At 71.3% G+C, this 56,466-nt stretch carries 53 protein-coding genes and 1 riboswitch (2 of these 54 cut by a window edge); of the genes, 37 read left to right on the top strand and 16 right to left on the bottom strand.

The window, feature by feature from the left end:
• From J2W20_RS05090 to J2W20_RS05125, 8 genes are all read left to right on the top strand, one after another.
• A protein-coding gene (locus J2W20_RS05090; RefSeq protein ID WP_307005163.1) for a molybdopterin oxidoreductase family protein crosses the window boundary here: on the top strand, positions 1–2,351 show its 3' portion. 109 nt of this gene lie to the left of the window's left edge; only the last 2,351 of its 2,460 coding nucleotides appear in the window; the start codon falls outside the window, past its left edge; it ends in the stop codon at positions 2,349–2,351.
• Positions 2,348–2,830 (top strand): hypothetical protein, encoded by a 483-nt coding sequence (locus tag J2W20_RS05095; RefSeq protein ID WP_307005166.1) that lies wholly within the window; start codon positions 2,348–2,350, stop codon positions 2,828–2,830. Before J2W20_RS05090 ends, J2W20_RS05095 begins: the two co-directional genes overlap by 4 nt.
• A gap of 80 nt (positions 2,831–2,910) precedes the next feature.
• Complete coding sequence (locus J2W20_RS05100; protein WP_307005168.1) at positions 2,911–3,219, top strand: hypothetical protein; 309 nt, start codon at positions 2,911–2,913, stop codon at positions 3,217–3,219.
• 73 nt (positions 3,220–3,292) lie between these two features.
• Positions 3,293–4,504, top strand: a complete 1,212-nt coding sequence (locus J2W20_RS05105; RefSeq protein WP_307005170.1) for a cobalamin-independent methionine synthase II family protein — start codon at positions 3,293–3,295, stop codon at positions 4,502–4,504.
• A 3-nt stretch (positions 4,505–4,507) separates the two neighbouring features.
• Positions 4,508–5,524 (top strand): acyl-CoA thioesterase, encoded by a 1,017-nt coding sequence (locus tag J2W20_RS05110; RefSeq protein WP_307005171.1) that lies wholly within the window; start codon positions 4,508–4,510, stop codon positions 5,522–5,524.
• 98 nt (positions 5,525–5,622) lie between these two features.
• Positions 5,623–6,780, top strand: coding sequence for an LGFP repeat-containing protein (locus J2W20_RS05115; RefSeq protein ID WP_307005172.1), 1,158 nt, complete (start codon positions 5,623–5,625; stop codon positions 6,778–6,780).
• A gap of 51 nt (positions 6,781–6,831) precedes the next feature.
• The gene (locus J2W20_RS05120; protein WP_307005173.1) at positions 6,832–7,212 is read left to right on the top strand and encodes an ArsR/SmtB family transcription factor; all 381 of its coding nucleotides are present in this window, start codon (positions 6,832–6,834) and stop codon (positions 7,210–7,212) included.
• Positions 7,209–7,730, top strand: a complete 522-nt coding sequence (locus J2W20_RS05125) for an SRPBCC family protein (RefSeq protein ID WP_307005174.1) — start codon at positions 7,209–7,211, stop codon at positions 7,728–7,730. The genes J2W20_RS05120 and J2W20_RS05125 overlap by 4 nt, the downstream gene beginning before the upstream one ends.
• A gap of 75 nt (positions 7,731–7,805) precedes the next feature.
• Here J2W20_RS05125 and J2W20_RS05130 read toward each other — a convergent pair whose 3' ends face one another.
• Positions 7,806–9,068 carry an NAD(P)/FAD-dependent oxidoreductase gene (locus tag J2W20_RS05130; RefSeq protein WP_307005176.1) on the bottom strand — a complete coding sequence of 421 codons (1,263 nt, stop codon included), beginning with the start codon at positions 9,066–9,068 and terminating at the stop codon, positions 7,806–7,808.
• A gap of 194 nt (positions 9,069–9,262) precedes the next feature.
• On the opposite strand from J2W20_RS05130, the gene J2W20_RS05135 reads away from it, so the two are divergent.
• From J2W20_RS05135 to J2W20_RS05190, 12 genes are all read left to right on the top strand, one after another.
• Positions 9,263–10,867, top strand: a complete 1,605-nt coding sequence (locus J2W20_RS05135) for a PucR family transcriptional regulator (protein ID WP_307005177.1) — start codon at positions 9,263–9,265, stop codon at positions 10,865–10,867.
• A complete protein-coding gene (locus J2W20_RS05140) occupies positions 10,864–11,823 on the top strand; it encodes a glutaminase (protein ID WP_307005179.1) in 960 nt (319 codons plus the stop codon). Before J2W20_RS05135 ends, J2W20_RS05140 begins: the two co-directional genes overlap by 4 nt.
• A 112-nt stretch (positions 11,824–11,935) precedes the next feature.
• Positions 11,936–12,045, top strand: a riboswitch (SAM riboswitch).
• Between the two features lie 9 nt (positions 12,046–12,054).
• Entirely contained in the window at positions 12,055–12,375 is a 321-nt protein-coding gene (locus tag J2W20_RS05145) for a DUF1737 domain-containing protein (RefSeq protein WP_307005181.1), read from the top strand.
• On the top strand, positions 12,372–12,785 hold the full coding sequence (locus J2W20_RS05150; RefSeq protein WP_307005182.1) for a rhodanese-like domain-containing protein: 414 nt from the start codon (positions 12,372–12,374) through the stop codon (positions 12,783–12,785). The genes J2W20_RS05145 and J2W20_RS05150 overlap by 4 nt, the downstream gene beginning before the upstream one ends.
• Positions 12,786–12,793: 8 nt before the next feature.
• Positions 12,794–14,002, top strand: a complete 1,209-nt coding sequence (locus J2W20_RS05155) for an O-succinylhomoserine sulfhydrylase (RefSeq protein WP_307005184.1) — start codon at positions 12,794–12,796, stop codon at positions 14,000–14,002.
• Positions 14,003–14,007: 5 nt separating this feature from the next.
• Positions 14,008–14,454, top strand: a complete 447-nt coding sequence (locus J2W20_RS05160) for a hypothetical protein (protein ID WP_307005186.1) — start codon at positions 14,008–14,010, stop codon at positions 14,452–14,454.
• A 41-nt stretch (positions 14,455–14,495) separates the two neighbouring features.
• Positions 14,496–14,951, top strand: a complete 456-nt coding sequence (gene arfB, locus J2W20_RS05165) for an alternative ribosome rescue aminoacyl-tRNA hydrolase ArfB (RefSeq protein ID WP_307005187.1) — start codon at positions 14,496–14,498, stop codon at positions 14,949–14,951.
• Positions 14,952–15,031: 80 nt separating this feature from the next.
• The gene (locus J2W20_RS05170) at positions 15,032–16,354 is read left to right on the top strand and encodes an MFS transporter (protein ID WP_307005188.1); all 1,323 of its coding nucleotides are present in this window, start codon (positions 15,032–15,034) and stop codon (positions 16,352–16,354) included.
• 185 nt (positions 16,355–16,539) lie between these two features.
• Positions 16,540–18,270 carry a dihydroxyacetone kinase family protein gene (locus tag J2W20_RS05175; protein ID WP_307005189.1) on the top strand — a complete coding sequence of 577 codons (1,731 nt, stop codon included), beginning with the start codon at positions 16,540–16,542 and terminating at the stop codon, positions 18,268–18,270.
• A 55-nt stretch (positions 18,271–18,325) separates the two neighbouring features.
• A complete protein-coding gene (locus J2W20_RS05180) occupies positions 18,326–18,784 on the top strand; it encodes a ribose-5-phosphate isomerase (RefSeq protein ID WP_307005191.1) in 459 nt (152 codons plus the stop codon).
• A 2-nt stretch (positions 18,785–18,786) separates the two neighbouring features.
• Positions 18,787–19,605: a triose-phosphate isomerase family protein gene (locus J2W20_RS05185; RefSeq protein ID WP_307005193.1), complete on the top strand. Its 819-nt coding sequence runs from the start codon at positions 18,787–18,789 to the stop codon at positions 19,603–19,605.
• Entirely contained in the window at positions 19,598–20,320 is a 723-nt protein-coding gene (locus J2W20_RS05190) for a GntR family transcriptional regulator (protein WP_307005194.1), read from the top strand. Before J2W20_RS05185 ends, J2W20_RS05190 begins: the two co-directional genes overlap by 8 nt.
• Positions 20,321–20,465: 145 nt before the next feature.
• On the opposite strand, the gene J2W20_RS05195 is transcribed toward J2W20_RS05190, so the two are convergent.
• The 5 genes from J2W20_RS05195 to J2W20_RS05215 form a co-directional block, all read right to left on the bottom strand.
• Positions 20,466–21,842 (bottom strand): MFS transporter, encoded by a 1,377-nt coding sequence (locus tag J2W20_RS05195; protein WP_307005196.1) that lies wholly within the window; start codon positions 21,840–21,842, stop codon positions 20,466–20,468.
• 182 nt (positions 21,843–22,024) lie between these two features.
• Complete coding sequence (locus J2W20_RS05200) at positions 22,025–22,792, bottom strand: SDR family NAD(P)-dependent oxidoreductase (RefSeq protein ID WP_307005197.1); 768 nt, start codon at positions 22,790–22,792, stop codon at positions 22,025–22,027.
• Between the two features lie 16 nt (positions 22,793–22,808).
• Positions 22,809–23,786: a 3-hydroxyacyl-CoA dehydrogenase family protein gene (locus tag J2W20_RS05205; protein ID WP_307005199.1), complete on the bottom strand. Its 978-nt coding sequence runs from the start codon at positions 23,784–23,786 to the stop codon at positions 22,809–22,811.
• 8 nt (positions 23,787–23,794) lie between these two features.
• Positions 23,795–24,784 (bottom strand): sugar phosphate isomerase/epimerase family protein, encoded by a 990-nt coding sequence (locus tag J2W20_RS05210; protein WP_307005201.1) that lies wholly within the window; start codon positions 24,782–24,784, stop codon positions 23,795–23,797.
• Positions 24,785–24,979: 195 nt separating this feature from the next.
• The gene (locus J2W20_RS05215; RefSeq protein ID WP_307005203.1) at positions 24,980–26,080 is read right to left on the bottom strand and encodes a glutamate--cysteine ligase; all 1,101 of its coding nucleotides are present in this window, start codon (positions 26,078–26,080) and stop codon (positions 24,980–24,982) included.
• Positions 26,081–26,171: 91 nt separating this feature from the next.
• Between J2W20_RS05215 and J2W20_RS05220 the strand changes: the two genes are divergently transcribed.
• Entirely contained in the window at positions 26,172–26,825 is a 654-nt protein-coding gene (locus tag J2W20_RS05220) for a trimeric intracellular cation channel family protein (protein WP_307005205.1), read from the top strand.
• 110 nt (positions 26,826–26,935) lie between these two features.
• Positions 26,936–27,934 (top strand): aldo/keto reductase, encoded by a 999-nt coding sequence (locus tag J2W20_RS05225; RefSeq protein WP_307005207.1) that lies wholly within the window; start codon positions 26,936–26,938, stop codon positions 27,932–27,934.
• A gap of 62 nt (positions 27,935–27,996) precedes the next feature.
• Here the strand turns inward: J2W20_RS05225 and J2W20_RS05230 are convergent, their stop codons facing one another.
• From J2W20_RS05230 to J2W20_RS05240, 3 genes are all read right to left on the bottom strand, one after another.
• Positions 27,997–29,100, bottom strand: a complete 1,104-nt coding sequence (locus J2W20_RS05230) for an ABC transporter substrate-binding protein (RefSeq protein WP_307005209.1) — start codon at positions 29,098–29,100, stop codon at positions 27,997–27,999.
• Between the two features lie 67 nt (positions 29,101–29,167).
• Positions 29,168–30,052, bottom strand: coding sequence for an ABC transporter permease (locus J2W20_RS05235; protein ID WP_307005211.1), 885 nt, complete (start codon positions 30,050–30,052; stop codon positions 29,168–29,170).
• The gene (locus J2W20_RS05240; protein ID WP_307005213.1) at positions 30,049–30,897 is read right to left on the bottom strand and encodes an ABC transporter ATP-binding protein; all 849 of its coding nucleotides are present in this window, start codon (positions 30,895–30,897) and stop codon (positions 30,049–30,051) included. Before J2W20_RS05240 ends, J2W20_RS05235 begins: the two co-directional genes overlap by 4 nt.
• A gap of 218 nt (positions 30,898–31,115) precedes the next feature.
• Between J2W20_RS05240 and J2W20_RS05245 the strand changes: the two genes are divergently transcribed.
• Together J2W20_RS05245 and J2W20_RS05250 are read left to right on the top strand one after the other, a co-directional pair.
• Positions 31,116–32,729 (top strand): ATP-binding protein, encoded by a 1,614-nt coding sequence (locus J2W20_RS05245; protein ID WP_307005215.1) that lies wholly within the window; start codon positions 31,116–31,118, stop codon positions 32,727–32,729.
• A complete protein-coding gene (locus J2W20_RS05250) occupies positions 32,726–33,421 on the top strand; it encodes a response regulator transcription factor (protein ID WP_307005216.1) in 696 nt (231 codons plus the stop codon). Before J2W20_RS05245 ends, J2W20_RS05250 begins: the two co-directional genes overlap by 4 nt.
• A gap of 6 nt (positions 33,422–33,427) precedes the next feature.
• Here J2W20_RS05250 and J2W20_RS05255 read toward each other — a convergent pair whose 3' ends face one another.
• Positions 33,428–34,672, bottom strand: coding sequence for an MFS transporter (locus J2W20_RS05255; protein ID WP_307005218.1), 1,245 nt, complete (start codon positions 34,670–34,672; stop codon positions 33,428–33,430).
• A gap of 81 nt (positions 34,673–34,753) precedes the next feature.
• On the opposite strand from J2W20_RS05255, the gene J2W20_RS05260 reads away from it, so the two are divergent.
• The 5 genes from J2W20_RS05260 (at position 34,754) to J2W20_RS05280 (ending at position 42,224) form a co-directional block, all read left to right on the top strand.
• A complete protein-coding gene (locus J2W20_RS05260; protein WP_307005220.1) occupies positions 34,754–35,527 on the top strand; it encodes an SDR family oxidoreductase in 774 nt (257 codons plus the stop codon).
• Positions 35,528–35,609: 82 nt separating this feature from the next.
• Positions 35,610–36,104: a PaaI family thioesterase gene (locus tag J2W20_RS05265; RefSeq protein ID WP_307005222.1), complete on the top strand. Its 495-nt coding sequence runs from the start codon at positions 35,610–35,612 to the stop codon at positions 36,102–36,104.
• A 69-nt stretch (positions 36,105–36,173) separates the two neighbouring features.
• Complete coding sequence (locus J2W20_RS05270) at positions 36,174–39,362, top strand: beta-phosphoglucomutase family hydrolase (protein ID WP_307005224.1); 3,189 nt, start codon at positions 36,174–36,176, stop codon at positions 39,360–39,362.
• Between the two features lie 9 nt (positions 39,363–39,371).
• Entirely contained in the window at positions 39,372–40,148 is a 777-nt protein-coding gene (locus J2W20_RS05275; RefSeq protein WP_307005226.1) for an IclR family transcriptional regulator, read from the top strand.
• A 153-nt stretch (positions 40,149–40,301) separates the two neighbouring features.
• Positions 40,302–42,224, top strand: coding sequence for an FAD-binding monooxygenase (locus tag J2W20_RS05280; RefSeq protein ID WP_307005228.1), 1,923 nt, complete (start codon positions 40,302–40,304; stop codon positions 42,222–42,224).
• Positions 42,225–42,265: 41 nt separating this feature from the next.
• Here the strand turns inward: J2W20_RS05280 and J2W20_RS05285 are convergent, their stop codons facing one another.
• Together J2W20_RS05285 and J2W20_RS05290 are read right to left on the bottom strand one after the other, a co-directional pair.
• Positions 42,266–43,162, bottom strand: a complete 897-nt coding sequence (locus J2W20_RS05285; protein WP_307005230.1) for a phosphotransferase — start codon at positions 43,160–43,162, stop codon at positions 42,266–42,268.
• The gene (locus J2W20_RS05290) at positions 43,092–43,388 is read right to left on the bottom strand and encodes a hypothetical protein (RefSeq protein ID WP_307005231.1); all 297 of its coding nucleotides are present in this window, start codon (positions 43,386–43,388) and stop codon (positions 43,092–43,094) included. Before J2W20_RS05290 ends, J2W20_RS05285 begins: the two co-directional genes overlap by 71 nt.
• 530 nt (positions 43,389–43,918) lie before the next feature.
• Here J2W20_RS05290 and J2W20_RS05295 point away from each other — a divergent pair.
• A complete protein-coding gene (locus tag J2W20_RS05295; protein WP_307005233.1) occupies positions 43,919–45,274 on the top strand; it encodes an MFS transporter in 1,356 nt (451 codons plus the stop codon).
• A gap of 62 nt (positions 45,275–45,336) precedes the next feature.
• Here J2W20_RS05295 and J2W20_RS05300 read toward each other — a convergent pair whose 3' ends face one another.
• Complete coding sequence (locus J2W20_RS05300) at positions 45,337–46,227, bottom strand: hypothetical protein (RefSeq protein ID WP_307005234.1); 891 nt, start codon at positions 46,225–46,227, stop codon at positions 45,337–45,339.
• Positions 46,228–46,548: 321 nt separating this feature from the next.
• Between J2W20_RS05300 and J2W20_RS05305 the strand changes: the two genes are divergently transcribed.
• From J2W20_RS05305 to J2W20_RS05315, 3 genes are all read left to right on the top strand, one after another.
• Positions 46,549–47,700, top strand: coding sequence for a globin domain-containing protein (locus J2W20_RS05305; protein ID WP_307005235.1), 1,152 nt, complete (start codon positions 46,549–46,551; stop codon positions 47,698–47,700).
• A complete protein-coding gene (locus J2W20_RS05310) occupies positions 47,697–48,233 on the top strand; it encodes a DivIVA domain-containing protein (protein ID WP_307005237.1) in 537 nt (178 codons plus the stop codon). The genes J2W20_RS05305 and J2W20_RS05310 overlap by 4 nt, the downstream gene beginning before the upstream one ends.
• A gap of 82 nt (positions 48,234–48,315) precedes the next feature.
• On the top strand, positions 48,316–49,518 hold the full coding sequence (locus J2W20_RS05315; RefSeq protein WP_307005239.1) for a globin domain-containing protein: 1,203 nt from the start codon (positions 48,316–48,318) through the stop codon (positions 49,516–49,518).
• 265 nt (positions 49,519–49,783) lie between these two features.
• Here J2W20_RS05315 and J2W20_RS05320 read toward each other — a convergent pair whose 3' ends face one another.
• Positions 49,784–52,942 (bottom strand): DUF3427 domain-containing protein, encoded by a 3,159-nt coding sequence (locus J2W20_RS05320; RefSeq protein WP_307005241.1) that lies wholly within the window; start codon positions 52,940–52,942, stop codon positions 49,784–49,786.
• Between the two features lie 62 nt (positions 52,943–53,004).
• Positions 53,005–53,205: a hypothetical protein gene (locus J2W20_RS05325; RefSeq protein ID WP_307005243.1), complete on the bottom strand. Its 201-nt coding sequence runs from the start codon at positions 53,203–53,205 to the stop codon at positions 53,005–53,007.
• Positions 53,206–53,337: 132 nt separating this feature from the next.
• Between J2W20_RS05325 and J2W20_RS05330 the strand changes: the two genes are divergently transcribed.
• Positions 53,338–54,183, top strand: coding sequence for an SDR family oxidoreductase (locus tag J2W20_RS05330; protein WP_307005245.1), 846 nt, complete (start codon positions 53,338–53,340; stop codon positions 54,181–54,183).
• 21 nt (positions 54,184–54,204) lie between these two features.
• Here the strand turns inward: J2W20_RS05330 and J2W20_RS05335 are convergent, their stop codons facing one another.
• Positions 54,205–54,819: a TetR/AcrR family transcriptional regulator gene (locus tag J2W20_RS05335; protein ID WP_307005247.1), complete on the bottom strand. Its 615-nt coding sequence runs from the start codon at positions 54,817–54,819 to the stop codon at positions 54,205–54,207.
• 107 nt (positions 54,820–54,926) lie between these two features.
• Here J2W20_RS05335 and J2W20_RS05340 point away from each other — a divergent pair, with 107 nt between their 5' ends.
• The 3 genes from J2W20_RS05340 to J2W20_RS05350 form a co-directional block, all read left to right on the top strand.
• Entirely contained in the window at positions 54,927–55,670 is a 744-nt protein-coding gene (locus J2W20_RS05340; RefSeq protein WP_307005249.1) for a DUF981 family protein, read from the top strand.
• A gap of 169 nt (positions 55,671–55,839) precedes the next feature.
• The gene (locus J2W20_RS05345; protein WP_307005251.1) at positions 55,840–56,142 is read left to right on the top strand and encodes a hypothetical protein; all 303 of its coding nucleotides are present in this window, start codon (positions 55,840–55,842) and stop codon (positions 56,140–56,142) included.
• A 41-nt stretch (positions 56,143–56,183) separates the two neighbouring features.
• Positions 56,184–56,466, top strand: the 5' portion of a protein-coding gene (locus tag J2W20_RS05350) for a hypothetical protein (RefSeq protein WP_307005253.1). Its footprint extends 20 nt past the window's final position; the window shows 283 of its 303 coding nt (coding positions 1–283); its start codon is at positions 56,184–56,186; its stop codon lies beyond the right edge, outside the window.

Genomic DNA, 56,466 nt, shown 5'->3' on the forward strand with positions numbered 1-56,466 from the left:
CCGGTGAGGTGGACCGCTGGGTCCAGGCCGCTTCCCTCCTGCACTCCAACGGCGACGCGATGGACATCGCGGTCAAGGACGAGCGCATCGTCGGGGTGCGCGGCCGGGCGTCCGACCGGGTGAACCACGGCCGGCTCGGGGTGAAGGACCTGTACGGCTGGCAGGCCAATTCCTCGCCCGACCGGCTGACCCGACCGCTCGTGCGCGAGGGCGGCCGTCTGGTCGAGACCGACTGGGACACGGCGATGGGCCGGATCGTGGGGCGCACACAGGAGCTCCTCGCGGAGCAGGGGCCGAGCGCCGTCGGCTTCTACACGACGGGGCAGCTCTTCGCGGAGGAGTACTACACGCTCGGCGTGCTCGCCCACGGCGGCATCGGGACGAACCACGTGGACGGCAACACCCGCCTGTGCACCGCCACCGCGGCCGCCGCCCTCAAGGAGTCCTTCGCGAGCGACGGCCAGCCCGGCTCGTACACGGATGTGGACCACGCGGACGTCATCGCGCTCTACGGGCACAACGTGGCAGAAACGCAGAGCGTGCTGTGGATGCGGATGCTGGACCGCCTCGCGGGACCGAATCCGCCCAAGGTCATCTGCGTGGACCCGCGCCCCACCGAGGTGGCGCGCCACGCGACGGTGCACCTCGCGCCGCTGCCCGGCACCAATGTGGCCCTCATGAACGGCCTCCTGCACGAGATCATCGCCAACGACTGGGTCGACCACGCCTACATCGACGCCCATGCGGTCGGCTTCGACGAACTCGTGAAGCAGGTCCAGGAGTACACCCCCGAGACCGTGGCCCACATCTGCGATGTGCCCGCCGAGCAGATCCGCGAGGCGGCGGCGATCCTGGGCCATGCTGAGCGGCTCCTCTCCACCGTCCTGCAGGGCTTCTACCAGTCGAACCAGGCCACCGCAGCGTCGGTCCAGGTGAACAACGTCAACATCATCCGCGGCATGCTCGGGCGCCCCGGCTGCGGCATCCTGCAGATGAACGGCCAGCCGACGGCCGAGAACACCCGCGAATGCGGGGGCGACGGCGATCTGCCCGCCTTCCGCAACTGGTCCAACGACGAGCACGTGAAGGACCTCGCAAGGGTCTGGAACGTGGACCCGATGGAGATCCCGCACTACTCCCCGCCTACCCACGTGATGCAGATGATGCGCTACGTCGAGGACGGCTCGATCAGGATGCTGTGGGTGAGCGGGACGAACCCGGCCGTCTCCCTCCCCGAGCTGTCCCGGGTGCGCTCGATCCTGGCGCAGGAGCGGCTGTTCCTCGTGGTGCAGGACATCTTCCTGTCCGAGACGGCCCAGCTCGCCGACGTCGTGCCGCCGGCCGCGACGTGGGGGGAGAAGACCGGGACGTTCACCAATGTGGACCGCACCGTGCACCTCTCCGAGAAGGCCGTGGAGCCGCCCGGCGAGGCGAGGGCCGATCTGGAGATCTTCATCGACTACGCGCACCGGCTCGGCCTGAAGGACCAGGACGGCGCGCCGCTCGTCACATGGCACGACGCCGAGTCCGCCTTCGAGGCGTGGAAGGAGTGCAGCAGGGGCCGTCCGTGCGACTACACGGGGATGACCTACGAGAAGCTGCGGGGCGGCTCGGGGATCCAGTGGCCGTGCACGGACGAGCAGCCCGAGGGGACGGAGCGCCTCTACGAGGACGGGAAGTTCTTCAGCGCCCCGGACTACTGCGAGAGCTACGGACGCGACCTCGTCACGGGCGCCCCCGTGGAGCCGACGGAGTACAAGGCCCTCAACCCCCTGGGCAAGGCCATCCTGAGGGCCGCCGAGTACGTCCCCCCGCACGAGATCCCCAGCGAGGACTACCCGCTCATCCTCATCACGGGCCGCACGCTCTACCACTTCCACACTCGGACCAAGACGGGCCGGGCGCCGGAGCTCCAGGCCGCCGCCCCGGACGTCTGGGTCGAGCTGTCCGAGGCGGACGCCTCCGCGTTCGGCATCGGCGAGGGCGACCTCGTCACGGTCAGCAGCCCGAGGGGCTCGGTCAGCGCCAAGGCCCGCATCACTGCCATCCGCCGCGGGGTGGTCTTCCTGCCGTTCCACTACGGCTACTGGGACACCGAGGGGGGCCACGCGCCGGACGGCGCAGGCCGCGCCGCCAACGAGCTGACGATCACCGACTGGGACGCCTGCTCCAAGCAGCCGATCTTCAAGACGGCCGCGGCACGCGTGGAGCGCGCCGCGGCCGGAGAAGGGCCGGCCCCCGCGCCGACCACGACCGCCTCGGCTCCCATCCGGCCCGCCGGCCCCCCGACGCGCGGGCCGAGCGACGTGGACGAAGAGCTGGCAGGGCAGGCACGGGAGGTGGCGCTGTGAAGATCGGACTGGCTCTGGAAGAGCTCCACCGCTCGGAGGCCGAGCTCGCCCGCGAGCTGCTCAGGGTCTCGGACCGGCACAAGGTGGACCACGAGGTCTTCCACCTGGGCCGCGACCTTGCCCGGTGGTCCCAGGAGCACGTGGCGCTGATCGCCGAGATCGGCCACGACTACGGCCAGGACCTCGACCCGGAGGCCGGCGGCCCGCTCGGACCGCTCGAGCGCGTGGTGGAGAAGGGCAGCGAGCTCACGGGACGGATCAGCGCGCCGGGCCTCCTCATGCTGCGGGACTTGCGCGAGGTGTACATCAAGGCCTCGGGGGTCTCGGTGGACTGGGAGCTCCTCGCCCAGGCGGCGCAGGGGATCAAGCACCGTGACCTGCTCGCCCTCGCCCAGCGCTGCCACCCGGAGACCCTCCGGCAGATGCGCTGGGCCAACGCCAAGCTCAAGGAGAGCGCCACCCAGATCCTGGTGAGCTGATGGGCCCCGCGAAGGAGGCAGAGGGCCCGCAGAGCGGAAAGCTCTGGCGCCCGGCGGCGTCGTATGACTACGGTTCCCGTATGGAACAGGACGATCGCGTGCCGCCGCCCCCGGGCCTTGCGGCATACGACCACGACGCGCCGCTCGACGACGGCTACAGCCAGGGCGAGAACTACGGCCACAACCAGGAGCCGCTCCAGCTTCATGACCCCCGCCGCTACGCGGACACCCCGCCCGGCGAGCCGCGCACCGAGCTCCCCGCCCCGCCCGAACCCGCGCGGCCGAAGCGCCGTCCCCACACCGCCGGTCTGGGCACCTCCGGGGCCGCGGGCATCCCCGACGCCGCCGGCGCCGTGCACACCGGATTCGGCGACACCGACCGCGACTGAGCGCGACCTACCGGCGAGTTCACACAGGCGCACACACTCGCGGACGGCCGCCCGCATCGGCCAGACTGGCCCCATGCACAACACCGACTTCATCCAGGTCTCGCACGCCGGATCGCTCCCCCGCACGCCCGAGCTGCTCGCGGCGAACGCGGCCCAGGCCGCGGACCCGGACGATTCGGCGGCGTTCGAGGACCTCCTCGCCGGCTCCGTCAAGGACATCGTCGCGAAGCAGCGCGAGGCCGGGGTCACCCTGCCGAACGACGGCGAGTACGGCCACACGATGTCCAACTCGGTGGACTACGGCGCGTGGTGGAACTACTCCTTCTCGCGCCTCGGCGGCCTCTCGCAGGGCGGCGTGGACCGCTGGCAGATGACCGAGGAGATCCGCTCCGAGCCGGGCCACATCCGCCTCACCACGATGCGGGACCGCCGCGACCGGGTCCGCTTCAACGAGGCCTACAACGATCCCAACTCGTTCATCCTCACCGGCCGCAAGCCCGTCGCCCAGCCCACCGTCACGGGCCCCATCACGTACATCGGGCAGGAGGCCGTGCAGCGCGACGTCGCCAACCTCAAGGCCGCCCTCGCCGCGAACGGCTACGAGACCGGGTTCCTCCCCGCCCTCTCCCCCGGCTCCGCGAGCCGCCTCCTGAACGAGTACTACCAGGACGAGGAGGAGCTGGTCTTCGCGTGCGCCGACGCCATGCGCGAGGAGTACAAGGCCATCATCGACGCCGGCCTCACGGTCCAGATCGACGATCCCTCCATCGCCGAGAACTGGGACATGATCAACCCCGAGCCGAGCCTGGCGGACTACCTGAAGTTCACCCAGGTCCGCGTCGAGGCCCTCAACCATGCCATCCGCGGCCTGCCGCAGGAGCAGATCCGCTTCCACCTGTGCTGGGGCTCCTGGCACGGCCCGCACACCACGGACATCCCGTTCAAGGACCTCGCCGAGACGATGCTCTCGATCAACGCCGGCTCCTATTCGTTCGAGGCGGCCAACGTCCGCCACGAGCACGAGTGGAAGGTCTGGCGGGACCTCGACCTGCCCGAGGAGAAGACGATCGCCCCGGGCGTGGTCTCGCACGCGACCAACGTGGTGGAGCACCCGGAGCTGGTCGCGGACCGCATCGAGAACTTCGCCTCGATCGTGGGCCGCGAGCGCGTCATCGCCTCGACCGACTGCGGCCTCGGCGGCCGCGTCCACCCGCAGATCGCCTGGGCCAAGCTCGAGTCGCTCTCGGAGGGCGCGCGGATCGCGAGCCAGCGGCTCTGGGGCTAGGGCATGGCGCACGACGCCGGCGGCCCGGCTCCCGCGGCAGGGGCGCCGGCCGCTGTGGCCCCGCAGCAGTCCCCTGAGGTCACGCTCCGCTTCCTCGCGGCGCCGACGGACAAGGGCCACTCCGGCTCGGTCGACGCCGGCACCGTCCTCGAGTGGGTCGACAAGGCCGCGTACGCCGCCGCCGTGGGCTGGGCGAAGACGTACTGCGTGACGGCCTACGTGGGCAACATCCACTTCGCCGACCCCGTCAACGTCGGGGACATGGTCGAGGTCACCGCCACGATCGTGTACACCGGACGCAGCTCGATGCACATCCGCACCGTGGTGTCCTCGGGCGATCCGAAGGGCGGCACGCCCACGATGCGCAGCGACTGCCTCGTGATCTTCGTGGCCGTCGGCGAGGACGGGCGCCCGGTCGAGGTCCCGGCCTGGATCCCCCGGACCGAGGCCGAGCGGGAGGCGGAGGCGCACGCGAAGGCCCGCGTGGCCGTGCGTGACGAGATCGTCGCGTCCATGAAGCGCCAGGAGTACACCGACGCCGGCACCGCCGAGCGCGTGGTCCTGCGGTTCCTCGCGGCCCCGACGGACGTGAACTGGGGCGGCAAGGTCCACGGCGGCACCGTCATGAAGTGGATCGACGAGGCCGCGTACGTGTGCGCGTCCCGGTACTGCGGGCGGGACGCCGTTGCGGTCTTCTCGGGCGGCGTTCGCTTCTACCGGCCCCTGCTCATCGGGGACGTCGTCGAGGTGGAGGCCAGGCTCGTGTACACCGGGACGAAGGGCATGCACATCGCGGTCCATGTCCGCTCGGGCTCGCCCCGCGGGCACGGGCTGCACCTGACCACCTACTGCCTCACGGTCATGGTGGCCCGGGACGAGACCGGGACCGCGGTGCCCGTGCCCCGCTGGGAGCCTGTCTCCGACGAGGACCGGCGCCTGTGGGAGCACGCCCGCGAGCTGCTCGAGATCCGCGGGAAGGCACCCGGGGGCCGGCTGCCGAACCACCTGCTCGGCGCCTGACCCCGCACACGGCTCCGCCGCGACTTCCGCGTAGCGGGGCCGCCGGATACGCTTCGCCTGTGCCACTTCGGGGGTGGCCATCTCGGGGAGGAACTGACGTGCGCGTCACCACGGTCCGGGGGCACCGCAGCGCCCTCAGAATCCTGTCTGCCTGCGCCCTGGGCGCCGTCCTGTGGGGCGGTGCGAGCGGCCCGGCGAGTGCGACTACCGCGCCCAGCCCGCCGCCGTCGGCCACCGGCATCGCGACCGCGTCCGCCACGGCCCCGCCCTCGGACACGGCGGGCGCTGCCGCGCCGCCCGTCACCGGGACCGCCTCGCCCACGGACACCGCGCCCGCGCCGGCCAGCAGCGCCGCCACCGCGTCGCCCTCGGACACGGCGGCCGCGCCGACCGCATCCGCGACGCCCACCGCGTCCGCCACGCCCCCGGCCACCGACTACGCGGTGCGCGGGGCGATCGGGGCCAAGTACGCCGCGGACGGCGGCGCCTCCGCGCTCGGGGCGCCCCTCGGCAACGAGGTGTGCACGGGCCCGCGGGGCGGCTGCTACCAGTGGTTCACCGAGGGACTCATCTGGTGGTCCTCCACCACGGGCGCGCACACGGTGCGCAACGACGGCTTCCGCTTCCGCTACGAGCTCGAGAACTGGGCGTGGGGGCCGCTGGGCTACCCGCTCTGGGACATCGAGTGCTCGGCCCCGGGCGGCGGCTGCTACCAGCGCTTCGAGGGCGGCATCCTGTGGAGGGACCCCAGCGGGAACCCGGCCACCTGGCCGCACGGCGGGATCGGCGCCCGGTACGCCGCGCTGAACTGGGCCTGGGGGCCGCTCGGCTATCCCGCCGGCGACGAGCAGTGCTACCCCGGCAGCACCACCTGCTGGGAGCCGTTCGGCGGCGGCAGCATCTGGTGGAGCCCCTCCACGGGCGCCCACATGGTCCGCGGCGCGATCGGCTCGGCGTGGATCGCCGACGGCTGGGCCCTCGGGCTGCCGCTGCAGGACGAGCAGTGCACGGGCCCCCGCGGCGGCTGCTACCAGTGGTTCCAGGGCGCCGTGTACTGGTGGTCCGCGGGGTCCGGGACGCACTACGTCAAGGGCGGCATCAAGGCCGCCTACGAGCGGCTCAACTGGGCGTGGGGCGGCCTCGGCTACCCGCTCACGAACGAGTACGCGGTCAGCACCGGCCAGCGGCAGGACTTCCAGGGCGGCAGCATCCTCTGGGACTGGCACAGCGGCGCCACGTCGGTGCTCTGGCACTGATTCCTACGTTGTCCTTCCCCTCCGGGGGAGTCTGAGCTAACCTACAACCAAATGGTTGTAGATCAGAGCCTCCGAGACCTGTCCGACGCGGAGATCGACCGGATCTTCGCAGCGCTGGCAGACGCGACCCGCAGGGACATCCTGCGGCAGTCGATGCTGCGCGACCAGTCCGTCTCGGAGCTCGCCCGGAACTACGCCATGAGCTTCGCGGCGGTCCAGAAGCACGTCGCGGTGCTCGAACGGGCACTGCTCGTCACGAAGGAACGGCGCGGCCGGGAGCAGATCGTGCACTCCAATCCCGCGGCGCTCCGCACGGCGGCCCGTCTCCTCGACGCCTACGAGGCGCTGTGGAGGGACCGTATCCACCGCATCGAGGCCATCCTCGGCGCGGAGACACCGCAGTCAGGCACCGACCAGGGGACCCAGCAATGACCTTCGTCAGCAGCACCAAGGACACCGAGAGCCTCACCCTCACGCTCGTCACCGAGTTCGCCGCCGAACCGGCCCGGGTATGGCAGGTGTGGGAGGACCCGCGCCAGCTCGAGCGGTGGTGGGGGCCGCCCACGTGGCCCGCCACCTTCGCCACGCACAGCCTCGTCCCCGGCAGCCGCTGCCACTACTACATGACCGGGCCGGACGGCACCAGGGCCCACGGCTGGTGGGAGATCACCTCCGTGGACGCCCCGCGCCGCCTGGAGATCGAGGACGGCTTCGCGAATGAGGACGGCTCCCCCCTGGACCCGGAGGACACCACTTCCTTCGTGGTCACGTTCGAGGACCTCGCGCCCGGCACGCGCATGACCACCGTGAGCAGGTTCCGCAGCCTCGAGCAGCTCGAACGGATGGCGGAGATGGGAATGGAGGAGGGCATGCGCCAGGCCTCCGGCCAGATCGACGCGCTGCTCGCCGAGGATGCCCGGGACAGCGCGGGCGAGCCGGCCGCCGGCTGACCCCCATCCGGCCACAGCACGGCGGCGCCGGGCCACCCGAGGTGGCCCGGCGCCGTCGTGCGCGTCCCGGCGCGGCTAGCTGTGCGCCCGGTCCGGCCGGCTCAGCACCACGAACGAGCGTCGGTGGCTGATGTAGTCGCTCGGCCACGTGGCCAGGGCGCGGATCTTCTGCATGCTCCCGGAGAGCAGCACCACGTGCACGCCGAGCCAGGCGAGGAAGGCGAGCGGGCCCGAGAGCAGCTTGCGGTTCGGGCCCGGCCCGACCTCCGCCACCGCCGATCCGCGCCCCACCATCGCCATGTAGCCCTTGTCGGAGTAGTGGAAGGGCTCGCGGGGCCGGCCGTCGATGTCGGCGAGGATGTTCTTCGCCGCCCACCCGCCGGCCTGCAGGGCGCAGGAGCCGAGCTGCGGGAGCTTGTTGCCCTTGTCGTCGGTCATGTTCGCCGCGTCGCCCAGGACGTAGACGCCGTCCATGCCGGGGGCGGTCAGGTCGGGGTTGACGTCGATCCGCCCGCCGCGGCCCTGCGGCAGGCCCGAGCCCGTGACCACGGGGCCGGCCTTGAGGCCGCCGGCCCACACCACGAGGGTGGCCGGGATCTCGCTGCCGTCCTTGAAGACCACCTTGTCCGGGGCGATCTCGCTCACCGGGACGCCGAGGTGGAGCTCGACGCCCATCCCCTCGAGCCTGCGGGCCGCGTACTGCTTCGACTTGTCCGAGAAGGCGTTGAGCACGTTCGGGATCATGTCCACGAGGTGAACCCGGCACCGGCTGGCAAGCCGCGGGGAGAAGTAGTCGCCGAGGACGTACTTGACCGTCTCGGCCATCGCCCCCGCCGTCTCCACCCCCGTGGGGCCGCCGCCGATCACCACGAAGTTCAGCTCCGCGCCGTCGTCCGCCCGGTCTGCCGCCTCGAGGGCATTCGAGAGCGCCCCGCCCAGGCTCACGGCGTCGTCCACCGAGTACAGCGGGTAGGTGCGTTCCTCCGCCCCGGGGGTGTTGAAGAAGTTCGCCTCCGCGCCGGAGGCGAGCACGAGGAAGCGCCCCTCGTGCACCTTGCCGTCCGAGGTGGTGACCCGCTTCGCGGCCGGGTCCACGGACGTGACCTCCTCGACCAGCACACGCACGTTGGGCTGGCTGCGGAAGATGTCGCGCAGGGAGCGCGCCACCTCCGAGACGCCGAGCTGCACGGTCGCGACCTGGTACAGGAGCGGCTGGAACTGGTGGTAGGGATTCTTGTCGATCAGGAGGACCCGCACGCCCTTGCGCCCGAGTGTCTGGGCAGCTGCCACGCCCGCGAACCCTCCGCCGACCACGATGACTTCGTAGTTCTCGTCCACACGCGCGACACTACCGAGTTGCCAGCGGGCTGTGAACCGCCCGCGCAGCCGGGCGCGGCGGAACGCCTTGTCGCCGAGCACAAGGCAGGCCGCCCGTTCCTGTGCGCGGACCCACACGCCGGCCCCCGCAGGCCGCCTAGCATGGTGCTGGTCATGGGCCCCTGCGGGGGCAGGAGCGCTTCAAGGAAGAGGCAGTGGGCCGAACGATCAATGACATCCTCGCGGAGCTTCCGGCGGGATGGGCACGACTCGGGCTCGACGCGGCAGGGGCAGACCCCGCCGTCGGACGGGTCCTCATGCTGGATGCCGAGGACACCGATGAGCAGCCCGAGGTGCGCGCGGCCTTGGTGTGCCTCGTCGGGGCACGTGGCCGCGCCGCCCTGCCGGCCGTGAGGCGCCTGGTCGGCGCGGGGCCCACGGCGCTCGCGGTCAAGGCCTCGGAGGAGCAGGCCCCGGAGCTCGAGGAGCTGTGCAGGGCCGGGGGCGTCGGCCTGCTGCTCATCGCCCCGGACGCGCCCTGGGACCAGATCCTCTCGGTCGCCAAGTCCCGCATCCACGACGCCGAGCCTCAGCCTGCGGCTATGGCTCTGCTCGAGGAGGACCTGTTCGCCCTCGCCCAGACCACCGCGAGGGTCACGTCGAGCCATGTGGTGATCGAGGACGCAGCGAACAGGGTCCTCGCGTACTCGACGCTCTCGAACAACATCGACGAGCTCCGCAAGGCCTCCATCCTGACCCGGCGCGGGCCCCGCGAGTACGAGCTCATGCTCAAGGACCTCGGCGCCTACCGCGAGATGCACCGCAGCCGCGGCGTCGTCCGTGTCCCGGCCAGCCCGGACCAGCAGCTGCGCGAGCGGGCCGCGATCGCCATCTTCGCCGGCGAGCGGATCATGGGCTACATCTGGCTCCAGGAGACCGGCTCGGGCTTCGGCGACGACGTGGTCTACGCGCTGACGGGCGCGGCCCGGCGCGCGGCGTCGGAACTGATCCGCTACCGGAACCAGCAGTCGGTCACCATGCACGAGGACAGGATCGGCCGCCTGCTGTCCGGCCCGGCGGAGGCGGCCGCGGCCGCCAGGACCCTCGGCGTGGCGGTCGACACGCCGTCGTGCCTGCTCCTGGTCGGCCTGTCCCGCCCCGACGCCCTCGCCGAGGACGCCGAACTCGTCCACGGGCAGCTCGCCGACCTCGTCGCGCTGCACGCCGCTGCGTTCAAGGCATCCTCGATCGTGGGGCAGCACGAGGGACACACGGCCGTGGTGGTGCCCAGCCTGGCCCCGCGCACGGCCACCGCCGCGCTGCGCTCGCTCGCGGGCCTGATCGTCGCGGACGCACGCCGCCATCTGGGGGCCGTGGCCTTCGTGGCCATCGGCCGGATCGTCCCCGGCGTGGCCGCGCTGCACGGCTCCCGGGCGGAGGCGGCGGCCGTTTTGGACTGCCTCGTGCGCGACGGCGCCCTGCAGGTCGCGTCGATCGAGGACGTCGAGACCGAGGTCCTCCTCCACGAGGCCATCGCCCGCTTCGCCTCCTCCGGATTCAGGCACCGCGCGCTCACGGACCTCCTGCTGACCGACGCGGAGCTCGCGGAGACGCTCGAGAGCTACTTCGGGGCCTCGATGGACGTCTCCGCCTGCGCCCAGGCCATGCAGGTCCACAGGAACACGGTCTACTACCGCGTCGGCAAGGCCGAGCGCCTCACCGGCCTGGACCTCGGCAACCCCGCCCACGCCACGATCGCCCAGCTCCACCTGGGCCTGTGGCACCGCGGGGAGCTCGACGGCGCCGGGAGCGGGCGATGAGCGGCGCTCCGGCCCTCCTCCAGGCCCGGCGCAGCGCCGGAGTCGAGCCCGACGCTCTCGGCAGCCTCCTCCGCGACCTCGTCCACGAGTTCCGTCCCGCCCGCGTACAGGGCTCCGTCCCCGGCCACATCCCGCATCTGGCCGCAGCCGACTTCAGGCACTTCGGCATCGCCGTGGCCATGGTCTCGGGAGAGGTCCGCACAGCCGGGGATGCCGGGGAGCCGTTCTTGATCCAGAGCATCTCGAAGGTGTTCTCGCTGGCCCTGGCCCTCGGGCACGAGGACGGCCCGGACTTGTGGTCCCGGGTCCTCCGCGAGCCCTCGGGCACCGCCTTCAACTCGCTCGTCCAGCTCGAGGCAGAGCGGGGCATCCCCCGCAATCCCTTCATCAATGCGGGCGCGCTCGTGGTCACCGACCACCTCCTCGACGCCTTCCCGGATGCCAGCGACCAGGTGCTCGGGCTGCTCTCCGGCCCCGCCGGAGGGGGTGCGGTGAATACGGAGGCCTTCGAGTCCGAGCTGGCCAGGAGCGAGCGGAACTTCGCCCTGGCCCACTTCCTCGCCGACCTCGGCAACCTCCGCAATCGCCCCAGCGAGGTGGTCCGCCACTACGTCCGCCAGTGCTCGATCGAGATGTCCTGCGCCGACGTGGCGCGCGCAGGCCTCTTCCTGGCCAACGACGGCGTCGGTCCCTCGGGGAGGGTCGTCTCCGCCTCGGCCGCCAAGCGGATCGGCGCCGTCATGCTCACGTGCGGGATGTACGACGCCGCCGGGGAGTTCGCCTACCGCGTCGGGCTGCCCAGCAAGAGCGGCGTGGGCGGCGGCATCCTCACCGTGGTGCCCGGCGTCTGCTCCATCTGCGTGTGGAGCCCGCGCCTCGACGCGCACGGCAACTCCCTCGCGGGCACCGCCGCCCTCGCGGAGCTCGCCGACCGCACCGGCTGGTCCATCTTCTGACCCTCCACGGGGGGCGCTCCGGACCGCGCGGGGCCGTCCGAATCGGCATATTGCCAATCGTTACCGCAGTCCCATGGTCGGCCACAGTGCCCCGTGCTACGTTCAATCGAAGAGTAATGAGCGCCAGTGCCAAGCCCTGACTTAGCTGGCCGGCAACCCTCCAGGCGGCGGGGTGCCTCAGGTGACTACTCGGCATTCGTTCTCGATACGCAAGCCCGAAGGAGCCCCGTCATGCCCGATACTGCGACCGAGCAGACCGCGGCGGCAGCCGCGACCACTCCGCTCAACGACCCGGCGGCCCCCGGCGGGCCCGCCGAGGAGAAGCTGGCCTACCGGCTCCTGACCGGCCCGGACACCCGCGAGTTCTGCGCCAAGATCTCCCAGGCGCTCGCCGACGGGTATGTGCTCCACGGCAGCCCGGCCGCGACCTTCAACGGCACGGACGTCATCGTGGCCCAGGCCGTGGTCCTGCCCCACACGGTGGCCCGCGCAGACGCCGCGGTGGCCTCCGCCGTCGACTCCCTCGAGTACGAGGGCGAGGGCCACGCGTGAGCTACGCCGGCGACCTCACCCCCGAGGAGGCCTGGGCCAAGCTCGCGAGCGGCGAGGCCGTGCTCGTCGACGTGCGCACCGAGGAGGAGTGGGCCCACGTGGGCATCCCCGACACCAAGGGCACCGAGAACGATCCGCTCTTCATCCCCTGGGTGTTCGAGGGCGGGATCCCCAACCCGGACTTCGTCATGGAGCTCGAACTCCAGGGCCCCGACGACAGGACCACCCCGCTGCTGTTCCTGTGCCGCTCGGGCCACCGCTCCGCGGCCGCGGCCGCCGTCGCCACCAACCTCGGGTTCACCGCCTACAGCGTCCTCGAGGGCTTCGAGGGCGTGCCCGGACCCGACGGCGAGCGGACCGTGAACGGCTGGAAGAACCGCGGGCTGCCGACCAACCTTGGACAGGACTGAAGACTTCCGTGAGCTTTGACATCAACGCCGCCGGCTGGAGCGAGGACACGCAGGCGGTACGGGGCGGACTCCTGCGCACCGAGTTCCAGGAGACCTCCGAGGCGCTCTTCCTCACCTCCGGGTTCGTCTACCCCTCCGCCGAGGCCGCCGAGCGGGCCTTCACCGGCGAGGAGGAGCGGTTCGTCTACTCGCGCTACGGCAACCCCTCGGTCGCGACCTTCCAGGAGCGGCTCCGGCTGCTCGAGGGCACCGAGGCGTGCTTCGCGACCGCGTCCGGGATGTCCGCCGTGTTCACCGCACTGGCGGCCCTGCTGGGAGCCGGGGACCGGGTCGTTGCGGCGCGCAGCCTGTTCGGCTCGTGCTTCGTGATCCTGAATGAGATCCTCCCCCGCTGGGGCGTCGAGACAGTGTTCGTGGACGGCCCCGACCTGGACCAGTGGCGCGAGGCGCTCTCCCGGCCCACGACGGCGGTGTTCTTCGAGTCCCCGTCCAACCCGATGCAGGAGCTCGTGGACATCCAGACGGTCGCGGACCTCGCGCACGCCGCGGGCGCCAAGGTCGTCGTCGACAACGTCTTCGCCACCCCCCTGCTCCAGCGCAGCCTGGACTTCGGCGCGGACGTGGTCGTGTACTCCGGCACCAAGCACATCGACGGCCAGGGCCGCGTGCTCGGCGGCGCCGTGCTGGGCACCAAGGAGTTCATCGACGGGCCGGTGAAGAACCTCATGCGGCACACCGGCCCGGCACTCTCCGCCTTCAACGCCTGGGTGCTCGCCAAGGGCCTCGAGACGATGGGCCTGCGGGTGCGGCACTCGTCCGCGAGCGCCCTCGCCATCGCCGAATGGCTCGAGGCACGTGAGGAGATCCGCTGGGTCAAGTACCCGCATCTGGCCTCGCATCCCCAGTACGCGCTGGCCAAGAAGCAGATGAGCGCGGGCGGGACCGTCATCACCTTCGAGCTCGACGCCCCCGAGGGCCGGGGCAAGGAGGCGGCGTTCCGGCTGCTCAACGGCCTGCAGGTCATCGACATCTCCAACAACCTCGGCGACTCCAAGTCGCTCATCACCCACCCGGCCACCACCACCCACCGCGCCATGGGCGCCGACGGCCGGGCGGCCATCGGGCTCGGCGACGGCGTGCTGCGGCTCTCGGTGGGGCTCGAGGACGTCGGCGACCTGATCGGGGACCTCGAGCGCGCGCTCACCCACGGCGGCTGAGCGGCATGCGGCACTTCGAGATCACCATCACCACGCGCCTCTCCCCCCGCGAGGCGTGGGCGCGGGTGCTCGACCTGCGGGGCCACGACCGGTTCATCCCGTTCACCCGCATCACGCAGGGCCTCGCCACCGCCAACGAGCTGCACCCGGGGCACCTGTTCACCGCGCGGACCGCGGTGGGCCCGGTGGGCTTCGACGACGTCATGACGGTCGAATCGATCACCCCGCCCACCGGCTCGGCGCCCGGCAAGGCCCGGATCGTCAAGGGCGGCCCCCTCGTGCTCGGAGCGGTCGACCTCACCATCTCCGCGCACGACGGCGGGTCGACCGTGCGCTGGTCGCAGGACGTGGGCGTGGCTCGCCTCGGGCGTGCAGGGAGCTGGGCGGCCGCCGCGGTCGCGCCGCTGCTCTACCGTCCCCTGCTCAAGCGCCTCCTGCGCCACGGCGGCTGAGCGGAGCCGGACCTCCTGCCGCCGTGCCGGAGAATGGGCCCATGGACGCTCGTGGCAGGGACCTCAGAGTGCCGCCGCAGCCCGGCGCGCGGCACGGGGTGGTCATCCCCGCCGCGGAACTCGTGGAGCGGTTCAGCCGCTCCAGCGGCCCTGGCGGGCAGGGCGTCAACACGACCGACAGCCGGGTGGAACTCCTCTTCGACCCCGGCGCGAGCGCGGCGTTCTCCGACGCCCAGCGCGAGCGCGTCATCGCGCGGCTGGAGGGCCGGCTCGCGGGGGGCCGGCTCAGCATCGTCGCCTCCGGCGAGCGCTCCCAGCTGCGCAACCGCGAGGCCGCCCGCGCCAGGCTGGTCGCGCTGCTCTCCGAGGCGCTCCTGCCGCCGGGGCCCGTCCGCCGGGCCACCCGGCCCACGAGAGGCTCGCAGATCCGCCGCCTGGAATCCAAGAAGCGCCGCGGTGAGACCAAGGCCGCCCGGCGCCGCCTCCCGCCGCCGTAGCGCCCGCACCCCTTGACAGTGATCCAGGCCACGCCTAGCGTGAAAAAGGGGGTATATCCTATAGGAAACAGGAGGCTATCGTGGCCGAAGCTGTCCACGGCGCCATCGGCAGAAAGCGCTGGACGCGCTTGATCCCCGTGGCGATCATCGTCTACATCATCTCGTTCATGGATCGGACCAACATCGGGTTCGCCCTGAACGGACTCCAGAAGGACCTCGGAATCGACGCCGCCCAACAGGGTCTCGCGGCGGGGATCTTCTTCATCGGCTACCTGACGCTCCAGATCCCGGGCGGCCATCTGGCCGAGCGCTGGAGCGCCAAGAAGTTCGTCGGCATCATGATCCTCGTCTGGGGGGTCCTGGCGGTCCTCGGCGGCTTCATCCAGAACTTCGGGGAGCTGCTGGTTGTCCGCTTCTTCCTCGGGGTCGCGGAGGCCGGCATCTGGCCAGCGATCCTGGTCCTCATCAGCCACTGGTTCCCCGCGGCCGAACGCGCCCGCGCCTACGCCTTCTGGATGATGAACATCGCGATCGCCTCGATCATCACCGCCCCCCTGTCCGGATGGATCCTCTCCTTCTCGGACTGGCGCTGGCTGTTCATCATCGAGGGCATCTTCCCGTTCGTGATCGCGGCGCCCATCTGGTGGCTGATGATCGCCGACCGCCCGCGCGACGCCAAGTGGTGCTCGCCCGAGGAACGCGCCTACATCGAAGAGGGCCTGGCGGCGGACGAGGCCGCCGCGCCGAAGCTCGAGCACGTGAGCATCAGGCACGTCTTCGCCAACAGCGCCGTCTGGCGCCTGACCATCGTCTACTTCCTGATCCAGATCGGCTTCTACGGCCTGAACATCTGGCTCCCGAAGGTCGTCAAGACGATCACCTCCGGTTCCTCGATCGAGGTCGGGTTCGTGACCGCCATCCCGTATGTGCTGGCCATGTTCGCGCTGTGGTACAACGCCAAGGCGGCGGACCGCTCCGGCCGCTACTCGACGCATGTGCTGCTGTCCATGGCGGTCGGCGCCGTGGCCCTGGTCATCTCCGTGGCCACCGGCAGTGCCATGCCGATCCTCGCGGTGACGTTCATCAGCATCGCGATGGCGGGGGCCCTGGCATACGATGGCCCGTTCTGGGCCTCGGCCTCGCGTGCCATGCCGGTGGTCGTGGCGGGCAGCGCCATGGGCCTGATCAACGCCGTGGGCAACCTGGGCGGGTTCGTGGGCCCCTACGTGGGCGGCTTCCTGCAGGACGTCACCCACGGGAGCTTCATGGCCACCTCGGTGTTCCTGGCCGCCTGCCTGCTCGCCGCGGGACTCGTGATGCTCACCCTGCGCAAGGGCGGCGACCGCCCGACGGCGGAGGCCACACCGCGCGCCGACGTCTCGCCAACCGAACGGCGGGGCTGAGCAGCCCCGGAGGACTGGAGGACACCCGCGCCCCCGCAGGGCCCGTCACCGACGGGAGCTGCGGGGGCGTCCGCGTGCGCAGCATGACCGCAGACTTGACGCGGGTCACGTGGTGTCAAATATCCTATAGGAAAGAGGTTCGGCACTCCTGCCGCCTCAGATGACTCAATGTCGAGGAGAAGCACATGACCCGGCTGTGGAATGATCCGGCCTCCTTCGCCGATGACATGGTGGACGGCTTCGTGCGCGCGAACACCCGCTGGGTGCGCCGGGTGACGGGCGGCGTCTCACGCTCCACCCGGTCGGCTGAGCCGGAGGTCGCGCTCGTGATCGGCGGCGGCTCCGGCCACTACCCGGCGTTCGGCGGCCTCGTGGGCCCTGGCCTCGCCCACGGCGCCGCGATGGGCAACCTCTTCGCGTCCCCGTCCGCGCACCAGGTCGAGGGCGTGATCCGGGCGAGCGAGCAGGGGCGCGGCGCGCTCCTGAGCTTCGGCAACTACGCCGGCGACGTGCTGCACTTCGGCGCCGCTCAGGAGGCCGTGCGGGCCGACGGCATCGACTGCCGCACCGTCACGGTCACCGATGACATCTTCAGCGCCCCGCCGGCCGAGGCCGAGCGCCGCCGCGGGATCGCCGGCGACCTCACCGTCTTCAAGGCCGCCGGGGCGGCGGCGGCGCAGGGCTACGGAATCGACGACGTCGAACGCGTGGCCATCACCGCGAACGCCCGCACGCGCTCCATGGGCGTGGCCTTCACCGGCTGCACCCTCCCGGGCGCCGAGGAGCCGCTGTTCACGGTGCCCGAGGGCAAGATGGCCGTGGGCCTGGGCATCCACGGCGAGCCCGGGATCGACATCACGGACATCCCGAGCGCCGACGGCCTCGCCGAGCTCTTCATCCGGCACCTCCTGGACCCCGCCGAGATCCCCGACGGCGCCGCCGTCCGCGGCGGCCGCGTGGTTCCCATCCTCAACGGCCTCGGCTCCGTGAAGAACGAGGAGCTGTACGTGGTGTACGCGCGCATCGCAGACCTCCTCGAGGAAGCCGGGCTGACGGTCGTGGACCCGCAGGTCGGCGAGTTCTGCACGAGCTTCGACATGGCCGGCGCCTCGCTCACCCTGTTCTGGGTCGACGACGAGCTCGAGCGGCTCTGGCTCGCCCCCGCGGACACCCCCGCGTTCCGCACCGGCTCGATGGACACCTCCGCGCTCGAGCCCGTCGCCGCGGCCGGCGAGGACGAGGCGGAGGCCGAGCTGCCGCCGTCGTCCGAGGAATCCCGCCGGGCCGCGCGGCTCATCAGCGAGGCTCTCGATGCCGTGCGGGAGCTGATCACGGAGCAGGCCGCGGAGCTTGGCCGCATCGACGCCATCGCAGGCGACGGCGACCACGGCATCGGCATGCAGCGTGGCACGGTCGCCGCCGCGGAGGCCGCCGCCGCCCTGGCCGAGCAGGGCGCGGGCGCCGAGAGCCTCCTGGCGCGCTGCGGCGACGCCTGGTCGGACCGCGCCGGCGGCACGTCCGGGGCGCTGTGGGGCCTGATCCTCAAGACCGTCGGCTCCCACCTCGGCGACACCGAACCGGCGACCGCGCCCGCCGTCGCCGCCGGGATCGCCGCGGCCCGGGACGCGGTCATGGAGTACGGGAAGGCGAAGGTGGGCGACAAGACGATGGTCGACGCGCTCGTGCCCTTCGCCGACACGCTCTCCGCGCGGGTGGAGGCCGGCGAGGGCCTCGCCGCGGCCTGGCAGCGCGCGGCCGCCGCAGCGGCCCAGGCCGCGGAGGCGACGGCGGACCTCATGCCCGGGATGGGCCGGGCCCGCTCGCACGGCGCCAAGTCGCTCGGCGCGCCGGACCCGGGGGCGGTCTCCCTGGCCCTCATCGCCGAACGCGTCCACACGGTCCTCGCGGCCCGCTGACCCGGCCGCAGACCCCCAACCACCACACACCCAGAACCACGACGAAGGAGCACGCATGCCCGCATGGCGCATCGTGGTCGGCTCGGATGACGCCGGCTTCGACTACAAGGAAGTCATCAAGAAGGACCTCGAGGACAACGGCCTCGTCGTCTCCGTGGCCGATGTGGGGGTGGACGCCGACGGGCACACCAACTACCCCACCATCGCCACGACCGCAGCCGAGATGGTGGCTAGGGGCGAGGCCGACCGCGCGATCCTCGTGTGCGGCACCGGCCTCGGCGTGGCGGTCGCCGCGAACAAGGTCAAGGGCATCCGGGCAGTGACGGCGCACGACAGCTTCTCGGTGGAGCGCAGCGTGCTGTCCAACAACGCCCAGGTGCTGTGCATGGGCCAGCGCGTGATCGGCATCGAGCAGGCGCGCAGGAACGTGCGCGAGTGGCTCACGTACGTCTTCGACGAAACGAGCGCCTCCAACGACAAGGTCCGCGAGATCTGCAGCTACGAAGGGCTGTGAGCGTGACGGCGTTTCCGCCCGTCCTCCTCGGCACGAGCACCAAGATGTACTTCACCCATGAGCGCACGCTCGCGTGGTGCCGCTCGGTCGCGGAGATCGCGCGCCGGCACCCGGCGACGGTGGGCGGTCGCGCGGGACTGTTCGTGGTCCCCGGCTACCTCTCGGTCGCGGGGGCCCTGTCGGCGCTCGGCGGCGCCGCGATGGTCGGCGCGCAGGACCTCGCGACCGAGGACTTCGGCCCGTACACGGGAGAGGTCAGCGGCGCCCAGCTCGCCGAGCTGGGCTGTTCCCTCGTGGAGGTCGGCCACGCCGAGCGGAGACGCCTGTTCGGCGAGGACGACGCCGTGGTCCGTGCCAAGACCGCCGCGGCGCTGCGCAACGGGCTCGTCCCGCTCGTGTGCGTGGGCGAGGCCCACCGCCTCGACCCGGAGGCGGCCGCCCAGGAATGCATCCGGCAGCTCGACGACGCCCTGGCCTCGGCCGGGGCGTCCGGCCTGTCCGGCCGGATCATTGCCGCCTACGAGCCGCAGTGGGCCATCGGCGCGCCCCAGCCGGCGGACCCGGAGTACATCAGGGCCGTGTGCGCTCCCCTGCGCGACCACGTCCGCGGGCTGCCCGCGCACGGGGGCTCGGCGGTCATCTACGGCGGCAGCGCCGGCCCCGGCCTCCTCACCCAGATCGCGGACTCGGCGGACGGGCTGTTCCTCGGCCGGTTCGCCCACGATCCCGCGGCGGTGGAGGCCATCCTCGACGAGGTGCTCGCCCTCCTCGGCACAGGTGTCACTGGTACTATCAGGGGCGCAGGAGGAGCCCATGACTGAGACCGTCTACCCCCTCGCCGGGGCCGCAGCCCTCGAGCGTCGGGGGCTGCGCGACCGCGTCTACGACCTCGTCCTGGACATGCTCATGACGGCGGACCTCGCCCCGGGCACCCGGCTCTCCATCGACGCGATCGCCCGGGACCTCAAGGTCTCCCCCACCCCCGTCCGGGAGGCGCTCGTGCAGCTCGAGCGCACCGGGCTCGTGACCCGGGAAGCGCTCAAGGGCTACCGTGTCGCCCCGCCGCTGGCCGAGGAGCACCTCGAGGCGCTCTTCGACGCCCGGCTGGTGCTCGAGGGCGGCGCGACGGAGCTCGCGGCCCGCCACGCGGAGGCGCTCGTGCCCCGCCTCGAGCAGGCGCTCGCCGAGCACATCGAGATCTCGCACCTCGTGGACCAGACAGTGGACGAGGGCGAGAAGCTTTCCGTGGGCCTCATCCGCGACTATTTCGCGGTCGACTGGAACTTCCACCACCTCATCTTCGAGGGCACGCAGAACCCGTTCCTGATCGACATGTCCGAGGCGATCTCGACCCGCGTCCACCGCATGCGCCAGACCGTCAAGTCCGGTGTGAGCGACGCGGACGAGGCCGTGATCGAGCACGGGGCCATCCTCGATGCCTTCCGCTCCGGGGAGCCGGGCGCCGCGACGCGCGCCATGCGGGACCACATCGAGCGCGTCCGCGAGCGGGCGCGGCGGGACGTCGCCTCCAGCTGACACCCCAGGACGCACGACGTCGGCCGGTCACCTCCGCGAGGTGACCGGCCGACGTCGTACTCCCGTGCGGGCTCCCAGCCCGGCGGCCGACGCCGGCGCCCCCGGTCCTCCGCAGAGGACCGGGGGCGCCGTGTGCCAGTAGGGATCAGTGGACCGGGGTGAACTCCTCGGCCTCGAGCAGCTCGTCCGACTTCGCGCCCTTGAAGAACTTGGTCGCGAAGACCATCGCCGCGGCGAGGAAGGCGAAGACGCCCAGGGACACCACGCCCCACTCGCCGCTCTTGGTGGGCATCGCGTCGTTGAACGCGGTCCGCATGAGCGGGGCCACGAAGCCGCCGAGGTTGCCCAGGGAGTTGATGAGGCCGATGCCGGCCGCGGCCGCGGCTCCCGTGAGGAAGGCGGTGGGGTAGGCCCAGGTGATCGGGCCGACCGTCAGGAAGCTGGCCACGGCGAGGGTGATGAACACGATGCCGAGCAGCGGCTGGCTGTTCGCTCCGGCCCAGGCGGACCCGAGGATGAACACGCCGGTGCCGATGTAGAGCAGGCTGCCCCAGTTGCGCCGGCGGGCCACGGTGTGGGCGGCCTTGCCGAGGAAGTAGCACGCGAACAGGCCCACGAGCCACGGGATGGCGGAGACGAGGCCCACCTCCCAGCCGACCTTCTTGCCGAGCAGGCCAGCGACCTCCTGCGGGAGGTAGAACGTGGTGCCGTAGACGGCGATCTGGAGGGCGAAGTAGATGACCGTGAAGTACCAGACTTTCCAGTTCGCCATGGCGCGCCAGATGCCGCTGGGGCCGTCCTCGGTGCGGGCACGGTCCTCGACCGCCATCGCGTTCGAGAGGGCAAGCTTCTCCTCGTCGGAGAGGAACGTGGCCTTCGCCGGGCTGTTCGTGAGGAGGAACAGGGCCGCGATGCCCGCGATGACGGCGAGCACGCCCTCGGCGAAGAACATGACCTGCCAGCCGCGGGCGAAGCCCAGGGAGTCGCCGAAGCTGATCAGCCCGCCGGAGAGCGGCGCCCCGATCATCTGGGAGAACGGCTGGGCGAGGTAGAAGATCGCGAACATCTGCACGCGGACCTTGTTCGGGAACCACTCGGACAGGAACATGATCACGCCGGGGAAGAGGCCCGCCTCGGTGACGCCCAGGAGGAAGCGCAGCACGTTGAACATGACGTCGTCGGTCGTGAAGGCGAACGCGGCCGCGACGATGCCCCAGGTGATGGAGATGCGGGCGAGCCAGAACCTGGCGCCGAAGCGCTTCAGGAGCAGGTTGCTGGGGACCTCGAAGAGGGCGTACCCGATGAAGAAGATGCCGGCACCGAGGGCGAACGCGGCGTCGCCGACGCCGCGGTCCGCCTTCAGCGCGGCCTGGGCGAAGCCCACGTTGGTCCGGTCGAGGAAGGCAACGAAATAGAGGATCACCAGCATCGGCATCAGGTGCCGTGCGGCCTTCGAGATGGCGGATTTCAGCGCAATGTCATGCGCCGAGGGCGCGGCCGTCCGCGGAGCGGGCAGGGTCACGTCAGCTCTCCTTTGAGATGAACCCGTGGGGTGTCGGTGATGGAACGGAAAAAGGGTGGTGCTCAGCGGCCCTGCAGGAGCGTGACGACGCCGACGGCGACGAACACGACCCCGATGGCCAGGAACGCGAGGCGGGACTTCGACCAGGGGCCGAGGAGGGATTTCACGAGGGGTGCTCCGTCTCAGTGCATGTAGAGGCCGCCGTCGACGTTCAGGGTCTGGCCCGTCACGAAGCCGGCATCCTCGCTGATGAGGTAGGCGATGGCCGCGGCGATGTCCCGCGGGGTGCCGATGCGCGGCAGCACGCCGTCGGCCGCCATCTTCTCCTTGCGCTCGTCCGTGAGCGTGCCGCCCATGATGTCCGTGTCGATCGGCCCGGGCGAGATCGCGTTGGCGGTGATGCCCTGCTGGCCGAGCTCGCGGGCGATGCTGCGGGTGAACCCGATGACGCCCGCCTTGGCCGCGGAGTACACGGTCTTGCTGTAGGTCCCGCCGCCGCGCTGGGCGGAGACCGAGGACAGGCTGACCACGCGGCCCACGCCGTGCTTGACCATGGACTCGACGGCGCGGCGGGTGGCGTAGTGGACGCCGTTCATGTTGATGCCCATGACGCGGTTCCACTCGTCCGCCGTGACCTCGAGGTACGGCACCGGCGAGGAGACGCCGGCGAGGTTCACGAGCGCCACGATCTGGGGCAGCTGCCCCTCGAGCTCGTCGAACGCGGCGCGGACCTGCGCCTCGACCGAGACGTCGGCGCCGGCGCCCGCGGCCTGGACGCCGTGCTCGAGCGCGATCTCCTCGGCCACGCGCTTGGCGGCCTCGGCCTCGACGTCGATGATGCCGATGTTCCAGCCGCGCTCGGCGAGGTAGTGGGCGGACGCGCGGCCGATGCCGCGCGGGGAGGCCGCGCCGGTCAGGATGACGGTGCGGGAAGCGGGGAAGTCAGTCATGCGGTTCTCCTGGTCCTCAGTGGGCAGCCGCGGCGGGCGCGGACTGGATGGGGGCGGGGCCGAGCTCGTCCATGAGCTTCTTGATGGCCACGTAGGCCTTGTTGCGGTAGGCGACCAGCTCCGGGGTGCGGTCCGCGGGGACGTCGAGGTAGCCGGCGCCGGACTTGGTGCCGAACTTGCCGGCGTCCACGAGCTCCTTGAGGGACTCCGGCGTGGCGAACCTCTCGGGCCAGCGGGTCTGCAGCGACGCGTAGCAGAAGGCGTACACGTCAAGGCCCGCCATGTCCGCGATCGCGAACGGCCCGAAGACGGGCAGGCGGAACCCGAACGTGGTGCGCACGATCGTGTCGATGTCCTCGGGGGTCGCGATGCCCTCCTCGACGATCTGCGTGGCCTCGTGGAACAGCGCGTACTGGAGCCGGTTGAGCACGAACCCGGTCGCGTCCTTCACCCGCGCCGTCTCCTTGCCGGTGGAGGCCACGAGCTCCTCCACGAGGGGGATGACGGCCTCGTCGGTCCCGGCGTGCGGGATGAGCTCGACTCCGGGGATGAACGGGGCGGGGTTGGAGAAGTGCACGCCGAGGAAGCGCTCGGGGTTCGTGACGGCCTCAGCGAGCGAGGCGATGAGGATTGTCGAGGTGTTGGAGCCGATGACGGCGTCCGGCCGGGCGGCCGCGCTGATGCGGCGGAGGGTCTCGTGCTTGATCTCGATCTTCTCGGGCACGGCCTCCTCGATGAAGTCGGCGTCGGCCACCGCCTCCTCGATGGACGGGGCTGGCGAGAGGTGCGCCTCGAGGCGCGCGACGGCGTCCTCCGGGAAGAGCCCGTCCGCCACGAACTGGGCTGCCTCGGCGAGGAGCCGCTCGTAGTTCTTGGTGGCGATCTCCTCGGAGATGTCGGCGATCTTCACGGTGGCGCCGGCGAGCGCGAGGACCTGGGCGATCCCGCCGCCCATGTAGCCGGAGCCGACGACGGCAACGGTGATGTCAGGCATGGTTCCTCCTAGCCCTTGGGGAGCAGAGTGCGGATGTACTTCTGGTTCGTGGCGCAGACGCCGAGGCTGTCGCCGCCGTACTGCTCGGTGAGGATGATCCCGTCGAAGCCGAGGGCGATGGCGTCGCGGAACACCTCGCGGTAGTTGATGAGGCCCGTCTCCATGGTCGAGGGGACCGAGGTGGCCCAGCTGCCGTCCGCGGCCTCGTCCCGCGTGTAGTTCTTCACGTGCCAGTAGTTGGCGTACGGGAGGGTCTTGTCGAAGAGGTAGCGCCAGTCCTCGACGGGCCGGTGGAGCCGGATGAGGTTGGCGACATCGGGGTTGAGGCCCACGTTGTCCAGGCCCACCTCCTCGATGAAGCGCACGGCGCTGTCCGCCGTGCCGATGTAGGTGTCCTCGTACATCTCGAGGGACATGCGCAGGCCGAGGTCCGCGGCGTGCTTGCCGAGCTCGCGGATGCGGCCGACGGCGGTGTCCCACACCTCGCTGTCGTCGGGGTCCTTGGGGCCCTCGGCGGTCCAGAACCACAGGGCCTTGCGCTGGGCCTCGCTGAAGGGCTGGTGGAGGCCGGTCGAGAAGACCTGCATGCCCCACTCGGCCGCCGCCTCGATGGTCCGGTGGGCGTAGGCGAGGTTGCGCTCCTCGTGGCCGGGCATGATCACGCTCTGGCGCTGGAGGTGGACCGACGGGATGCCGACCCCGTGGGACTTGGCGATGGCGAGGAACTCGTCCCGGCGCGCGGGCTCTAGGTCGGCGGGGCGGACGTGGCTGTCCGCGAGTTCGGCAAGGGTGAAGCCGACGTCGGCGATCTGGGCGAACATGTCGTCCCAGACCTCGGGCGATGCATCGTGCATCGCCACTCCCGTGCGGCGGTCCACCGCCTGGAAACCGTGGAGGCAGGTCGCGATCGGCCATGACTCTGCCGTGAACGCTGGTTGGTTCGACATGGTGCTCCGTTGCAGCTGGTGGGTGAAGAACGCCGCCGTGAGGCAGCTCACGAAAAAGATCCTATAGGAAATATGCTTGCTGTCAACGGGCCGGGAACCCTGAGGACTCACGTGCGCGGCCTCGGGAGCCAGGTGCGCACGGCGGGACGCCGAGACAGGACGGACGAGGTCCCTCAACGGGGCACAGGTGACTCGCCACCGCTGCGGAGGCGGCTCCTCAACGGGACATGGGTGGCTCCTGGCCGGCTAGGGGACGTCCCACCCGCCGTCGCGCTGCTGCGTCGCCTCGACGGCGGCGTGCACGACGGCGGCCAGCCCCTCGCCGTCGGACGCGGCCTCGCGCTGGGCGCGCTCCCCCGAGCCGCGGGCGAGCACGCCGCGGACGGCCCGCTCGGCCCCGGCGAGCTCGCCGGCCTCGCGGAGCACGGGCCCCACGTGCTCGAGCAGCGCGGCGAGCGCGTCCTCGGCCGGGACTGGCCGGCCGGTGCGCGGGTCCACGAGGTCGCCGTTGAGCCCGGAGCGGCTGGCGCGCCAGGCCGCCAGTCGCAGTACGGCGCACGGGCTGCCGAGCGGCGGCCGGCCCTCGGTGGCCTCGCGGGCGGCGGTCTCGACGAGGCCGCGGACGAGGACCGCGACGAGGGCCGAGTCGGCGGCGTTGAGGCAGACGTCGGAGGCGCGCACCTCCACGGTCGGGTGGCGGCGCGAGAGGCGGGCATCGAAGTACACCATGCCCTCGTCGAGGATGCCTCCAGTGCCCACCATGGACGCCACGAGCCGGTCGTAGGCCTCCGCCGAGCCGAAGGGCTCCTGCGGGCCGGAGGTGGGCCAGCGGTTCCACACCTGGGTGCGGAAGCTCGCGTAGCCGGTGTTCGCCCCGTGCCAGAACGGCGAGTTCGCGCTCAGCGCCGCGAGCAGGGGCAGCCACTCGCGGATCCGGTCGAGGATGCCCACGCCCTCCTCGGCGGAGGAGATGGAGACGTGCACGTGCAGCCCACAGGTGAGCTGCTCGAGGGCGGTCAGGCGGTACTCCTCGGCCATGGCCGCGAACCGCTCCCCCTCGCTCAGGTGGGTCGCGGAGCTCAGCGGCGAGGTCCCGAGGGCCGCGATGCGGGCGCCGACCTGCCGCGCCGCCCGGTCCAGGGCGCGCCGGCCATGGTAGAGCTGGCCGAGCAGCTCCTCGTGCGTGGTGCAGGGCTCCGTCTGGACCTCGACCTGTTCGAGCTTGAACTCGCGCTCCACGTCCCGCGGACGGCCCATGACCGCCAGCACCCGGTCCACGAGCGGCTGGGGCGCGCCCGTCTCCGGGTCCACGATCAGCAGCTCCTCTTCCGCCCCAAAGCTCCGCATACCGGCCATTCTGCCAACCCGCGCCGCCCCGGGGACATCCCCGGCGGCCCGCTCCCCCGGTCGGAGCAGCGCCCGGCCCTACGCTGGGGGCATGGATGCCCGCACCTGGTCCCTCGTGTTCGACCTCCTCGGGGTGTTCTTCTTTGCCGTGTCGGGCTCCCTCCTGGCCGTGCAGAAGAACTTCGACATCGTCGGCTCGCTGCTGCTCGGGTCCCTCACCGGGCTCGGCGGCGGCGTGATCCGCGACCTCGTGCTGGGCCGCTTCCCGAACTCGTTCGCCGAGCCCGTCTACCTCGCCCCGCCCGTGCTGGCGGCGGCGGTGGTCTACTTCCTCATGCCTGCGGTGCAGAAGGCGCGCCGGACGCTCCTGACGTTCGACGCCGCCGGGCTGGCGCTGTTCTGCATCACCGGCACGGTGACGGCCCTGAACTACCGGGTGAACCCGGTCTCGGCTGCGCTGCTGGGGACGGTGACCGCGATCGGCGGGGGCCTGATGCGGGACACCGTGGCGAACGTCCGGCCCGGGCTCTTCGACCGGCATGACCTCTACGCCATCCCGGCCATGGTGGGCGCCGGCGCGGTGGCCGGCCTGTGGGCGCTCGGGCTGTACTCGACGGCCGCGGGCATGGTGGTGGCAGTGGTCGTCTTCGGCTTCCGCATCCTCGCGCTGCGGCTGCGCTGGCGCGTCCCGCTCGCGGCCTCCAGCCGGCACCGCAGCGCCGGGGAGGCCCCCGCGCGCGAGTGAGCGGCACCGCCGTCGGCCGCGCTCCACGGCGCGTCCTGCGCGGGGGCGCACACGCGGTTCTGCGCGGTGGCCCTTGACGCGCTCCCCACCTGAGGGAGTTGGCTAGGACCATGACGCAGACACGAACCCTCGGCACCGCCTCCCCCCTGACCGTCTCCTCGCTGGGCCTCGGCTGCATGGGCATGTCCGAGTTCTACGGGACCCCTGACGAGGCCGCGGGCCTCGCGACCATCCACCGGGCGCTCGAGCTGGGCATCACGCTCCTGGACACCGCGGACATGTACGGGCCGTTCACCAACGAACTGCTCGTGGGCCGGGCGATCGCCGGGCGACGCGACGAGGTCCAGCTGGCCACGAAGTTCGGGAACGTCCGCGGCCCGAACGGCGAGCGCCTCGGCATCAGCGGCACGCCGGAGTACGTCCGCCAGGCCTGCGACGCGTCCCTGCAGCGCCTGGGCGTGGACCACATCGACCTCTACTACCAGCACCGCGTGGACCCCAACGTGCCGATCGAGGACACCGTCGGCGCGATGGCCGAGCTCGTCCAGGCGGGCAAGGTCCGCCACCTCGGGCTCTCCGAGGCCTCCGCGGCGACGATCCGGCGCGCGCACGCCGTCCACCCCATCACGGCCCTCCAGACCGAGTACTCCCTGTTCACCCGCGACCTCGAGGACGAGATCCTGCCCACCATCCGGGAGCTCGGGATCGGCCTCGTCCCCTACTCCCCCCTCGGCCGCGGAATCCTCACCGGCCAGATCACCGCCGAAACCCTCGCGAAGGAGGGCGACTCCCGCAACAGCCGCTACTTCCCGCGCTTCCAGGGCGAAGCGCTCGAGGCCAACCTCAGGCTCGTGGACAAGGTCAGGGAGATCGCCGCAGCGAAGGGCGTCACGGCCGGGCAGATCGCCCTGGCCTGGGTCCTCGCCCAGGGCGACGACGTCGTCCCGATCCCGGGCACCAAGCGCGTGGAGTACCTCGAGGAGAACGCCGCCGCCCGGGACGTGCAGCTGAGCCGGGAGGACCTCGAGGCGCTCGAGCGCGCGGTGCCGCGGGACGCCGTCGTCGGCTCCCGCTACGGGGACATGAGCAGCATCGACACCACCCGCTGACCGGCGCACGACGGCGGGCCCGCACCTTCTCGGTGCGGGCCCGCCGGTGGTTCCGGCTCGGCTCAGCCGTTGTCCCCGGCCGGGGTCGAGCTCGCGGTGTAGCCCTCGAGCTTGAGGGCCGCCTGGGCGTACTTCTGGGTGAACGTGTCCGAGACCTTGATCTTGGAGGTGTCCACGCCGATGGTCTTCTCCTCCTCGAAGATCGTCGTGGGCCCGCCGGCGGGCATGATGCCGTCCGGCAGGAACTGCGCCTTGTCCTGGTCCAGTGCCTTGACGTACTGGTCCTTGGAGATCGTGGCGTTCTGGACGTAGGACTGCGGCAGCTTGTCCGCGATGTCCGCCGCCGAGTGCGTGCTGATCCAGTGCATCGTGTCCACGAGCGCGTCGACGACCTTCTGGGCGGCGTCCTCGTGGGACTTCACCCAGTCGGCCTGGGCCAGCAGACCGGCCGAGGGGAGGGTGCCGCCGAGCGCGGCCTTCGCGCCGTCCGCCGTGGCCAGGTCGATCGCGGGGACTGCGAGGTTCTTCGACTCCAGCGCCCCGACGGTGGGCTGCGTGGTCATGACGCAGTCCGCCGAGCCTCGCTGGATCGCCGCGATGGCGGTGGCGCCGGCGCCCACGGCGATGGTGTGGTAGTCGTTCTTCGACAGGCCCGCCTTGGACGCGATGAACTGGGTGAGCTCGTCGGTGCCGGAGCCGAGGTCCGTCACGCCCACGGTCTTGCCCTTGAGGTCCGCCCCTGTGTGGACGTTGGCCTTGGGGCTGCACATGATGCGCTCGCCGGGGGCCCCGGAGAGCTGGACGAGGTTGATGACGTTCTTGCCCTTGGACTGGAAGTCGACCGTGTGGATGTACCAGGCGCCGGCCATGTCGACCTGGCCCGAGGCCATCGCGTCCTCGGCGCCGACGCCGCCCTGCTGCTCCGTGGAGAGCTCCACCTTGACGCCGTACTTCTGGTAGTAGCCCAGCTGCTGGGCGAGTTGGTACGGGAGGTAGATCTGCTTGTCGATGCCGCCGACCATGAGCTTGACGGTCGGCATGTTCGCGGTGTCGGCGCTGGAGCCGCCGCTCGCGGTGCTCCCGCTCGAGGCGGTGGTGCCGCCGCAGGCGGACAGGCTCAGCGCCACGGCTCCGGCGGCGGCTGCGGCGTAGATGCTGCGCTTCATCTTCATTGTTTTACGCATCCTCTGGTGTTATTCCTGCTGGAATTTCCGGGTGAAAAGGGAAGAAATACTAGATGGCCTGCGCCTCGGAGCGGTTCGGCGGCCGCCATTTGAGGAGGGACTTCTCCAGGAGGCTGATCAGGAATTCTGCGCCGAGGGTGATGACGGCGATGATCACCATGCAGGCAAAGACCGTATTCGGGTCGAAAGTGCCCTGGGCCTGGCTGATGATCAGCCCGACGCCCTGCTGGGCTCCGAGCACCTCGGCGACGAGCGCGCCGATGATCGCGAAGCCGAAGGCCGTGTGGAGGCTGGCGATGATCCACGTCATCGCGGACGGGATGGTGACGTGGAGGGCCACCTGGAAGGGGGACGCGCCGAGGACCCGCACATTGGCGATGAGGTTCTGGTCCACCTCGCGGACGCCCTGGAACGCGTTGAAGAACACCACGAAGAACACGAGCACCGCTGCGAGGAGGATCTTCGGGAAGACTCCGAGGCCGAACGCCACGATGAAGATCGAGCCGAGCACGATCCTGGGGATCGAGTTCACGATCCGGATGTAGGGACCGATCACGGCGGAGAGGTACTTGTTCGAGCCCAGCAGGATCCCGAGGACCACGCCCACCAGGGTGCCGAGCAGGAACCCGAGGAAGGCCTCCTGGACCGTGACCCACAGGTTCTCCCAGATGGTGCCGAAGGCGGTGCCCTCGGTGAACAGCTTCACGAGGCTGTTCCAGATCTCCGACGGCTGGCCGAAGAAGAACTTGTCCACCCAGCCCTCCTCGGTGAACCACTGCCAGCCTCCGACTACGGCCACGGCGAGGGCCACCCGGCCCGTCCAGATCAGCGTCCTGCGGCGGCGGAAGGACTTCCGTGCGGCGGCCTGGAGCTCGGCTCCCTGGTCTTCGCGCGCCCCGGAGGCACGCACCTTCTCCTGCGTCATGGCCGTCATGCTCCAACCCCTGCTGTGCGCGCGTAGGCCCGCGTGACCTCATCCTTGAGCGAGTCCCAGATGTGCCCCTGGAGCTCGAGGAACCGCTCCTCGTGGCGGATCTCCTGGACGTTCCCGCGCGGCCTGGGCAGGTCGATGTCGAAGACGTCCTTCACCGATCCGGGGCTGCTGGTCATGATGACCACCCGGTCGGAGAGCGCCACGGCCTCGTCGAGGTCGTGGGTGATGAACAGGACCGAGGGCCGCAGCTCCTCCCACAGCTTGAGGAGCTCGTTCTGCATGATGGCCTTGGTCTGCACGTCGAGCGCCCCGAAGGGCTCGTCCATGAGCAGGATGCGCGGGTTGTTGATCAGCGCCGCCGCCATGGCCACGCGTTTGCGCATGCCGCCCGAGAGCTGGTGCGGGTAGCGGTCCTCGAATCCGGCCAGGCCCACCCGCCGCAGCCAGTCGCGGGCGAGCTCGGTGGCCTCCCGCTTGGGGGTGCCGAGGAGGACCGGGCCCATCATGACGTTGGCCAGGACGCTCTTCCACGGGAACAGGGCGTCCGCCTGGAACATGTAGCTCACGCCGTCGGTGACGCCCTCGACGCGCCGTCCGCCCACCCGCACCGACCCTTCGCTGGGGCGCTCGAGCCCCGAGACCTGGGCCAGGGTGGTCGACTTCCCGCAGCCGGTGGGGCCCACAATCGAGCAGAACTGCCCCGGCTCGACCGAGACCGTGACGTCCCGGATGGCGGTGAACGTCTCCCCCTTGGGGGTGAGGTAGCGCTTGGTCAGCCCGGAGATCTCGATCCCCGCATCCTCGGCACCGATGGCCGGCGGCCGGATGGGATGAATTACTCCCATGGTCAAAAGACCTCTCTGTCTCTGCATGCCTGCCGTAATTTGCAGGGACGCCTTTGTCTGGTGGATCCTTAATCCATGCCCCGTGAAATGGATCACATCGGCTGCTCCGAGAGTAGGAAAGCGCCGTGTCCCGCAGCCAGCCTTGCGGGGCTTGCGAGGGTTATCAGCATTAATTCAGGTTTCGAGCCTTTTGCTCATTCGGGGCAGGGCGTGCCGCGGTGAAGCGCGCGCGGGACTGGTGGGCGGGCCGTCCGCTGGCCTCGCAGATCCTCGTGTGGACCCTGGGCCTGCTCGTCGTCACGGCGGCGCTCGGGGGCCTGGTGGCCGGGCAGATTGTCGGCCAGATCCTCGATGACCAGTTCCGGCTCCGGGCACTCGGCGTCGCGGAGTCCGTGGCCCAGATGCCCGAGGTCGCCGCCGATGTGGCCGCCGGCGATCCCGGCCACCAGATCCAGGTCCTCGCCGAACAGGTGCGGACCCGGGCCAAGACCGATTATGTGGTGGTCACCGACAGGGAGGGGATCCGCTTCTCGCACCCCACGCCCTCGCTCATCGGGAAGCGGCTCGAGGAGCCCGTCGCGGTGCTCGACGGCCAGACGCATGTGGGCACCGATCACGGGAGCCTCGGGGACTCGGCGAACGCGAAGGCCCCGATCCTCGACGCGTCCGGGAGGGTGATCGGGCAGGTGTCCGTCGGCATCCTGGAAACGGCGGTGAGCACCGAGTTCGTCCAGGACGCCGGCACGATCGCCGCCTACTGGGCACTCATCCTGGTCCTCGGCGGCGCGGGCTCGTTCCTGCTCGCGCGGACCATCAAGCGGGCCACCTTCGGCCTCGAGCCGGCGGAGATCGCCTCGCTCCTCCAGGACCGCGAGGCGCTCCTCCACGGCATCCGCGAGGGCATGGTGGGCCTCGACGACGCTGGCCGGGTCACGGTGATCAACAACGAGGCCCGCCGGCTCCTGCACCTCGGGGACACCGCCCTGAGCCGGCCGGTCGAGGAGCTCATCCCGCCCGGCCGGCTCCGCGACGTCCTCACCGGCGACGCCCCGGGCACTGACCAGACGGTGATCACCGACGATGCCCTCCTCGTGGCCAACCGGATGCCCGTGAGCGTGGGCGGCCGGAGCGTCGGCGCCGTTGTGACGCTGCGCGATCGCACGGAGGTCGAGGCGCTCGTCCGCGACCTGCGTTCGCTCGAGGGGCTCATGGAAGCCCTCCGCGCCCAGGAGCACGAGTACGCCAACCGCCTGCACACCGTGGGCGGCCTCCTGGACCTCGGCGAGCCCGCGCAGGCCCGCACGTTCATCTCCGGGATCGCCGATTCGTCCCGGTCCCTCGGGGAGGGCCTGCGGGCGCGGATCGAGCCGCCCGAACTCGCGGCACTCATCCACGCCAAGATCACCATCGCCGCCGAGCAGGATGTGCACCTGGCCGTCTCCGAGGACTCGCGCCTGCGCGAGCCCGGCCTCGGGACGCAGGACCTCCTCACGATCGTGGGGAACCTCCTCGACAACGCGGTCGACGCCGTCTCCGGGCTGCCGGGGCCGCGGGAGGTCACGCTCACGCTCGACGACTCGTCCGGGGTTTTCGTCTCGGTGACCGACAGCGGCCCGGGGGTGCCCGCCGAGGCGGTGGACGACGTCGTGCGCGACGGGTACACGACCAAGCCCGGGAAGGCCGGGAAGCTGGACCTGCGGCGCGGGATCGGGCTGGCGCTCGTGGCGCGGATCGTGCGGCGCGCCGGTGGCACGATGGACGTGTTCGCCGGACCGGGCGGAAGGTTCGAGGTCTGGATTCCGAGGGGCGAGGGCAAGGAGGCGCGACCGTGATCAGGGTGCTCGTGGTCGACGACGACTTCCGCGTGGCGCGGCTCCACGCCGCCCAGGTGGCCCGCGTGCCCGGGTACGAGTGCGTCGGCGAGGCGCACACGGCCTCGGAGGCGCGCGCGGCGATCGTCCGCGACCGGCCCGACCTCGTGCTGCTCGATGTGTACCTGCCGGACGAGGACGGCATCGCCCTGCTGACCTCCCTGCGCGAGGCGGGGCACGACGTGGACGTCATCATCATCACCGCCGCGCGGGACATCGCGACGGTGCGCGCCGCGATGCGCGGCGGCGCGGTGCACTACCTCGTCAAGCCGTTCGGGTTCGAGCAGCTCGCGGGCCAGCTCGGGGCATATCGGCGGTGGCGGGCCGACGCGGAGTCCCGGGGCCGGACGGGCATCACGGGCCAGAATGACGTCGACGCGCTCTTCGCCTCCCAGCGCGCCGCGGCGACGGCGGCCGCCCCCGGGCCCGGTTCCGCGCGGCGCCTGCCGCCGACCATGCAGAAGGTGTTCGACGCCGTCCTGGCCGCCGACCGCCCGCTCGGCGCCCAAGACGTCTCGGACCTCATCGGGATCTCGCGGCCCACGGCCCAGCGGTACCTGAGCGAGCTCGAGCGGAAGGGCCGTCTCACGCTGCACCTCGAGTACGGGGCCACGGGCCGGCCGGTGAACACGTATGTCCCGGGCGCGGGCTGAGGCGGGTCAGGCGGCGCCGTCGACGTTGCGCCGGCGGCCGGCGAGGTAGCCGAACACCGAGGCGCCGACGCCGATGACCAGGAAGGACCAGCCGGCGAGGGAGAAGCTGCCCGTGGCCTGGTGGATCTGGGCCACAAGGAGCGTGCCGAGCGAGCCGACCCCGTAGCCGACGCCCTGCATCATGCCCGAGAGGTTCACCGCGGTGTGCCCGTGCCGGGTGCGGAGCATGATCATCGTCAGCGCGGCGGCGGTGAGGGCGCCCTGGCCGAGGCCCAGGAGCGCGATCCAGAGCCAGATGAGCTGGAGCGGGCCGAGGACGCTGAGGGCGAACCCGACCGAGGTCATCACGGCGAGCGTGACGTTGAGGGCGCGCTGGTCCCAGAGCCGCGCGGCGAGGCTCGGGGCGAAGAGGGAGCCGAGCATCTGCAGCACGATCGAGGCCGAGACCATGAGCCCGGCGGTGGCGCCGTCGATCCCGCGCTCGCGCAGGATCGGGGACAGCCACGCGAACACGCTGAAGGAGGTCATGGCCTGGAAGAGCATGTAGAGGGTCACGTGCCACGCGACCGGCGAGCGCCACACGCCGGGCCCGCTGGCGGAGGCATGTCCGGCCGGGACGGGGCGGTGGCGGGCGCGCAGTGCCACGGGTGCGAACAGGACGGCGACGGCCAGGGCCGGGAACGCCCAGAACAGCAGGGCCGAGCTCCAGGACCCCGTGGCCTGGAAGAGCGGGTACGTGAATCCCGCGCCCAGCGCCGCCGAGGCGACGATCGCCGCGGTGTAGAGGCCGCCCATGAGTCCGAGCCGGTGCGGGAAGTCCTGCTTGACCTCGCTCGGCAGGATCACGTTGCAGAGGGCGATCGCGGCCCCGCACAGCGCGGTGCCGAGGATGAGCCCCGGCAGGTGCCCGGCCGGCCCCCACTCGGACGGCCGCACGAGGAGCCCTGCGGTCAGCACGGCCATGGCCCCGAGGAGCACGCGCTTGGAGCCGAACCTGCGGGAGAGCACGGGCGCGAGGGGGGCGAAGACGCCCAGCAGGGTCACGGGGGCCGTGGTGAGCAGGGAGATGCCCCACTCTGGCACCGATCCGCTGGCCCGGACCTCCGTGAGCACGGCCCCGAAGCTGGAGAACGCGGTCCGCAGGTTCAGGCCGATGAGCACGAGGCACAGCCCCAGGAACGCGAGCCGGGCAGGGCTGGGCCGCGCGGCCCCCTGCGGGAGTGCCTCGGGTGCATCGGTCGCTCGTGCCATGGGTCAGAGCGTAGCGGTCGGACCACAGCGGTTTCGACTCCGCCCGACCAGCGAGACGCACCGGCGCTCTAGGCTGGAGCCATGAGGATCGCCGTGGTGGGTGGAACGGGGACGGCCGGCGCGCGGGTGGCCGCCCTGGCCGACGAGCAGGGCCACGACGTGGTGGTGCTGACCCGCAGCGCCGGGGTCAACCTCGTCACGGGCGAGGGCCTCGTCGACGCGCTCGACGGCGTCGACGTGGCCATCGATGCCTCGAGCCCTGCACCGCCGGATGAGAGCATGAGCCGCTTCGACGCCGTCGTGCGCTCGGGCCGCAACCTCGCGGACGCGTCCGTCGAGGCCGAGGTGCGGCGCCTCGTCCTGCTCTCCATCGCGAACATCGAGAAGCCGGAGTTCGACGCGTTCAGCTACTACGTGGCCAAGCGCGACCAGGAGGACGCCGCGCGGGACAGCGGGCTCGAGGTCTCCGTGGTCCGGTCGGCCCAGTGGTTCGAGTTCGCGGAGCGCTCGAGCGCCGTGGACTACGCCGAGGACCGCGTCACGGTCCAGGACTGGTACGTCCAGCCGATCGCGGTCACCTCCGTGGCCGAGGTCCTGGTCCGCGAGGCCACGCGCAGGAAGGCCCGGGACGCGACGGTCGCCGGCCCGGAGGCCGTGCGGCTGCCCGAGCTCGTGCGCCGGCTGCTGCGCGCCCAGCACGACCCGCGCCCGGTGGTCACGGTGGACGCCCCGCTGCCCGCGTTCGCGAGCGGCGCGCTCCTGGCCCCCGCCGGCGCCGAGATCCTCGGCCCCGGGGTGGGCGCGTGGATCGCCGACCGGACCCGGGCCGGCGCGCAGCCGGGCGCGGCCGAGTAACCTGCCGGCCCCCGCGATCGGTGGCACCAGCGCGCCGCTTCCGGATCCGCCCGGACCGGCCGCCCGAGCGAAAGGACCCCGCATGCCCGTGCCCGCCAGCCTCGAGGAGTTCGTGATCCGATGGGACGCGTTCCGCGCGGGCCTCGGATTCGAGGAGATCACGGACACCCTCGGCATCGAGCCGCACGCGTGCGACGGCGCATCCCTCGCCATGCGCATGCCGCTCGCCGCGCGCCTGCGGCAGGCGGGCGGGATGTTCGCGGCGACGGCGCTGTTCGGCGCGGCGGACGTCACCGGGACGTTCCTGGCCATGCAGGTCGTGGAACCGGGCCACTTCCCGCTGGCCGTGCAGTCCAACCTGAACTTCATCGACAACTCGCGGGTGGGGCCGGCGATCGCGACGGCGCGGATCGTGCGGGCGGGGCGCACGATCGTGGTGGCCTCGGTGGACGTGGCGGACGCCGGCGGGAAGGTCCTCGCCACCTCGACCTTCACCTACGTCCCCAAGCCGTCCGCCGGCCGGGGCCAGGACATCGGGGAGCGCCTGCTCGAGGGGGCCCCGACCGGCCAGGAGTAGCCGGACCCGGAACTGGCCGGATCCGCGCAGACAGTTGAGGTGGCCGCGCGCCACTGGTAGGCATGGGCCATGCGGTCCCCCACGGTGGAAGCGATCCAGCCGCCGTTCAGTGCGGTCATCTTCGACCTCGACGGCGTGGTCACGGACACCGCCGCCGTGCACGAGGCCGCCTGGCGGGAGCTCTTCGACGCGGTCCTGCGCGACCCCCGCGTGGGCGCCGGCGCGGACACCGGCCCGTTCCGGCACGAGGACTACCTGGAGTACGTGGACGGGCGCCCGCGCGAGGAGGGAGTCACCGCCTTCCTGGGCGCCCGCGGGATCGCGCTGCCCGCCGGCAGCGGGCACGACGGGCCCGGGGCATGGACCGTCCACGGGCTGGGAGCCCGCAAGAACGAGCTCTTCGGCCGCCATCTGGCCGCGTCCGGGGTGAAGGTCTTCCCCGAGTCCGCCGGGCTCGTGGCCAGGCTGCGCGCCGGCCGCATCCCCGTGGCGCTCGCGACCTCGAGCCGGAACGCCCGCCCGGTGCTCGCGGCGGCGCACCTGCAGGACGCGTTCGACCTCGTCCTGGACGGGAACGAGGCGGCCGTGCTCGGCCTCCCCGGCAAGCCCGATCCCGCCCTCTTCCTCGAGGCCGCCCGGCGCCTCGGCGTGGATCCTGCCCGGGCCGTGGTGATCGAGGACGCCGAGGCCGGGGTCCGGGCCGGCCGCCGAGGCGGGTTCGGACTCGTGGTGGGGATCGACCGCGCAGGCCGCCGCGCCGAGCTCGAGGACGCGGGCGCCGACCTCGTACTCGGGGACGTGGGCGAGCTGGACCTGGGCCTCGTGCTCGCGGACCCGTGGACGCTCGTCTACGAGGGGTTCGACGCCGGCCACGAGGGCCACCGGGAGGCCCTGACCACGCTCGGGAACGGATACATCGGCGTGCGCGGGGCCGCGCCCGAGTCGATCCACGGCGGCACGGGATATCCCGGGACGTACCTGAGCGGGGTGTACAACCGGGTGGTGAACCTGGTCCAGGACCAGATGACCGAGGACGAGCATCTGGTCAACGCCCCGAACTGGCTCCCCGTGGACCTCCGGCTCGCCGGGGGCGAGTGGTGGTCGCGGGGCGGCCTCACGGTCCGACGCGAGCGCCGCGTGCTGGACCTCGGCGCCGCGGTGCTGCGCCGCGAGGTGGACCTCGAGGACGACGCCGGCCGGCGGCTCCGCGTGGAGCAGCGCCGGTTCGTCTCGATGGCGGAACAGCAGCTCATGGCCCTTGAGACCACCGTGACGGCCCACGGCTGGAGCGGGGAGGCGGAGCTGCGCAGCGGGGTGAACGTGGACGTGGCGAACGAGAACGTGCTCGAGGACGCCCTCCTGGCCCGCCGGCACCTGCGCGACGTGACCCCCGCCGGCGGCGACGCGGACGCGGAGGCCGCGGCCGGCGTCGTGATCGAGGCCGAGACGCTCCAGAGCGGGGTCCGCATCGCGGTCGCCCTGCGCCACACCGTGGACGGGCGGGTGCCCGCGGAGTCGACCGGGGGCCGCGTGGGCGGGCTGCACTACCGCGAGTTCACCCTCCGGCTCGCGGACGGGGTCCCGGTGCGGGTCGCGAAGACGTGCGCGTTCGCGACCTCGCGGGACCGTGCCATCTCGTCTCCCCGGACGGGGGCCGCCGCGGCGCTCGAGCGGTCGGCGGCCGGGTTCGACGAGCTCGCCGCCGCGCACACGGCGGTCTGGGAGCGCGTGCTGCGGCTGTTCACCGTCGGCGTCGAGGCCACCAAGGACGTCCAGCCCGTGGTGAACCTGCACGTGTTCCACCTGCTCCAGACCCTTTCCCCCTTCGTCACCGAGCTGGACGTGGGCGTGCCCGCCCGGGGGCTGCACGGGGAGGGGTACCGCGGGCACGTGTTCTGGGACGAGCTGTTCGTCCTGCCCCTGATCACCTCCCGGATCCCCGCCGTGGCCCGCTCCCTCATCGCCTACCGCTGGCGGCGGCTCCCGGCCGCGAGGCACGCGGCGGCCGAGGCCGGGCTCGAGGGCGCGCTCTTCCCCTGGCAGAGCGGCAGCGACGGGCGCGAGGAGACCCCCCGGTGGCTGTTCAACCGCCGCTCCGGGCACTGGATCCCGGACGTCTCGCGGCTGCAGCGGCACGTGGGGCTGGCGGTCGCGTTCAGCGCCTGGCAGTACTTCGAGGCGACCCAGGACCGCTTCTGGCTGCTGCGGCACGGCGCCGAGCTCGTGGTCGAGGTGACGAGGTTGTTCGCCTCGCTCGCGGAGCACGACGCCGCCGAGGACCGCTTCCACCTGCGCGGCGTCATGGGCCCGGACGAGTACCACACCGGCTACCCGGACCGGGACGCGCCCGGGCTCGACGACAACGCCTACACGAACGTCATGGCCGCCTGGACCTGCCAGCAGGCCTGCCGCATCCTCGAGGTCGTCGAGGGCCACGACCGCGAGGACCTCCTGGCCAGGCTCGCGATCGGCCCCGAGGAGGTGCGGAGGTGGGAGCGCCTGAGCCGGCGTCTGGCGGTGCCGTTCCACGACGACGGCATCATCAGCCAGTTCGCCGGCTACGGGGACCTGGCCGAGCTGGACTGGGACGCCTACCGGGAGAAGTACCACAACATCGAACGGCTCGACCTGATCCTCGAGGCCGAGGGGGACACCACCAACCGCTACCGCCTCGCCAAGCAGGCGGACACGCTCATGCTGCTCTACCTGCTCGGCGAGGAGGAGCTCCTCGCCGTACTGGCACGCCTGGGCTACACCGTGACCGTTGCCCAGCTGGAGCGGGCGGTGGACTGCTACCTCGCCCGCACCGCGCACGGCTCCACGCTCAGCCGCGTGGCGCACGCCTCGGTGCTGGCGGGCGTAGACCCCGAACGGGCGTGGGAGACGTTCCGCGAGGTCCTGGACGCCGACCTCGACGACACCCAGGGCGGGACGACCCAGACCGGCATCCATCTGGGCGCGATGGCCGGCTCGATCGACGTGGTGCAGCGCAGCTTCGCGGGCCTGCGCCTGACGGGCAACGCCCTCGTGTTCGCTCCGCGGCTGCCGCGCGAGGTGCGCTCGGTCTCATTCCGGGTGCGGTACCGGGACCAGCTCCTCGAGGTGCACCTCACCCACGCGGCGCTCGAGGTGGCCTCGGCCCCGGGCGACGCCGCGCCCGTCCGGCTCCGGGCGAACGCCGAGGAGGCACTCCTCCACCCGGGCACCTCCCATCGCTTCTCCCTCGCACCTCTGGCCGAAGGCCCCGCCGACGCCTAGCATTCTGCTGTGCAGAACATCCGGATCGTCAAGCGGCCCGCCTACGCCGTGGACTCGGTGGACAACGCGCTGCGGATCCTGCTCCTGCTGCAGGAGCGCCAGTGGCTGCGGATCGCCGACGCCGCGCGCGAGCTCGGGGTCGCGCCCTCCACCGCCCACCGCCTCATGTCCACGCTCGTGTTCCGCGGCTTCGCCCTCCAGGACGACCAGCGCCGGTACACGGCCGGCCCGAGCCTCGCGGCTGGGCCCGCGCAGCGGCAGGTGCGCGGACTCGTCGCGGCGGCGCGGCCCCACCTGGAGGCCCTCGCGGCGCAGACCCGCGAGACGGTGAACCTCGTGGAGCGGGTGGGCGCGGCCGTGCGCTTCCTCTTCACCGCCGAGGGCCCCCAGCTCCTCCGCGTGGGCGACCGCACCGGGACTGTCCTGCCGGCGCGGACCTCGTCCGGCGGCCTCGCGGCCCTCGCCGCCCTGCCCGACGCGGTGGTGGCCCAGCTCTACACCGGCCGCGGCGCCCAGCTGGGCGGCCAGGGCCTCACCCCCGCCGAGCTGGCCGACCTGCGCGGCGAGCTGGCGGGCATCCGGGAGCGCGGGTACTCGCTCAACCTGGGCCGGACCGAGCCCGAGATCGCCGCCGTGGGCACGGCGCTCGCCCTGCCCGAGCGGCCGGGGACGCTCGCCGTGACGCTGAGCGCGCCCATCTCCCGGGCCGCCGCCCTCGAGCTGCCCGAGACGGTGGCCGCGCTGCACGCCACATGCGCGGCGCTCCGGCACGAACTCGCCCCCTGAGCCCGGCAATCTTCTGCACAGCAGAAGAAAGTCGCCTGACCAGTGATGCCTGTCACTACCCTCGATGGAGGGCCCCGCGGGCAGTGCCGCCCGCGGGGCCGACCCCCACTGCGGGACCGCTGAGGGCGCCCGTGCGAGCAACGAGGAGCGTCTGTGCAGTTCTACCTTGACGGCTACCGTCCCGGAGACCCCGAAGAGCGGCCCGCGGCCCCCGGCGTCGAGCCGGCCGCCGGCAGCGGCGCCCTGCCGGAGGAGGTGGACGTGCTCGTGGTCGGCACGGGCCCCGCGGGCGTGGTCCTCGCCGCCCAGCTCGCCGAGTTCCCGGGCATCACCACACGCGTCGTGGAGCGCAGGAGCGGCCCCCTCGAGATCGGCCAGGCCGACGGCGTCGCCTGCCGCACGGTGGAGATGTTCACCGCGTTCGGCCTCTCCGAGAAGCTCCTGCGGGAGGCGTACTGGGTCAACGAGACCGCGTTCTGGGGTCCGGCCGGCAGCGGGATCGGGCGCACCGGCCGGATCCAGGACGTGGCCGAGGGCCTGTCCGAGTACCCGCACGTGATCGTCAACCAGGCGCGCATGCAGGACTACCTCCTCGAGAAGATGCGCACCTCCCCCTCCCGGCTCGTCCCCGACTACGGGCTCGAGGTCACCGGCGTCGAGGTCCTGCCCGAGGGTGGCGACCACCCCGTGGAGGTGACCCTCCGGTGCGAGGGCGGCGACGCCGCCGTCGTGCGCGCGAAGTACGTGGTGGGCTGCGACGGCGCACGGTCCGCGGTGCGGAAGTCGCTCGGGATCGAGCTGCGCGGCGACGCGCGCAACCACGCGTGGGGCGTCATGGACGTGCTCGCGGTGACGGACTTCCCCGACATCCGGCTCAAGTCCGTGATCCAGGGGCCGTCCGGGGGGAACATCCTCATCATCCCGCGCGAGGGCGGCTACCTGGTCCGCTTCTACGTGGACCTCGGCGACCTCGAGCCGGGCGACCGCGAGGCCCGCAGGCGGTTCACCCGCGAGTCGATCGTCGAGGCGGCGCAGGAGGTCCTGCACCCCTACACGCTCGAGGTGAAGGACACTGCGTGGTGGTCCGTGTACGAGGTGGGGCAGCGGATCGCAGACCGGTTCGACGACGTGGCCGACGCCGAGCGCGGCACCCGCACCCCGCGCGTGTTCATCGCCGGCGACGCCTGCCACACGCACAGCGCCAAGGCCGGCCAGGGCATGAACGTCTCGATGCAGGACGGCTTCAACCTGGGCTGGAAGCTGGCCGCGGTGCTCGAGGGGCGCAGCCCGGAGTCGCTCCTGGACACATACGCCGGCGAGCGCCGCGCGATCGCGCAGGAGCTCATCGACTTCGACCTGCGCTTCTCCACGATGATGGCGGCCAAGCCGAAGGACCCCGATCACCCCGAGGCCGGCGGCGTGGACGCGGCGGAGAAGCAGCGCATCTTCACCGAGGCCGGCCGGTTCACAGCGGGCTTCGCGACCGAGTACGCCGCCGGGCCGCTCACGGACCCCGGCAGGCACCAGTCCGTCGCCGCCGGCTTCCCCGTGGGACAGCGCTTCTACTCGGCGCCGGTGGTCCGGGTCGCCGATGCGAAGGAGACCGGCCTGGGGCACCTGGCCCGGGCGGACGGGCGGTGGCGGATCTACGCTTTCGCCGGCGCGGGCGACCCCCACTCCCCCGATTCCGGCATCGCCCGGTTCTGCCGCTTCCTCGCCGAGTCGCCCGAGTCGCCGGTGCGGCGCTTCACGCCCGACGGCGCCGACCCGGATGCCGTGTTCGACGTCCGCGCCGTGTTCCAGCAGGGCCACCGCGACCTCGCGGTGGAGAAGCTGCCGGCGTTCCTCAAGCCGTGCAAGGGCCGGTTCGGGCTCGTGGACTACGAGAAGATGTTCGCCCCGGACCTCAAGGCCGGCCGGGACATCTTCCACGAGCGCGGGATCGACCGCGCGCGCGGGGCCATCGTCGTGGTCCGCCCGGACCAGTACGTCGCCCAGGTCCTGCCGCTCGACGCCCACGCCGAGCTCGCGGGATTCTTCGACGGGATCCTGCTGCCCGCGGCCGCCCTCGTGTAGCCCTCAACGCCGCATCAGGACATGCCGCAAAGACTCGATCTTCAGGGCATGTCCTGATGCGGCGTTCCCGCCAGCGCCGCGCTGACCCGCTCCCCCTCGGCCTCGAGCCACGCGAGCCGGCGCTGGATCCTCTCGCCCACGCCGTCCTCCCACATCCGCGCCCAGCCGCCCCCGAGCGTCTGGGCGCGGTGGCGCATGAGGTGCCACGACCGCTCGGTCCGCCGGATCGCCGTCGGGACGAGGCGGGCGCGCGCGGCGTCGTCGAGCCCGTACGCGTCCGCCGCGAGGCGGGTGCGCACGACGGCGTCGGCCCGCCTGAGCGCCCCGCTGCGGTCCCGCTCGGGAGCCAGGGGCGCCCAGTGGAGGCAGAGGTTCACCACCTCGTCGACACGGGTGGCGGGGCGGACTAGGTCGAAGTCGATGAGGGCCACAGCCTCGCCGCCGCGGAACACGACGTTCTCGGGCGTGATGTCCAGGTGCCCGATCAGCTCCGGCGCGGCGTGCGGCTCCGGCGGGATGCCGGGCAGCTCCGGCGGGGCGACCGGCTCGAGGAGGTGCGCCGGCGGCGCGAAGCCGGCCATGGCGTCGTCGTACGCCCGCAGCAGGCGCGCCACGGAGGCGAGCCGGGCATCATCGGCAAGCCACGCCGGGTGCGGCCGGCCCGCCACCTCCCCCTCGATGAAGGTCAGCACCTCGCGGCCCTGCGCATCGAGCCCGAGGAAGCGCGGCGCGCCGTCGAAGCCGACGCCCTGAAGGTGCGCCAGGACGGCGTGGACGAGCGGCGAGTGCGGGCCGAGGGGGCGGCGCACCGTGTCCGCCACGCGCACGATCCCCTCGGTGACGTCCCCGCCGGCGAGCGGGATCTCCTCAGTGCTCGTCGTAGTGGTGCTCGTGCTCGGCGTGCTTGTGGCCGTCGTGGACGTAGTCGACGTGGTCACCGTGCTGGATCTCCTCATGGCCGCAGCCGGGCCCGTGCCGGTGGTCCTGGGCGCTGTGCTCGGCGACGTGCTCGTGCTCGTCGTAGTGGTCTCCGTGGAGGAAGTGGCGGTGGTCGTCATGCACGTAGTCGACGTGGTCGCCGTGCTCCACCGCCTCGTGGCCGCAGCCGTCTCCGTGCTCGTGGTCCGAGATCCTGTGTGACTCGTGGACGTGCGTCTTGGTCATCTGTGCCAGCCCCTTCGCCGTGCCTGGGCGGTGCTCCGGCGGCTCGCCGGACGCCTGGGGCCAAGCCTACGGACGGCGCTCCCCGCGGGCCAGAGGCAACGCCCCCGCTTCACACTAATTCCGCAATGCGAAATCATAATTTCCTCTTGCGAAATCATAAGTGAGGGTCCTACTCTGGGTATACCCATCCAGAACGTGAGGCAGCTCACTCGGCCGCCTCGCCGACACAGAAATTGGCAATCCGATGAATCCCTCTGCTGGCGCCGCGCTGAAGGCGAGTTCGGTGCGCGCCGGGAAGCGCCGGCAACGTCGCCGCCTTCCCCAGACTCTGATCGTCCGTGGACGCCCGAGACCGACAGGCCGTCCGCGGCCGCCCATCGGTCTCGCCTGACGCCACGTTCGACGCAGAGCACTCCACCGCAGCTGAACATCGGCGGCGCCGCCACGGCGGGCCTGCCGCGCACGGGCCGGAGCGCACCACGCCCGGCTTCGTGCAGTGAGTCCTTCTCTTCATTGCCCAGGAGCTTCCTTTGCTGTCTCAAGCATCCAAGAACACCCACCACGAGCCTGCGGTCAAGGCGGTGCGCCCGCGCGGCAAGGCCCGCTGGAGCGTCGCGCTGCTGATGGGCTTCGGCATCCTCATCAACTACGTGGACCGCCTCTCGATCTCCGTCACCCAGGGTCCGCTCACCAAGGAGTTCGGCCTCACCGCGATCGAGTTCGGCGTCCTCTCCTCGGCCTTCCTGTGGTCCTACGCGATCATGCAGATCCCCTCCGGGATGCTGCTGGACCGGTTCGGCGTCAAGAAGGTGTGGGGCGCCAGCGCCGTGCTGTGGACCGTGGCCTCGGTCCTGACGGCCATCGCCTCCGGCGCCTGGGTGATCGTGCTCGCCCGCGTCTTCCTGGGGGTCGCGGAGGCCCCCGCCTTCCCCGGCGCGATGAAGGCGACCGGACTCTGGTTCCCCCGGCACGAGCGCGGGCTCTGCACGGCGATCTTCGACAGCGGGACGCGCCTGGCCAACGTCCTGGGCCTGCCGCTGATCGCCTTCACCGTCGCCACGTGGGGCTGGCGTGAGGCCTTCTGGCTCCAGGCGGTCCTCTCCCTCGTGTTCCTGGGCGCCTTCCTCTGGCGCTACACCGGCCCCAAGCACAAGCTGGCCAAGGGCACGCTCTCCGCCGAGGAGTACCGCTACATCATCGAGGGCGGCGCGACGAGCGAGGACGTGCGCCCCGCGAGCGACTGGAAGACCATCGCCTACCTCCTGCGCCAGCGCAAGGTCTGGGGGCTCTCGCTGGGCCTGGCCGGTGCGGGCTACGTGCTGTGGATGCTCCTGACGTGGCTGCCCGGCTACATGCAGACGAGCATGAACCAGAGCGTGCTCCAGAGCGGCATCTACGCCGCCGTTCCGGCCCTGGCGATGTTCGTCTCCGAGCTCACGATCGGCGGCTGGTGGGTCGACCGGGTCATCGGCCGCGGCGCCAACCCGGACAGGGTCCGCAAGGGCGTGCTCGTCGCCGGGATGATCGTGGCCCTGTTCACCGTGGGTGCCGCATTCAGCAACTCCCCGCTCGTGGCCATCACGTGGATCGCGATCGGCAGCGCCGGGATCGCCCTCGTCTACGTGACCAGCAACTCGCTTCCGGCCCTGATCGCCCCCGAGGGCAGCGCCGGCTCCCTCGCGGCGATTGTCAACTGCGTGAACCTGCTCGCGGGCGTCGCCGCCCCGATCGTCACCGGCTTCATCGTCGACGCCACCGGGCACTTCGTCTACGCGTTCATCATCGGCGGCATCGCCCTCGTGGGCGGCCTCGCCTCGTACCTGCTCCTCATGGGCCGGATCGAGCCGATCCCCGCTCCCGCCGTGGCCGTCGCCGCGGAGGACTGACCGGGGCTTCCCCCCGCGCACGACGGCGGCCCCGCACCTTCCGGTGCGGGGCCGCCGCTGCGTCACGCCGCCTGCAGGGCGTCCTCGACGCGTTCCATGATGGTCTCGAACCGCCGGAGCAGGACCTCCTGCCGGCTCGCGGGCCAGTGCGAGTAGACCAGGCCGATGCTGACCACCCCGCGCGGGGGCACCTCGAAGTGGGCATACAGCTCGCCGTCCGGGGAACGGCCCAGCTCGGTCCCCTCCCCCGCCTCGAGCTCCTCGACCGAGTCCGGCACGAGGAACACAGCGGTGCTGATCTGCCCGAGCAGGAACTCCTGCGCGCCCTTGCCGAGCCGCTCCACGGGCAGGAGGCCGGCCGTCTCCGCGGAGAGCAGGCCGTCGCTGAGGACGAAGACGAAGCCGCCCGGGGTGCTCACCAGGGCACCGTTGAGCTCGACGGGATCGGCGTTGCCCTGCGGGACGATCATGAACCCGGGCATCAGTACCGACTCGTCGGTGTACAGCTCGCGGTTGAAGTTCGGGTCCGACGCCGCGGCGATCTCGAGCGCCGCGCGCACCATGAGGGGCTCGGCCTTGGCCTCCACGGACAGCAGCGGGTCCTCCCACGCCGCCTCCTCGGATTCCTGCGCCATCTCCTGCAGCGCCTGCTCGGCCGCCGGCATGTGCTTGAGCACCAGGCGTGCGGACTCCTCCGCCCCGAACAGCACCGCGCCGGCGCCCAGCAGCGCGACCACGGCGTCCCGGGTGGACACCTGCGGGCCGAGCTGGCCCTCGAGCAGCTCGACCACCCGCAGCGTTCCGGCCTGGTCCAGCACGCAGCCGGCGGCGTCGCCCGTGCGGCGGCCGGGCGGGAGTGCGCAGGCCTCGGCGAGCACGGCGGCCAGCCCGTCGGGGACGCCCTCGCCGACGAGCCGCAGTGCCAGGGTCAGGCCCGGAGGAGTGGTAGGCATCCATCAATCCTCCCGGGGCGCGCGGGGCAGGGTCAACCGAGGGGGCCCAGATGACGGGCGCCCGTGGTGGTTGAGCGGAGTCGAAACCACTGACGACGGCGGCCGCCGCGGGCCGAAGATGCCCACTCTGCCATGCCCCCGGGAGGTCTGCCGCTGCAAGCGCCCCTCCGGCCCTCGACTTGGAATTGGGCATAACAGGCGTGTAGTTTTCTTCGGTGGCAGCCCTCGGCTGCATGGGGGGACTGGCTCGGAAGAGCCTCATTCGACCTATGCAGGCACCGCGCACAGCGCAGAAGGGACGGCCACGTGGATTCTGGGGCCTTGAAGCGGACGTGGTCGATCGCGGCCGCCCTGGGAGACGACGTCCCGCTGTACTTCTACTCCCACCTCTTCGCACACCACCCCGAACTCCGGGAGATGTTCCCCGTAGCGATGGGCGCCCAGCGCGACAAGCTCTTCGCGGCCTTGGGCCACATCATCAGCCACGTCGACCGGATCGACGACGTCGGCGAGTTCGTGCGCCAGCTCGGCCGGGACCACCGGCGCTTCTCGGTCATCCCGGAGCACTACTCGATGGTGGGCTCTTCATTCCTCGCCACGCTCCAGCGCTACCTCGGCGCGGAGTGGACGGACGCGGTTGCGAGGGACTGGGCGGACGCCTATGGCACCATCGCCAAGGTCATGGTCATCGCGGCCGAGGACGCCTCGGACGAGACACCGCCCTGGTGGGAAGGCGAGGTGACCGCCGTCGACCGGCGCAGCCTCGACGTCGCTGTCCTCACGGTGCGCCTGCCGCAGGACTTCACCTACGTGCCCGGCCAGTCGGCCGCCGTGGAGGTCCCCGCCCTGCCGCGCACGTGGCGCTACCTGAGCCCCGCCAACGCGCCGCGGCCGGACGGGACCGTGGAGTTCCACGTCCAGCTCGTCCCGGGCGGCCTCTTCAGCACGGCGGCCGTGCGCAAGACCTCTCCGGGCGACGTGATCCGGGTCGGCGCCCCCGTCGGCGAGCAGCTCACCGCCGACGGCGGCCGCGACCTCCTGCTCGTGGCCGGCGGCACCGGCCTGGCGCCGCTCTCCGCCGTCCTCGACGGCGTTGCCGACCGGTGGCGACGCGACGGGTCCGGCCCACGCGTGGACCTGTTCCACGGCGCCCGCGTCCCGTGGAACCTCTACGACGAGGCCCGGCTGAGGGACCTCGCGACCCGCGAGCCGTGGTTCTCGTTCCACCCCGTCGTCTCCGACGACACGACCTTCCCCGGCTACCGCGGCTGGGTTGGCACCGCGGCCGCCGCGCACCCCTCCTCCACGGGACGCCTGGCCCTGGTGTGCGGCTCGGGCGCCATGGTCTCCCACACCGTCGCCGAACTCCTCTCAGCGGGGGTACCCCGCGACGACATCCGGTACGAGGACTACACCGGCATCGAGGACAATTCCTCCCCCACCGGAGAAGAGCAGCTAGAAGGGACACGATGACCACCACCACCGACGGAACCCGGATCAGCCCGTCCGACGTCCGCACCGCCACCTTCCACCAGGTGGAGTACGGCTACGACCCCCAGGCCGTCCGCCGCTTCCTCCAGGCCGTCTCGGACCAGATGGACGCCGACCGCGTCCAGCTTGAGGCCCGCCAGAGCGCCGGCAAGGAGGAGATGGTCACGATCATCAGCCAGGCACAGGTCCTCGCCGAGAAGTTCGTCGCAGAAGCCGAACAGTACTCCAAGGACCTCGTGGCCAGCGCCCGCACCCAGTACAGCGAGATCCTCCGCCGCGCCGAGCAGGCCGCCGAGAGCCGCACCGGTCAGCCCGCACCGCCGGCGCCAGCGCAGGACTCCGATGCCCCGGCCTACACGACGCCCATCGACGAGATCGAGTACGTTCGCACCTACACCAAGGTCGCCCAGGTCCAGCTCCGCGCCGTCATCGACGCCCTCGCCGAGCAGGTCGACCGGCTCGGCGACGTACCCGGAGCCCAGAAGGAGCTCAGCCCCTCCCAGGGCCCCAGCTGAACCTGCCCGTCCAGCCCGGTCGACGCAAGCCCCTGCTACCCCGACGGCACCCTTCGTGCTGCCCATGAGGAGTAAATCCGCCATGCTCTCTGAAACGTCCGCGCCGATCATCAAGGCGACCCTTCCCGCAGTCGGGGAGAACATCCAGACCATCGCCCAGCGCTTCTACGACCACCTCTTCCAGGCCCACCCGGAGCTGTTCAACGGCGTCTTCAACCGCGGGAACCAGGCGGACGGCCAGCAGCAGCAGGCCCTCGCCGGTTCCGTCGCCGCCTACGCGTCCATGCTCCTCGAGCGCCCGGGCGAGGTGCCCGAGGCCCTGCTCTCCCGCATCAGCCACAAGCACGCCGCCCTCGCCGTGACCCCCCAGCAGTACGAGGTGGTCCACGAGCACCTCTTCTGGGCCATCGCGGATGTGCTGGGCGAGGCCGTCACGCCCGAGGTGGCCGCCGCCTGGGACGAGGTGTACTGGCTCATGGCCAACACCCTGATGAACCTCGAGCGGGGGCTGTACGCGGACTTCGGCGGCCAGCCGGAGAACATCTGGCGCACCTGGCGTGTGGTCGAGAAGCGGCCCGAGACGGACGACGTCGTCACGATCGTGGTCGAGCGGACCGACGAGCGCGACGTCTATCCGTCGCAGCCGGGCCAGTACGTCACCGTCCAGATGCCCACGAAGGACCGGCTCCACCAGCCCCGCCAGTACAGCCTCACCCGGGCAGACGACGGCCACCACCGCACCTTCGCGGTCAAGCGCGTGCACGACGCCGGGCGTCCCGAGGGCGAGGTCTCGACCCTCATCCACGACTCCCTCGAGGTCGGCGACGAGCTCATCCTCTCCGCCCCCTTCGGCGACGTCGTCCTCGCCGAGGGCGACGGACCCGTGGTGTTCGCCAGCGCCGGCATCGGCGTCACCCCGTTCGCAGGCATGCTCAGCCACCTCGCGGCCCGGGGCTCCCAGCGCCAGGTGCTGTTCCTGCATGCCGGCGCCTCGCCGGATAGCTTCCCGCTGCGCGATCAGGTCTCCCGGGACCTCGGATCCCTGCCGAACGCGAGCCTGGAGGCGTGGTTCGAGCTGCCCGGGCGGGAGCTCGCGGCCGGCGAGCACGAGGGGTTCATGGACCTCAGCGCAGTCGAGCTCCCCGCGGACGCCACCTACTACCTGTGCGGCCCGCTGCCCTTCATGAAGGCGGTGCGCAGCCAGCTGATCGGCCGCGGCACCCCCGCCCAGAAGATCCAGTACGAGGTGTTCGGCCCCGACCTCTGGCAGGCAGACACCGAGTAGCAGCGCACCTCGGCGCACGACGGCGGCCCGCACCTTTCCGGTGCGGGCCGCCTTGTCGTACGGGGAAGGGTCAGTCCGCAGCGGGCGCGGCGATTGCCCGAGCCGGGGCGGCAGCGGAGGGCCGAAGGTGCCACCTGAGGGCGAAGACCCAGATGATGAGCGGGCGACACCCCCCGGGCACGATGAGTTTCAGGGCCGGAAGGCGGCCTCCGCTTCGATGTACGGGGAGTAGGTGTGCTTGGGCTCGGGCGCGGCCGTCAAATCTCTACACCGCCACGGAGTTCGCGACGGCGAACACGTCGGCCGGCATCGGGCGGTGCAGCTTCCAAGTGATCCCGATCGGCTTCTCGCCTGAATGACTGACATAGCGAGCCACGCCGAGGCATGTGTACTGCTGGGTCATGCCCCTTTCGTCTTCGGCGGCCTGTCGGGTGAAGAGCACAATGTGAGAACCGCCTGACAGGTAGCGGCGCCCCACAGGCGATCCTGACGTCGTTGAGCTCTGTGATTCCCAGTGAAACAGCTCGGGACTCAGCGCGTAGTCCTTGTAGAGCGTTGTCGGTGAGTGGTCTCTCTCATCCTTCTCGAGTGTGACCAGGAAGGCGTCAACTCCCGTTTCGGGGCACCAAGCCACACCCTCTCGATGATTCCCGATCCGGTGGCCTGCCAATTGAAAAGCGGCCAAGAGCTCCTGGCGCGTGTACGTCGCATGAGATTGAATCGGGATGTGGGCAAGCTCCAGCCCCAGCGGTCTCGGGGTGTGCCGCGCCGAGTCCGCCGCGATGGTGACGATCTGCTCAATCTCGGAGCGCACCCAGCGAAAGCTGCGGACGTGGTCGAGACCTGCGTCGATCGCAGAATCGTCCGCCCCGAACTGCGCCTGAAGCTCAAGGTTGAAGTACAGCATTCGGGCGAAGATCTGCTCGCGGCGGTTCATGTCTTCGACGCGCGGAGCATTGGGGCGCAAGAGCGATGCGTAAGCTTCAGCCCGCTCTATATCGTCCACATGGAGGAATCTGGACACCTTGCGCAGGATCTGCTGTTCCGCCTCGCTCGCGGCGCCGGCGAGCTTCGCAGCGATGCCCTGCTCCAGGATCGAATCCGGGCTAATGAGCTCCGCCGTACGGAGATAGCCAGTCCACGAGTCGCGTGTTCCGCGATAGAGCTCGCGCAGCTCGGTTCCAGATTCGCGCAGGTACTCGGCGAGGTCCGTGGTCCGATGGGAACGGATCTCCTCGACCACTGCCCGCCGCGAGAGTCGCAGCTGTGATCTGACGTTGTCGAGGACGATTTCTTGGGCAACACGATCCAGCTGCAGCTGGCACCCCGAGGGCAGCGATGGGAATTCCTCTTCGACCTCCCGACCGAGCCGCCTGCGCCCGACGCCGAGCAGAGCGCGGTACTTCACATCAAACCGGAAGGCCCGATGCTGCTGCCCGATGAAATCCAAGACGGTAAGCACCGCCTTCCCCGGGGCACGGCGCAGCCCGCGACCCAACTGCTGGAGGAAGACGGTAGCGCTCTGCGTCGGGCGCAGGAGGAGGATCGTGTCGATTTCCGGCACGTCGAGGCCCTCGTTGAAGAGATCGACAGCGAAGAGGCAGTTGATGTCGCGGCTGCGCAGCTTACGCAGCGCGGCGGCTCGTTCCTCCTCGGGAGTGCTTCCGGAGACCGCAAGAGCGGGAATCCCAGCTCGCATGAAGACCTGGGCCATGTACTGCGCGTGCTGGACTGAGACGCAGAAGCCGATGGCCCTCATATCGGCAGTGCTCAGGACCTTGTCGCGGAGTGACTGGATGACCTTGGCGGCACGAGCATCGTTTCCCGTGTACAGCTCATTGAGCTGATTGAGGTCGTAGCTCCCACGCCGCCATTCGACGTTCGACAAGTCGACCTCGTCGGCGACTCCGAAATAGTGGAAGGGGACGAGGAGATCCTCCCCGAGCGCGTCCCAAAGCCTCATCTCGCTCGCGGTGCGACCGCCGAAATACTCGACGGCGACGCTGATCCCGTCGCCGCGCTCGGGAGTTGCGGTCAGGCCCAGGAGTTCACGTGGTTCAAGGCCCTCGAGCAATCGTCGATACGTCGGCGCCGCCGCGTGGTGGAATTCATCGATCACCACGATGTCGAAGGCATGGCTCCTCAGAGATTCGAGGAGTGCCGCATCGAGAGACTGCACCGAGGCGAAGACCTGCCGCCATTCACGAGGCTTTTCGCCGCCAACCAGCAGCTCACCGAAGCTACCGTCGTTGAGCACCCGGCGGTAGGTCGCGAGGGACTGTTCCAGAATCTCCCTGCGGTGCGCAACGAAGAGCAAGGTCGGCTTTTCACGGCCGTCCTGGGCGAGCCGCCTGTAGTCGAGCGCGGCCACCACGGTCTTTCCAGTGCCCGTCGCTGCCACGAGGAGATTGCGGTGGTACCCCTTTGACCGTTCAGATTCCAGGTCGTCCAGCATCTCTTGCTGGTGCAGGTAGGGCACCACCTCGAGGCCTGTCGGGCCGAAGTCTCGCCGGCGTTCGCTGCCGCCTGCCCGGCGGAGCGCCTCATCCAGACGCTGGGCATCCCTGTCCGGGTCATACGGGACAAACCGCCGGTCCTCCCAGTACGAGTCGAAAGTGATCTGGAACTTCTGCAGCAGGCGGGGTGTGCCGATCCCCGAGAGCCGAACGTTCCATTCGAGTCCGTCCAGGAGTGCGGGCTGGCTGAGGTTGGAACTGCCAACGTAGGCGGTATCGAATCCGGTCACCCGGCGAAACAGCCAGGCCTTGGCATGGAGCCTCGTGGCATTCGCTTCGTAGTTGATCCGCACTTCGGCGCCATAACGCCGCACGAGTTCGTCGATGGCCTGCCGCTCGGTCGCTCCCATGTACGTCGTGGTGATCACCCGGAGCTTGATTCCGCGCTCCTTGAGCGCACGCAATTCCGATTCGAGGAGGCGCAGCCCACGCCACTTGATGAACGCGCAAATGAGGTCGACTGAACTCGCTGACTCGATTTCACGGCGCAGTTCGTGCGCGAGATTGGGATCGCCATGGCTGGCCGTCAGGAGTGCAGCGTCGCTGAACGGAGTGGTCGGCCGGCGCAATTCCCTGCGACGGACATCCGTCGAGTCGTACACCGCATGGAGAAGTTCGGGGCCCGCCAGGACAATGTCTGCGGCGTCAGGACTCGTGATCGAAGCCAGGAGCCGGTTGGCGGTCGCGACTCGATCCTCGGCCCGATCAGACGCGAGTCTTTCCCGGACCGCCTCACCGATATGGCGCGCGAGGATTTCGGGAACTTCTGCTTCGGGGACTTCCTCAAAAGTCGTGGTGCGGCCAGGGTGCAAGGCCACTACGCGTCGCTGGAGCGCTTCAGTGCGCAGCGTTTCGTAAAGCCCGTCCGGCAGACCGCCGTCGTTCCCAATTTCCCCAGAATCGCTCACCAGGTCAGCCTATTCGGCGGGACCGACGTTTCGGCGCCGAGGCCCACCAGTGCACCGAAGCGCTACCCCTGCCCCGCCCTCTTCTTCCGCTCCGCCTCTTCGCGGTGCCGGCGGATCTGCTCGTGGATGAGCTGCTCCTCCTCGGTGAAGCGGAGGGCGTTGGCGTCGTCGCCGGAGTCGCCGGGACCGTCGCCTTCCTGCGCGGCGGGGTACTCGACCTCGTCCTCCGCCGGCTCATCGGCGGTGTCGCGCTGCTCTGTCATGGCCACACTGTAGACCCGGACGGCGGAGTTTGGGGGTTTTGGTTTGCTTGGGGTTTCAGTCCCGCTCAACCGCCGGGGTTTCGACTCCGCTTCGCTCCGCTCAACCACCGTGGCCCGGGCTACGCTCGAACCATGGACTGCTCCCCCACCCTCGGCATCACCGGCGTCACGGGCACCATCGGCGCGCACGTGGCCCGGCTCCTCTCCGAGCGGGGCGAGGCTCTGGTGCTGCTCCCCCGGAACCCGGCGAAGGCACCCGAGCTGCCGCGCGCCGTCGTGCGTGCGGCCGACTACGGCGACCGGACCCTCTGCGAGCGCTCGCTCGAGGGCGTCGAGACGCTGTTCATGGTCTCCGGCCGGGAGAGCGAGACCCGCATGGACGAGCACCGCAGCTTCATCGACGCGGCAGCGGCCGCCGGGGTGCGGCACGTGGTCTACACCTCGTTCATGGGGGCCGCCCCGGACGCCACCTTCACCCTCGCCCGGGACCACTTCGCCACCGAGGAGTACATCAAGGCCGCCGGCCTCGGCCACACCTTCCTGCGGGACTGCCTCTACGCCGACTTCCTCGAGGCGATGGTGGGGGACGACGGCGTGCTCCGCGGCCCCGCGGGCAGCGGAGCCGCGGCGGTGGTCGCCCAGGCGGACGTGGCGCGCTGCGCCGCCGCGGTGATGCTCGACCCAGCCGCCCACGCCGGGGTCACCTACACCCTGACCGGCCCCGAGGCCCTCACCATGGGCCAGATCGCGCACATCATCTCCGCTGTCCGCGGCCGGACCGTCACCTTCCACGATGAGACGGTGGCCGAGGCCTACGAGTCCCGCAGGAAGTGGCCGGCGCCGGACTGGCAGTACGACGCCTGGGTCTCCACCTACACCGCGATCGCCGCCGGGGAAATGGAGCACGTCAGCGACGACGTCCAGACCATCACCGGACGCCGCCCGATGAGCTTCAAAGAGGTGCTGCTGGCGCAGTAGGCCGGAACGCTAGGGCCTCCCTCAGCTCGCGGACGGACCCGATGGCGCCCGCACTCCCAAGAGCCCGAGGACGCGGGCCACCGTCGCGGCCGCGGAATCCAGCCCGCCACCCGGGGCCGTGCCATCGGCGTGGAGCAGCGAGGCGGCGATGACCTGCATGACGAGCTCGACGTCCGCCTCCGCGAGGCCGCGACCGGTCATGCGTTCGAGGGCCGTGGCAACCGCCCGTGCGAGCCGCGGCCGGTGGGCGCTCATGATCTGCTGGAGGCCGGGGTCGCGGCCTGCGTCCAGCATGGGCAGAAGGCGGAGCGGCACCACGTCGGCGGCAAGCCCGGGGGCGAAGAACACGTCCATGAGCTCCCGCGCGATCTGCTCGAGGCTGCGGGGGCGCGCCTCGAGGGCCCCGGCCCTCGCCTGGGCCTCCCGTGAGCGGAGCTCCTCCGCGCCCTCGACTGCCGCGGCGTAGAGGGCCTGCTTGCTCGTGAAGTAGTAGTTGCCCGAGCCCGGGGCGAGCCCGGCGGCCTCGGCCACCCGCCGGTGGGTGATCGCGGCCGGCCCGTCCGAGATGAGCAGCCGGGCCGCAGCCTCGGCCATGCGCCGCTTGCGCTCGCGGCTGCGCTCCTGCTTGCCCTCCATCCTGCCCATTGTGCCCGGAATAAATCCCGCGGGCCGATTGCTGAGGCAAGTATCTATACATCTGTATGGGTTCTTGCTGGGGACCCGCACTGACCAAGGAGTAGGACATGTCGGTTCCGATGGGACTGAAGATCGACTGGTCGACGATGCCGACCTACAACACCATCATGTCGGTGGCCGCGGGCGCGGCGCTGATCGCGCTCGTGGTGCTCGGCAAGGACCTCATCAGGGCGCGCACCGCAGGAGTCGCCGGTTCGGAGCCGCTCCAGACCGACGGCTGGGCGGTGGCCCTGGGCGTCCTCGGCCTCGTGCTCTTCCCCACCGGTCTGCACATGACCCTCACCTGGCCGCTCGCCAAGGGCGGCTTCCCGTTCGACAACGTGATCTTCGGCGAGACGAGCCTCGGCCTCAGCGCGCTCCTGCTGGGCGCGGCGTTCTACCTCTGGAAGCGCGGCACTCTGGTCCGCGAGGCTGCTGACCCCGTGGCCGAAGCCGCGCGGGTGGCGCGACCGATCTCCTGGTTCGTCGGCGGGCTCGGCCTGAGCCTGTTCGGCATCGCCGCCGCGGGCATCACGTACCAGCTCTTCGCCGCCCCGCCGCAGGAGCCCATTTCGGGCGCTTTCGCCCAGTGGCCCTGGCTCGAGGCGACGTTCATGTCGCTGCTGTTCGCCCTCGTGGGGCTCGGGGCCGTGCTGTTCCCGTTCGCCGTTCGGCAGCTGCGCGCCGGCTACCGGCACCAGGGGATCGTGCGCTGGATCGGGGCCTCGTGGATGATCGCGGGCATCGTGTTCCTGCTCTTCGGCGCCATGAACTTCTTCACGCACATCGGCCTCATCGTGAACACGATGTGACGCGCCCTGCCGGACGCGCGCACCCCGAGGCCACGGCCCCGGGGTGCGCTGCTGTCTCCGCTCAGCGCCGGGACCGCGACGCGCGGCGCCTCGGAGAAGGGCGCCCCGGCCCTACACCCCAGCTCCGATCGGCAGTACCTTTACGGCACGGACCGCGGAAGGACCGGCCATGACTCGCTTCCTCATCACCTACCACGGCATGCCCTACCCCGAGCGCGAGGTGGTCGAGGCCTCGCGGGGAGCCCTGCGGGCCTGGGCCGAGAGCTCGCTCGGCGCGGCGCTGGTAGACTTCGGCACCCCGCTGCTGCTCGGCGGCCAGCTCTCGGACGGCCAGGCCACCGACGCCGTGGAGATCGACGGCTACACGATCATCGAGGCGCGCGACCTCGCCGACGCCCGCGCGCTGCTCGCTGACCACCCCTACCTCGCCCGCGGGGGGACCATCCAGATCAACGAGTGCGTCGAGATCTGACCCCCGGCCGGGCCGGCGAGCAGCAGCGGAAGGAGCCTGCCATGACGCGCTTCCTCGTCACGTACCACAATCTGCCCTATCCGGACCTGGAGCGGGTGGCCGGTGACCGGCGCGACTTCCGGGCGTGGGCGGAGAAGGCCCTCGGTGCTGCCATGGTCGACTTCGGCGCGCCCCTCTTCGTGGTGGGCCAGCTCGCCCAGGGTGCACCCGGCGCGCAGATGGAGGTGGACGGGTACTCGATCGTCGAGGCCCGCTCGGCCTCCGAGGTGCGGGCACTCCTGGAGGACCACCCGTTCCTCGCCCTCGGCGCGACCATCCAGATCA

The organism is Sinomonas atrocyanea (genome assembly GCF_030812675.1).
GTDB lineage: Bacteria > Actinomycetota > Actinomycetes > Actinomycetales > Micrococcaceae > Sinomonas > Sinomonas atrocyanea_B.

Coding starts and splice junctions, on each gene's coding strand:
- J2W20_RS05100 (WP_307005168.1), top strand. CDS start 2,911: ATGGAACAGGACGATCGCGTGCCGCCGCCCCCGGGCCTTGCGGCATAC.
- J2W20_RS05105 (WP_307005170.1), top strand. CDS start 3,293: ATGCACAACACCGACTTCATCCAGGTCTCGCACGCCGGATCGCTCCCC.
- J2W20_RS05110 (WP_307005171.1), top strand. CDS start 4,508: ATGGCGCACGACGCCGGCGGCCCGGCTCCCGCGGCAGGGGCGCCGGCC.
- J2W20_RS05120 (WP_307005173.1), top strand. CDS start 6,832: ATGGTTGTAGATCAGAGCCTCCGAGACCTGTCCGACGCGGAGATCGAC.
- J2W20_RS05125 (WP_307005174.1), top strand. CDS start 7,209: ATGACCTTCGTCAGCAGCACCAAGGACACCGAGAGCCTCACCCTCACG.
- J2W20_RS05140 (WP_307005179.1), top strand. CDS start 10,864: ATGAGCGGCGCTCCGGCCCTCCTCCAGGCCCGGCGCAGCGCCGGAGTC.
- J2W20_RS05145 (WP_307005181.1), top strand. CDS start 12,055: ATGCCCGATACTGCGACCGAGCAGACCGCGGCGGCAGCCGCGACCACT.
- J2W20_RS05160 (WP_307005186.1), top strand. CDS start 14,008: ATGCGGCACTTCGAGATCACCATCACCACGCGCCTCTCCCCCCGCGAG.
- arfB (WP_307005187.1), top strand. CDS start 14,496: ATGGACGCTCGTGGCAGGGACCTCAGAGTGCCGCCGCAGCCCGGCGCG.
- J2W20_RS05175 (WP_307005189.1), top strand. CDS start 16,540: ATGACCCGGCTGTGGAATGATCCGGCCTCCTTCGCCGATGACATGGTG.
- J2W20_RS05180 (WP_307005191.1), top strand. CDS start 18,326: ATGCCCGCATGGCGCATCGTGGTCGGCTCGGATGACGCCGGCTTCGAC.
- J2W20_RS05190 (WP_307005194.1), top strand. CDS start 19,598: ATGACTGAGACCGTCTACCCCCTCGCCGGGGCCGCAGCCCTCGAGCGT.
- J2W20_RS05200 (WP_307005197.1), bottom strand. CDS start 22,792: ATGACTGACTTCCCCGCTTCCCGCACCGTCATCCTGACCGGCGCGGCC.
- J2W20_RS05205 (WP_307005199.1), bottom strand. CDS start 23,786: ATGCCTGACATCACCGTTGCCGTCGTCGGCTCCGGCTACATGGGCGGC.
- J2W20_RS05215 (WP_307005203.1), bottom strand. CDS start 26,080: ATGCGGAGCTTTGGGGCGGAAGAGGAGCTGCTGATCGTGGACCCGGAG.
- J2W20_RS05220 (WP_307005205.1), top strand. CDS start 26,172: ATGGATGCCCGCACCTGGTCCCTCGTGTTCGACCTCCTCGGGGTGTTC.
- J2W20_RS05225 (WP_307005207.1), top strand. CDS start 26,936: ATGACGCAGACACGAACCCTCGGCACCGCCTCCCCCCTGACCGTCTCC.
- J2W20_RS05230 (WP_307005209.1), bottom strand. CDS start 29,100: ATGAAGCGCAGCATCTACGCCGCAGCCGCCGCCGGAGCCGTGGCGCTG.
- J2W20_RS05235 (WP_307005211.1), bottom strand. CDS start 30,052: ATGACGGCCATGACGCAGGAGAAGGTGCGTGCCTCCGGGGCGCGCGAA.
- J2W20_RS05240 (WP_307005213.1), bottom strand. CDS start 30,897: ATGGGAGTAATTCATCCCATCCGGCCGCCGGCCATCGGTGCCGAGGAT.
- J2W20_RS05255 (WP_307005218.1), bottom strand. CDS start 34,672: ATGGCACGAGCGACCGATGCACCCGAGGCACTCCCGCAGGGGGCCGCG.
- J2W20_RS05260 (WP_307005220.1), top strand. CDS start 34,754: ATGAGGATCGCCGTGGTGGGTGGAACGGGGACGGCCGGCGCGCGGGTG.
- J2W20_RS05265 (WP_307005222.1), top strand. CDS start 35,610: ATGCCCGTGCCCGCCAGCCTCGAGGAGTTCGTGATCCGATGGGACGCG.
- J2W20_RS05270 (WP_307005224.1), top strand. CDS start 36,174: ATGCGGTCCCCCACGGTGGAAGCGATCCAGCCGCCGTTCAGTGCGGTC.
- J2W20_RS05290 (WP_307005231.1), bottom strand. CDS start 43,388: ATGACCAAGACGCACGTCCACGAGTCACACAGGATCTCGGACCACGAG.
- J2W20_RS05300 (WP_307005234.1), bottom strand. CDS start 46,227: ATGCCTACCACTCCTCCGGGCCTGACCCTGGCACTGCGGCTCGTCGGC.
- J2W20_RS05310 (WP_307005237.1), top strand. CDS start 47,697: ATGACCACCACCACCGACGGAACCCGGATCAGCCCGTCCGACGTCCGC.
- J2W20_RS05315 (WP_307005239.1), top strand. CDS start 48,316: ATGCTCTCTGAAACGTCCGCGCCGATCATCAAGGCGACCCTTCCCGCA.
- J2W20_RS05325 (WP_307005243.1), bottom strand. CDS start 53,205: ATGACAGAGCAGCGCGACACCGCCGATGAGCCGGCGGAGGACGAGGTC.
- J2W20_RS05330 (WP_307005245.1), top strand. CDS start 53,338: ATGGACTGCTCCCCCACCCTCGGCATCACCGGCGTCACGGGCACCATC.
- J2W20_RS05335 (WP_307005247.1), bottom strand. CDS start 54,819: ATGGAGGGCAAGCAGGAGCGCAGCCGCGAGCGCAAGCGGCGCATGGCC.
- J2W20_RS05340 (WP_307005249.1), top strand. CDS start 54,927: ATGTCGGTTCCGATGGGACTGAAGATCGACTGGTCGACGATGCCGACC.
- J2W20_RS05345 (WP_307005251.1), top strand. CDS start 55,840: ATGACTCGCTTCCTCATCACCTACCACGGCATGCCCTACCCCGAGCGC.